55 protein-coding genes (2 of these 55 cut by a window edge) are annotated in these 55,190 nt (G+C 68.5%); 34 read left to right on the top strand and 21 right to left on the bottom strand.

The features are described 5' to 3' along the window. Positions 1–1,069, bottom strand: the 5' portion of a protein-coding gene (locus E5K04_RS02755; protein ID WP_136551386.1) for a CHASE4 domain-containing protein. It extends 458 nt beyond the left edge of the window; the window shows 1,069 of its 1,527 coding nt (coding positions 1–1,069); the start codon lies at positions 1,067–1,069; the stop codon falls past the left edge of the window. Between the two features lie 261 nt (positions 1,070–1,330). Here E5K04_RS02755 and bioH point away from each other — a divergent pair, with 261 nt between their 5' ends. The 4 genes from bioH (at position 1,331) to E5K04_RS02775 (ending at position 4,777) form a co-directional block, all read left to right on the top strand. Next, positions 1,331–2,095, top strand: a complete 765-nt coding sequence (gene bioH / locus E5K04_RS02760; RefSeq protein WP_136551387.1) for a pimeloyl-ACP methyl ester esterase BioH — start codon at positions 1,331–1,333, stop codon at positions 2,093–2,095. Beyond that, the gene (gene bioC / locus E5K04_RS02765) at positions 2,092–2,994 is read left to right on the top strand and encodes a malonyl-ACP O-methyltransferase BioC (protein ID WP_136551388.1); all 903 of its coding nucleotides are present in this window, start codon (positions 2,092–2,094) and stop codon (positions 2,992–2,994) included. Before bioH ends, bioC begins: the two co-directional genes overlap by 4 nt. A gap of 51 nt (positions 2,995–3,045) precedes the next feature. Beyond that, positions 3,046–4,008: a patatin-like phospholipase family protein gene (locus E5K04_RS02770; protein ID WP_136551389.1), complete on the top strand. Its 963-nt coding sequence runs from the start codon at positions 3,046–3,048 to the stop codon at positions 4,006–4,008. Between the two features lie 112 nt (positions 4,009–4,120). Further along, positions 4,121–4,777, top strand: coding sequence for a glutathione S-transferase family protein (locus E5K04_RS02775; protein WP_136551390.1), 657 nt, complete (start codon positions 4,121–4,123; stop codon positions 4,775–4,777). 13 nt (positions 4,778–4,790) lie between these two features. On the opposite strand, the gene dinB is transcribed toward E5K04_RS02775, so the two are convergent. After that, the gene (gene dinB, locus E5K04_RS02780; protein WP_136551391.1) at positions 4,791–5,852 is read right to left on the bottom strand and encodes a DNA polymerase IV; all 1,062 of its coding nucleotides are present in this window, start codon (positions 5,850–5,852) and stop codon (positions 4,791–4,793) included. A 6-nt stretch (positions 5,853–5,858) separates the two neighbouring features. Continuing rightward, positions 5,859–6,152, bottom strand: a complete 294-nt coding sequence (locus tag E5K04_RS02785; protein WP_136551392.1) for a SelT/SelW/SelH family protein — start codon at positions 6,150–6,152, stop codon at positions 5,859–5,861. A gap of 365 nt (positions 6,153–6,517) precedes the next feature. Between E5K04_RS02785 and E5K04_RS02790 the strand changes: the two genes are divergently transcribed. Further along, entirely contained in the window at positions 6,518–7,678 is a 1,161-nt protein-coding gene (locus E5K04_RS02790) for a glycerophosphodiester phosphodiesterase (protein WP_205700282.1), read from the top strand. Between the two features lie 13 nt (positions 7,679–7,691). Here E5K04_RS02790 and E5K04_RS02795 read toward each other — a convergent pair whose 3' ends face one another. After that, positions 7,692–8,171: a copper chaperone PCu(A)C gene (locus tag E5K04_RS02795; RefSeq protein WP_136551394.1), complete on the bottom strand. Its 480-nt coding sequence runs from the start codon at positions 8,169–8,171 to the stop codon at positions 7,692–7,694. A 182-nt stretch (positions 8,172–8,353) separates the two neighbouring features. Here E5K04_RS02795 and E5K04_RS02800 point away from each other — a divergent pair, with 182 nt between their 5' ends. From E5K04_RS02800 to E5K04_RS02810, 3 genes are read left to right on the top strand one after another with little or no spacing between them, the layout of a single operon-like run. After that, on the top strand, positions 8,354–8,998 hold the full coding sequence (locus tag E5K04_RS02800; RefSeq protein ID WP_136551395.1) for a MarC family NAAT transporter: 645 nt from the start codon (positions 8,354–8,356) through the stop codon (positions 8,996–8,998). Positions 8,999–9,054: 56 nt separating this feature from the next. Next, positions 9,055–9,750 (top strand): AzlC family ABC transporter permease, encoded by a 696-nt coding sequence (locus E5K04_RS02805; RefSeq protein WP_136551396.1) that lies wholly within the window; start codon positions 9,055–9,057, stop codon positions 9,748–9,750. Continuing rightward, positions 9,747–10,061, top strand: coding sequence for an AzlD domain-containing protein (locus E5K04_RS02810; protein ID WP_136551397.1), 315 nt, complete (start codon positions 9,747–9,749; stop codon positions 10,059–10,061). Before E5K04_RS02805 ends, E5K04_RS02810 begins: the two co-directional genes overlap by 4 nt. On the opposite strand, the gene E5K04_RS02815 is transcribed toward E5K04_RS02810, so the two are convergent. From E5K04_RS02815 to E5K04_RS02830, 4 genes are all read right to left on the bottom strand, one after another. After that, the gene (locus E5K04_RS02815) at positions 10,049–10,459 is read right to left on the bottom strand and encodes a VOC family protein (RefSeq protein WP_136551398.1); all 411 of its coding nucleotides are present in this window, start codon (positions 10,457–10,459) and stop codon (positions 10,049–10,051) included. The genes E5K04_RS02810 and E5K04_RS02815 overlap by 13 nt on opposite strands. Before the next feature lie 22 nt (positions 10,460–10,481). Next, on the bottom strand, positions 10,482–11,795 hold the full coding sequence (locus E5K04_RS02820; RefSeq protein ID WP_136551399.1) for a sodium-dependent transporter: 1,314 nt from the start codon (positions 11,793–11,795) through the stop codon (positions 10,482–10,484). A gap of 223 nt (positions 11,796–12,018) precedes the next feature. Then, on the bottom strand, positions 12,019–13,338 hold the full coding sequence (locus tag E5K04_RS02825) for a sodium-dependent transporter (RefSeq protein ID WP_136551400.1): 1,320 nt from the start codon (positions 13,336–13,338) through the stop codon (positions 12,019–12,021). Between the two features lie 215 nt (positions 13,339–13,553). Next, entirely contained in the window at positions 13,554–14,873 is a 1,320-nt protein-coding gene (locus E5K04_RS02830) for a sodium-dependent transporter (protein ID WP_136551401.1), read from the bottom strand. 349 nt (positions 14,874–15,222) lie between these two features. Here E5K04_RS02830 and E5K04_RS02835 point away from each other — a divergent pair, with 349 nt between their 5' ends. Beyond that, positions 15,223–16,326 carry a PTS transporter subunit EIIC gene (locus tag E5K04_RS02835; protein ID WP_136551402.1) on the top strand — a complete coding sequence of 368 codons (1,104 nt, stop codon included), beginning with the start codon at positions 15,223–15,225 and terminating at the stop codon, positions 16,324–16,326. Positions 16,327–16,368: 42 nt separating this feature from the next. Then, a complete protein-coding gene (locus E5K04_RS02840) occupies positions 16,369–17,262 on the top strand; it encodes an EAL domain-containing protein (RefSeq protein WP_136551403.1) in 894 nt (297 codons plus the stop codon). On the opposite strand, the gene E5K04_RS02845 is transcribed toward E5K04_RS02840, so the two are convergent. The 7 genes from E5K04_RS02845 to E5K04_RS02875 form a co-directional block, all read right to left on the bottom strand. After that, on the bottom strand, positions 17,259–18,140 hold the full coding sequence (locus E5K04_RS02845) for a sterol desaturase family protein (protein WP_136551404.1): 882 nt from the start codon (positions 18,138–18,140) through the stop codon (positions 17,259–17,261). The two genes, E5K04_RS02840 and E5K04_RS02845, sit on opposite strands and share 4 nt — an antisense overlap. A gap of 95 nt (positions 18,141–18,235) precedes the next feature. After that, positions 18,236–18,505 (bottom strand): DUF2164 domain-containing protein, encoded by a 270-nt coding sequence (locus tag E5K04_RS02850; protein ID WP_136551405.1) that lies wholly within the window; start codon positions 18,503–18,505, stop codon positions 18,236–18,238. 10 nt (positions 18,506–18,515) lie between these two features. Further along, positions 18,516–19,613 (bottom strand): rod shape-determining protein RodA, encoded by a 1,098-nt coding sequence (rodA, locus tag E5K04_RS02855; protein WP_136551406.1) that lies wholly within the window; start codon positions 19,611–19,613, stop codon positions 18,516–18,518. After that, complete coding sequence (gene mrdA / locus E5K04_RS02860) at positions 19,594–21,588, bottom strand: penicillin-binding protein 2 (protein ID WP_136551407.1); 1,995 nt, start codon at positions 21,586–21,588, stop codon at positions 19,594–19,596. The genes rodA and mrdA overlap by 20 nt, the downstream gene beginning before the upstream one ends. A 4-nt stretch (positions 21,589–21,592) precedes the next feature. Next, positions 21,593–22,090, bottom strand: coding sequence for a rod shape-determining protein MreD (gene mreD / locus E5K04_RS02865; RefSeq protein ID WP_136551408.1), 498 nt, complete (start codon positions 22,088–22,090; stop codon positions 21,593–21,595). Positions 22,091–22,095: 5 nt separating this feature from the next. Next, complete coding sequence (gene mreC / locus E5K04_RS02870) at positions 22,096–22,980, bottom strand: rod shape-determining protein MreC (protein WP_136551409.1); 885 nt, start codon at positions 22,978–22,980, stop codon at positions 22,096–22,098. A 45-nt stretch (positions 22,981–23,025) separates the two neighbouring features. After that, a complete protein-coding gene (locus E5K04_RS02875) occupies positions 23,026–24,069 on the bottom strand; it encodes a rod shape-determining protein (RefSeq protein ID WP_136551410.1) in 1,044 nt (347 codons plus the stop codon). A 184-nt stretch (positions 24,070–24,253) separates the two neighbouring features. Here E5K04_RS02875 and gatC point away from each other — a divergent pair, with 184 nt between their 5' ends. The 20 genes from gatC (at position 24,254) to E5K04_RS02975 (ending at position 45,623) form a co-directional block, all read left to right on the top strand. After that, positions 24,254–24,541 carry an Asp-tRNA(Asn)/Glu-tRNA(Gln) amidotransferase subunit GatC gene (gene gatC, locus E5K04_RS02880; protein ID WP_136551411.1) on the top strand — a complete coding sequence of 96 codons (288 nt, stop codon included), beginning with the start codon at positions 24,254–24,256 and terminating at the stop codon, positions 24,539–24,541. Positions 24,542–24,598: 57 nt separating this feature from the next. Continuing rightward, entirely contained in the window at positions 24,599–26,050 is a 1,452-nt protein-coding gene (gatA, locus tag E5K04_RS02885; RefSeq protein WP_136551412.1) for an Asp-tRNA(Asn)/Glu-tRNA(Gln) amidotransferase subunit GatA, read from the top strand. Between the two features lie 53 nt (positions 26,051–26,103). After that, positions 26,104–27,531: an Asp-tRNA(Asn)/Glu-tRNA(Gln) amidotransferase subunit GatB gene (gene gatB / locus E5K04_RS02890; protein WP_136551413.1), complete on the top strand. Its 1,428-nt coding sequence runs from the start codon at positions 26,104–26,106 to the stop codon at positions 27,529–27,531. Between the two features lie 291 nt (positions 27,532–27,822). Next, a complete protein-coding gene (gene mraZ / locus E5K04_RS02895; protein WP_136551414.1) occupies positions 27,823–28,266 on the top strand; it encodes a division/cell wall cluster transcriptional repressor MraZ in 444 nt (147 codons plus the stop codon). Further along, positions 28,263–29,222, top strand: a complete 960-nt coding sequence (gene rsmH / locus E5K04_RS02900; protein ID WP_136551415.1) for a 16S rRNA (cytosine(1402)-N(4))-methyltransferase RsmH — start codon at positions 28,263–28,265, stop codon at positions 29,220–29,222. Before mraZ ends, rsmH begins: the two co-directional genes overlap by 4 nt. Positions 29,223–29,224: 2 nt before the next feature. Then, complete coding sequence (gene ftsL / locus E5K04_RS02905; RefSeq protein ID WP_235844232.1) at positions 29,225–29,494, top strand: cell division protein FtsL; 270 nt, start codon at positions 29,225–29,227, stop codon at positions 29,492–29,494. Between the two features lie 47 nt (positions 29,495–29,541). Continuing rightward, on the top strand, positions 29,542–31,242 hold the full coding sequence (locus E5K04_RS02910) for a peptidoglycan D,D-transpeptidase FtsI family protein (RefSeq protein ID WP_136551598.1): 1,701 nt from the start codon (positions 29,542–29,544) through the stop codon (positions 31,240–31,242). After that, positions 31,239–32,726: a UDP-N-acetylmuramoyl-L-alanyl-D-glutamate--2,6-diaminopimelate ligase gene (locus E5K04_RS02915; RefSeq protein WP_136551417.1), complete on the top strand. Its 1,488-nt coding sequence runs from the start codon at positions 31,239–31,241 to the stop codon at positions 32,724–32,726. Before E5K04_RS02910 ends, E5K04_RS02915 begins: the two co-directional genes overlap by 4 nt. Continuing rightward, positions 32,713–34,053 carry a UDP-N-acetylmuramoyl-tripeptide--D-alanyl-D-alanine ligase gene (locus E5K04_RS02920; protein ID WP_136551418.1) on the top strand — a complete coding sequence of 447 codons (1,341 nt, stop codon included), beginning with the start codon at positions 32,713–32,715 and terminating at the stop codon, positions 34,051–34,053. The genes E5K04_RS02915 and E5K04_RS02920 overlap by 14 nt, the downstream gene beginning before the upstream one ends. A gap of 40 nt (positions 34,054–34,093) precedes the next feature. Further along, entirely contained in the window at positions 34,094–35,179 is a 1,086-nt protein-coding gene (mraY, locus tag E5K04_RS02925) for a phospho-N-acetylmuramoyl-pentapeptide-transferase (protein ID WP_136551419.1), read from the top strand. A gap of 4 nt (positions 35,180–35,183) precedes the next feature. Continuing rightward, the gene (murD, locus tag E5K04_RS02930) at positions 35,184–36,542 is read left to right on the top strand and encodes a UDP-N-acetylmuramoyl-L-alanine--D-glutamate ligase (protein WP_136551420.1); all 1,359 of its coding nucleotides are present in this window, start codon (positions 35,184–35,186) and stop codon (positions 36,540–36,542) included. Continuing rightward, entirely contained in the window at positions 36,539–37,696 is a 1,158-nt protein-coding gene (gene ftsW, locus E5K04_RS02935) for a putative lipid II flippase FtsW (RefSeq protein WP_136551421.1), read from the top strand. Before murD ends, ftsW begins: the two co-directional genes overlap by 4 nt. A 42-nt stretch (positions 37,697–37,738) precedes the next feature. Then, a complete protein-coding gene (gene murG, locus E5K04_RS02940; protein WP_235844234.1) occupies positions 37,739–38,809 on the top strand; it encodes an undecaprenyldiphospho-muramoylpentapeptide beta-N-acetylglucosaminyltransferase in 1,071 nt (356 codons plus the stop codon). Between the two features lie 19 nt (positions 38,810–38,828). Next, on the top strand, positions 38,829–40,223 hold the full coding sequence (murC, locus tag E5K04_RS02945; protein WP_136551422.1) for a UDP-N-acetylmuramate--L-alanine ligase: 1,395 nt from the start codon (positions 38,829–38,831) through the stop codon (positions 40,221–40,223). A 95-nt stretch (positions 40,224–40,318) separates the two neighbouring features. After that, positions 40,319–41,230 carry a D-alanine--D-alanine ligase gene (locus tag E5K04_RS02950; protein WP_136551423.1) on the top strand — a complete coding sequence of 304 codons (912 nt, stop codon included), beginning with the start codon at positions 40,319–40,321 and terminating at the stop codon, positions 41,228–41,230. After that, positions 41,220–41,936 carry a cell division protein FtsQ/DivIB gene (locus tag E5K04_RS02955; RefSeq protein WP_136551424.1) on the top strand — a complete coding sequence of 239 codons (717 nt, stop codon included), beginning with the start codon at positions 41,220–41,222 and terminating at the stop codon, positions 41,934–41,936. The genes E5K04_RS02950 and E5K04_RS02955 overlap by 11 nt, the downstream gene beginning before the upstream one ends. Positions 41,937–41,993: 57 nt before the next feature. Further along, positions 41,994–43,208, top strand: coding sequence for a cell division protein FtsA (gene ftsA, locus E5K04_RS02960; protein ID WP_203525577.1), 1,215 nt, complete (start codon positions 41,994–41,996; stop codon positions 43,206–43,208). 47 nt (positions 43,209–43,255) lie between these two features. Then, the gene (ftsZ, locus tag E5K04_RS02965; protein ID WP_136551426.1) at positions 43,256–44,428 is read left to right on the top strand and encodes a cell division protein FtsZ; all 1,173 of its coding nucleotides are present in this window, start codon (positions 43,256–43,258) and stop codon (positions 44,426–44,428) included. Positions 44,429–44,529: 101 nt separating this feature from the next. Beyond that, on the top strand, positions 44,530–45,441 hold the full coding sequence (gene lpxC, locus E5K04_RS02970) for a UDP-3-O-acyl-N-acetylglucosamine deacetylase (RefSeq protein WP_168929148.1): 912 nt from the start codon (positions 44,530–44,532) through the stop codon (positions 45,439–45,441). Beyond that, the gene (locus E5K04_RS02975) at positions 45,441–45,623 is read left to right on the top strand and encodes a hypothetical protein (RefSeq protein ID WP_136551428.1); all 183 of its coding nucleotides are present in this window, start codon (positions 45,441–45,443) and stop codon (positions 45,621–45,623) included. The genes lpxC and E5K04_RS02975 overlap by 1 nt, the downstream gene beginning before the upstream one ends. A gap of 19 nt (positions 45,624–45,642) precedes the next feature. On the opposite strand, the gene E5K04_RS02980 is transcribed toward E5K04_RS02975, so the two are convergent. The 3 genes from E5K04_RS02980 to E5K04_RS02990 all read right to left on the bottom strand — a co-directional run bounded on the left by E5K04_RS02980 (position 45,643) and on the right by E5K04_RS02990 (position 47,883). Beyond that, positions 45,643–46,536 (bottom strand): DMT family transporter, encoded by an 894-nt coding sequence (locus E5K04_RS02980; RefSeq protein ID WP_136551429.1) that lies wholly within the window; start codon positions 46,534–46,536, stop codon positions 45,643–45,645. 62 nt (positions 46,537–46,598) lie between these two features. Beyond that, a complete protein-coding gene (locus tag E5K04_RS02985) occupies positions 46,599–47,111 on the bottom strand; it encodes a CNP1-like family protein (protein WP_168929138.1) in 513 nt (170 codons plus the stop codon). Continuing rightward, positions 47,104–47,883, bottom strand: coding sequence for an NRDE family protein (locus E5K04_RS02990; protein WP_136551431.1), 780 nt, complete (start codon positions 47,881–47,883; stop codon positions 47,104–47,106). The genes E5K04_RS02985 and E5K04_RS02990 overlap by 8 nt, the downstream gene beginning before the upstream one ends. A gap of 59 nt (positions 47,884–47,942) precedes the next feature. On the opposite strand from E5K04_RS02990, the gene E5K04_RS02995 reads away from it, so the two are divergent. Further along, positions 47,943–48,173, top strand: a complete 231-nt coding sequence (locus tag E5K04_RS02995; protein ID WP_136551432.1) for a sulfurtransferase TusA family protein — start codon at positions 47,943–47,945, stop codon at positions 48,171–48,173. 41 nt (positions 48,174–48,214) lie between these two features. After that, entirely contained in the window at positions 48,215–49,246 is a 1,032-nt protein-coding gene (gene pyrC, locus E5K04_RS03000; protein ID WP_136551433.1) for a dihydroorotase, read from the top strand. 41 nt (positions 49,247–49,287) lie between these two features. Here pyrC and E5K04_RS03005 read toward each other — a convergent pair whose 3' ends face one another. Then, the gene (locus E5K04_RS03005) at positions 49,288–51,192 is read right to left on the bottom strand and encodes a propionate--CoA ligase (RefSeq protein ID WP_136551434.1); all 1,905 of its coding nucleotides are present in this window, start codon (positions 51,190–51,192) and stop codon (positions 49,288–49,290) included. 235 nt (positions 51,193–51,427) lie between these two features. Here E5K04_RS03005 and E5K04_RS03010 point away from each other — a divergent pair, with 235 nt between their 5' ends. Next, positions 51,428–52,690, top strand: a complete 1,263-nt coding sequence (locus E5K04_RS03010; RefSeq protein ID WP_136551435.1) for a glutamate-5-semialdehyde dehydrogenase — start codon at positions 51,428–51,430, stop codon at positions 52,688–52,690. 1 nt (position 52,691) lies between these two features. Here E5K04_RS03010 and E5K04_RS03015 read toward each other — a convergent pair whose 3' ends face one another. Together E5K04_RS03015 and E5K04_RS03020 are read right to left on the bottom strand one after the other, a co-directional pair. Next, positions 52,692–54,515 carry a putative bifunctional diguanylate cyclase/phosphodiesterase gene (locus tag E5K04_RS03015; protein ID WP_168929139.1) on the bottom strand — a complete coding sequence of 608 codons (1,824 nt, stop codon included), beginning with the start codon at positions 54,513–54,515 and terminating at the stop codon, positions 52,692–52,694. Between the two features lie 45 nt (positions 54,516–54,560). Beyond that, positions 54,561–54,896 carry a rhodanese-like domain-containing protein gene (locus E5K04_RS03020; RefSeq protein ID WP_235844235.1) on the bottom strand — a complete coding sequence of 112 codons (336 nt, stop codon included), beginning with the start codon at positions 54,894–54,896 and terminating at the stop codon, positions 54,561–54,563. Between the two features lie 92 nt (positions 54,897–54,988). On the opposite strand from E5K04_RS03020, the gene E5K04_RS03025 reads away from it, so the two are divergent. Then, positions 54,989–55,190, top strand: the 5' portion of a protein-coding gene (locus E5K04_RS03025; RefSeq protein ID WP_136551437.1) for a hypothetical protein. 140 nt of this gene lie beyond the right edge of the window; 202 of the gene's 342 nt are visible here — the first part of the coding sequence; the start codon lies at positions 54,989–54,991; the stop codon falls past the right edge of the window.

The raw sequence follows: 55,190 nt of genomic DNA on the forward strand, positions 1-55,190 counted from the left end.
TGCCGTGTGCGAGCTGGTTGACCGCGCGGGTCAGGAAGGCGACCTCGTCGTTGCCGCGGGTTTCCAGCAGCGCGGTCTGGCCCGGGCGGGTCAGGCCGTGCACCGACTGCAGTAGCGCGCCCAGACGGCGGCTGATCAGCGCGTGGACGACGCCCCAGGCGACGAGGCCGAGCAGCAGGGTGCCGCCGACGGCGATCAGCGCGATCTGCGCGAGTTTTTCCGAAGCGAGGCGCGACATGTCGCGCGGCTGGCTGCTGCCCAACAGCAGCGCGGGCTTGCCGTCCAGGCTGGGGATCGCGTTCCAGGTCTGGGTGGTGGCGTCGTCGCGGAAGATCAGCAGCTCGTCGCTGGCCGGTTCGCGCTTGCCGACCCAGTGCAGGACCTGGTCGGGCAGGTCGCGGGCGGTGATCGGCACCACGCGCGCGAGCGTCGCGCTGTACGCGCCCTTGGTCTGCAGCAGCAGCTTGTCGGCCGCCACCCCGGTCACCAGGTAGCCTGCCGGGCCGCCCTGGCGGCTGGCCGGGCGGATCTGCGCGATCGACACGTAGTACGGGCCGCGCGCGAGGCGGACGACGCCGCCGCTGACCTTCTTGCCCTGGCGGACCGCCTGCGTGAAGATGCGGCCGAACGAAGTGGCCGGGTCGAGTTCGCGGGTGAGCATCAGCTCGTCGCGGAACACGCCCTTGCCGCCCCACTCGGCGGTGGTCATCAGGTCGCCGCGCGGGTCGAAGACGGCGAGGAAGTCGAGCCCGAGCGCGTTGTGCGTGCGCGAGTCGAGGAAGGCGTTCAGCCGCTGCGGGTCGGCGCCGGTCGCGTACAGGTAGGCGTCGTCCCAGTTGGCCAGGCTGTCGGCCTGGCGCTCAAGCGCCGCGGCGGCCTCGACAAACAGGTCGCGGGTGTGTTCGGCCTGCGCGCGGGCGGCCTGCTGTTCGCTCTGCGCGATGGCCGGGCGCAGCGCGTACTGGCCGTACAGCCAGATCGCCGCGGCGAGCGCAAGCGACAGCAGCCCCAGCGTCAGCGCGATGCGGTGTGCCAGCTTGGCCGGCATCAGGGTGGATAGCCAAGACAAGGTAATCTCCTCCTCGTGCCCCGGCCTTTCTTTAGGTGGCCGGTGTGCGGATTTTGTGTATGCGCGGCAATGCCGCAGGGATGCCCCAGCCTGAGTTTATAATGACGATGGTGTTTCCTGTCTAGGGTGGCCGTGCAGGATCTGCGCAATGCGGCCACCGACTGTCGCGCGCCGCCAACGGCTGGCCCTGCCTTTCCTTTCCGGCGGACTCTTGCGAGAATGCCCGCTTTGCGATTGCCAGCAGCGATGCCAGTGCCAGTGATGGAGTGTTATGCCGAAACGCGGGGCCGCGGCCCCGACCTCGTGCTCTTGCACGGCTGGGGCTTGCACGGCGGCGTGTTCGACGCGCTGGCCGACCGCCTCGCCGATCACTACTGCGTGCACGCGGTCGACCTGCCCGGCCACGGCGCCTCCGGCGCGGTCGGGGTGTTCGACGCGGCGGCGGTCGCCGACGCGCTCGCCGCGCAGTTCCCGCTGCCGGTGCATGTGCTGGGCTGGTCGCTCGGCGGCCTGGTCGCCCAGCACTGGGCGGCGCGCCACCCGTCCCGGGTGCTGAGCCTCGCGCTGGTGTCGACCAGCCCGCGCTTTGTCAGCGGCCCGGACTGGCCGCACGCGCAGGACGCCGCCGCCATGCGCGCGGTCGCCGACGCGCTTGGCGGGCAGTTCGAGCGCACGCTGGAGAATTTCCTCTCCCTGCAGACGCTGGGCGCGCCGCACGCGCGCGAGCTTGCGCGCGCGCTGTCGGCCTCGCTGTTCGCGCACGGCCGCCCGCAGGGGCTGCTGCCGGCGCTCGAATGCCTGCTCTCCGACGACGCCCGCCCGCTTGCCCGCGACATCCTTGCGCCGACGCTGGTGTTGGGCGGCGAGCGCGACCGCATCACGCCGCCCGGCGCCAGCCGCTGGCTGGCGGAACACCTGCCGCACGGGACGCTGCACATGTTCGGGCAGGCGTCCCACCTTCCCTTTGTTTCCCACGCCGCGGCCTTCGAGGCCTGCCTGCGGCAACACCTGGACCATCACGCATGAGCGAAGCGTTTTACACCGACAAGGCGCGGGTACGCGCGTCCTTCGAGAAGGCCGCGGCGAGCTACGACGGCGCCGCCGTGCTGCAGCGCGAGGTCTCCGACCGCATGGACGAGCGGCTCGGCGTGATCCGCCACACGCCCCTGACCGTGCTCGACGCGGGCTCCGGCACCGGTTACGGCGCAGCCGCGCTGCGCGCGCGCTACCCGGACGCGCGGGTGGTCGAGCTCGACATCGCGCACGCGATGCTCGCCGCGTCGCGCGGCAAGCAGTCGGCCGCGCGCTCCCTGGTCGGGCGGCTGTTCTCGCGCGCGCGGCCGTGGCAGGTGTGTGCCGACGTCGAGGCCCTGCCGCTGGCCGACGCCAGCGTCGACATGGTGTGGTCGAACCTGGCGATCCAGTGGCTGAACGAGCCGGACAAGGTGTTCGCCGAGTTCCGCCGCGTCTTGAAGCCGGACGGCCTCCTGATGTTCTCGACGCTGGGGCCGGACACGCTGTCCGAACTACGCGCGGCGTTCGCCGGGCAGGACGCGGCCACCCACGTCAACCGCTTCCTCGACATGCACGACTTGGGCGACGCGCTGTCGCGCGCCGGTTTCGCGCAGCCGGTGATGGACATGGAAAAGATCGTGCTCACCTACGCGCAGATGCGGGACGTGCTGCGCGACCTCAAGGCGATCGGCGCGCACAACTCGACCGCCGGGCGCAGTGCCGGGCTGACCGGCAAGCATTTCTGGCGGCGCGTCGAGGCCGCGTACGACGCGCAGCGCAAGGAAGGCGTGCTGCCGGCGACCTATGAGGTCGTCTACGGCCACGCCTGGCGCGCCGCGCCGCTCCCTGGCCGCCTCGCCGACGGCCGCCAGGTCATCGAATTTGTCAGGCCCGCCCGAACGGCGTCCTGAGCTTGGCGCGCCCGCTTGCTGGGCGCGCCGGATCTTGCAGGTAGAGGAACCATGAAGTTGCATACCCTGGCCGGCGCCTTGCTGGCCGCCACGCTCGCCGGTTGCGCGAGTACCCGCCCCGAACCGATTCCGTCCCCCCCGACCCCGCCGGCGACCACGACCGCGCCGCAGGCGCAGGTGCCGGACAAGCCGTCCGCCCCGGTGCACGCCGCCCCCGCGCACAAGGTGCGCAAGCCCAGGGTCGCCCTCGCGCTGGGCGGCGGCGCCGCCAAGGGCTTCGCGCATATCGGCGTGATCAAGGTGCTCGAGGCGAACGGCATCAAGCCCGATATCGTCACCGGCACCAGTGCGGGCGCGGTGGTCGGCGCGCTGTACGCGTCCGGGCTGACCCCGTACCAGTTGCAACTGCGCGCGATGAAGCTCGACGAGAGCGCGCTGACCGACTACACGCTGTCGACCTCCGGCGTGATCAAGGGCGAGAAGCTCGCCGAATACGTGAACCGGCAGGTGAAGGGGCGGCCGCTGGAGAAGCTCGCCAAGCCGTTCGGCGCGGTCGCCACCGAACTCGACACCGGCCGCCGCGTGGTGTTCCGCACCGGCAACACCGGCAGCGCGGTGCGCGCGTCGGCCAGCATCCCCAACGTGTTCCTGCCGGTACAGATGCACGGCAAGCGCTATGTCGACGGCGGGCTGGTCAGCCCGGTGCCGGTCAGCGCGGCGCGCGAGATGGGCGCCGACATCGTGATCGCGGTCGACATCTCGGCGCGGCCGTCCGGCGGCAGCACGGGCTTTTTGTCCCTGCTCGACCAGAGCCTGAACATCATGAGCCAGAGCGCGCTCAGGGCCGAGCTGAAGGACGCCGACGTCACCCTGCGCCCGCAGGTCGGCGCCATCGGCGCAACCGGCTTCGACGGCCGCCACCGCGCGATCCTCGAGGGCGAGAAGGTCGCACGGATGGGGTTGCCGGCGATACGCCATGCCATAAAACTAAAAGAGCAGGCGCTACAGAAGTAATGGCATAATCCGGGGTGGTCGCGCTGCGCCGCGACGGATAGGCAGATTGCTTGCCGACACGGCCGACGCAGTGGCTATGCTGTTGCTAGTTCCTGCTCAGGAGTTGCCACCGATGATCGTCCTCTACGGCGTTGCGCTGTCCCCCTACTACAACAAGGTCAAGATCGCCCTGATCGAGAAGGGCGTGAACTTCGAGGAAGTGTTCACCCCGCCGTCGCGCGAGGAGACCTTCCTCGCCAAGAGCCCGATGGGCAAGATTCCCTACGTCGAGATCAACGGCTACGCGCTGGCCGAGTCGACCGCGATCCTCGAGTGGCTGGAAGACGCGTACCCGACCGCGGCGCTGCTGCCGCCGGCGCCGAACGCGCGCGCGCGTTCCCGCGAGCTGATGCAGCTGATCGAGCTTTACCTCGTCGAGCCTGCGCGGCCGCTGACCGCGCACCTGGTGTTCGGCGCGCCGCTGGAGGACGCGCAGCGCGCGCAGGCGGACGAGGCGATCCGGCGGGGCGTCGCCGCGGTCAGCCGGATTGTGCGCGTGAACCCCTGGCTTGCCGGCGAGGACTTCAGCTACGCCGACATCGTCGCGGCGAGCTTCTTCCCGCAGCTCTCGCAGGTGACCGGACAGGTGCTGGGCGAAAACCTGCTCGCCGCGCTGCCGGCGCTGGACGACTACCTCGCGCGGCTGGGGCAGCGGCCGAGCGTCGCGCGCACCTGGGCCGACCGCGACGCCGCGCTCGCCGCCTTCATGGCGAGGAGAGGCGCGTCCTGACGCGGTTTTTCCTTCATTCCTCTTCCCATTCGAACTCGAGCTGGCGGCCGGCATCGTCGCCGGCGAGCCGGCAACCCAAGCCGAGCAGGCGCACCGCACGGCCGCCGCCGCGCGCGTGCGCGGTGTCGAGCAGCCGCCCGAAGCCGGGCAGCGACAGCTGGCTCGCCGTGTGTTCGACCGTGGTCTGGCTGAAGTCGGCGAACTTGACCTTGACCACCAGCGCGCGGATAGCCGGGTCGCCGGCACGGCTGAGCCTCGCCTTCAGGCGGGCGAGCAGCTCGGGCGTCTCGGCGCGGCAGGCGGCGAGTGTCGGCAGGTCGCGCGCGTAGGTCTCCTCGACGCTGACCGACTTGCGCACCCGCTCGGTTTCGACCTCGCGGGGGTCGACCCCGTGCGCGAGCTCGATCAGGCGCGCACCGAAGCGGCCGAACTCGCGCTCGAGGAGCGTCGGGTCGGCGCCGATCAGGTCGGCGCCGTTAAAGAGCCCCATCGCCTCCAGACGGCCGGCGGTGACGCGGCCGACCCCCCAGAAGCGTGCGAGCGGCAGCGCCGCGGCAAACGCCGCCGCGTCGGCGGGGCGCACCACGTACTGGCCGTCCGGCTTGTTCCAGTCGGAGGCGACCTTGGCGAGAAACTTGTTGGGGGCGACGCCGGCCGACGCGGTGATGCCGACTTCTTCACGGATGCGACGGCGGATTTCTTCGGCCATCAGCGTCGCGCTGCCGCGGCACAGCGTCACCCCGCTGACGTCGAGGTAGGCCTCGTCGAGCGACAAGGGTTCGATGCGCCCGGTGAACGCCTGGTAGATCGCGTGCACCTGGCGGCTTGCCTCGCGGTAGCGCGCCATGTCGCCCGGCACGATCAGCAGTTGTGGGCAGCGCCTGAGCGCGGTCGCCGACGCCATCGCCGAGTGGATGCCGTAGCGGCGCGCGACGTAGTTGCAGGTGGCGATCACGCCGCGGGTGTGCGGGCTGCCGCCGACGGCGAGCGGGATGTCGCGCCATTCGGGGTGGTCGCGCATCTCGACCGATGCGTAGAACGCGTCGCAGTCGACGTGGATGATCTTGCGCTGCACCGGGCGTCAGGCGGGACGGGTATCGCTATGGCCGAGCGGCTTGTCCGGCGCGACGAGGTCGCGCACGCGCTGCTTGATCTCGCGCAGCTCCGGGAAGCCGCCGTCGCGCTTGCGGTCCCACAGCAGGGTGTCGCCGCAGTGGACGGTGAACACGCCGCCCGAGCCCGGCGACAGCGTGACGCCGCCCAGTTCCTGCTCGAAGGTGGTCAGCAATTCCTGCGCGAGCCAGGCGGCGCGCAGCAGCCAGCGGCAGCCGGTGCAGTAGCGGATTTCCAGGCGGGGAAGGGCGGGGTGGTCCATCGTGGCGGTCCGTTCGGTTCGAGGCAGGCCCGATGGTAGCCTATCCGACGCCGTCCGCGCTCCCCGGTACTGCATGTCTGCCCGTGAGGGCAGCCCTCCTCCATCTCATTATTCTTCAGGTGTTGCCTGGCGAGGGGATGCGGCCGGACGGCGTCACACTGGAGGCGGCCAACGCTCCAGTTCAGTCATTGTGCATATCTAAGCGGTTCGTGTAAAGCAAATCTGGATGTTGTCAGACAAAAATGACCGGTTGTCGCGGATCTGCGACGCGAAAAATCGCTGTCATCTTGCTGTCACCAAAACTTCTCGTGGCTGAAATATGCGCAAGGAATAATCTGTGGGTCATCCACCCGCGGAGTATCCCCGTGAAGCGAACCCTGATTTGTGCTGCCGCGCTGGCGGCGTTTGCCCTGCCGAATGCCTACGCAGCGAAGGCTGCCGGCTGGCCGACCCTGGACGGCAAGGCGCCGCTGGTGATCGCGCACCGCGGCGCGTCCGGCTACCTGCCCGAGCACACGCTGGAAGCGTACGCGCGCGCCGTCGAACTGGGCGCCGACTATATCGAGCCGGACCTGGTGTCGACCAAGGACGGTGTGCTGATCGCGCGCCACGAGCCGAACCTGAAGGACACCACCGACGTCGCCAGCCGTCCCGAGTTCGCCGACCGCAAGAAGAAGGTGAAGGTCGACGGCAAGGAAGAGGAAGGCTGGTTCGCGTCCGACTTCACGCTGGCCGAGATCAAGACCCTGCGCGCGGTGCAGCAGCGTGCCGACCGCCCGCAGCAGTACAACGGCCAGTTTTCCATCCCGACCTTCGACGAGATCCTCGTGCTGCGTGCGCGTTTGGCCAAGGAGAGTGGCCGCAAGATCGGCGTCTATCCGGAAACCAAGCACCCGACCTGGCACCAGGCGCAGCAACTGCCGCTGGAGCGCGCGCTGGTCGCGAGCCTCAAGAAGGCGGGGCTGAACCGCAAGGACGCGCCGGTGTTCGTGCAGTCGTTCGAGACCGCTAACCTGAAGGCGCTACGCAAGCTGACGCCGGTGAAGCTGGTGTTCCTGATGGACGCCGACGACGTGGCCGTCGACGGCAAGCTGGTGACCGGCCAGCCGTACGACTTCGTCGTTGCGGGTGACCCGCGCAGCTACGCCGACCTGACCACGCCTGCCGCGCTGCGCGAGATCCGCCGTTTCGCCGACGGCATCGGCCCGTGGAAGCCGTATCTGATCGCGAGCGAGGGGATGGTCGACAAGAAGACCGGCGCCGCCGCCGACGTCAACGGCGACAAGACGGTCGACATGCAGGACCGCACGCTGATCGAACCGTCGACGCTGGTACGCGACGCGCACAAGGCCGGCCTGCTCGTCCATGCCTACACCTTCCGCAACGAGCCCAAGCATCTGGCGGCCAACTTCATGGGCGACCCGGCCGAAGAGTACAAGACCTACTTCGGGCTCGGCGTCGACGGCGTGTTCAGCGACTTCACCGATACCGCCGTCGCGGCACGCCAGTCCATGGCCAAGCGCTGAGCCATCGCCGGCGTCAGTGGTGCGCCGGCATCGCATGCGCGGTGGCGGGGGCGGCCATGCCGTCCTCGACCACCACCTCGACCTTCACCTCGCCGGCCTTCTCGAAGCGCAGCGTCAGCGGGAAGCGCTCGCCCTTGGCGAGCGGCGCGTTCAGCCCCATCAGCATCACGTGCAGGCCGCCCGGCGCGAAGCGCACGGTCTGCCCGGCAGGCACCGCGACGCCGCCTTCGACTTCGCGCATGCGCATCACGCCGTTGTCGTGTACATGGGTGTGCAACTCGGCCTTGTTCGCGCGCGGCGTGGCCGCGCCAAGCAGGCGGTCTGCCTCCGGCCCGCGGTTGGCAAGCTCGAAGTAGGCGGCGCCGTTGGGCGCGGACGGCGGCAGCAGCCGGCTCCACGCATGGTGGACGGTCAGTGCGCCGGCCCGGGTTTCGTGGGCGGCGGCGGCCAGCGGCAGGGTGGCGACGAGGGCGGCGAGCAGCAGTTTTTTCATGGCGGGCAAGTCCGGTTCATATCACGGCAGAAAGCTACCATAATCCATCCGGCATCGGGTGCGACCGAATGTCGCAGCCGATTTGCCAAGGCGCGACGGCGGTTTGCCTGTTTCCGACCCGCCCCTGTGCAGCCGCCCCGCTGTCATGAAGAATGGCTGCCTGACCCGACGTCCCCGCTGCCATGCTGGAACACTTCTACCTGCAATACCTGTTCGGCGCGCTGGTGAGCCTGATCGTGATCACCAACCCGCTCTCCAAGATCCCGCTGTTCATCAGCCTGACCCACGGCATGGACGATGCCAAGCGTGCCGAACAGGCGCGCATGTCCTGCGTGTACGCGGCGGCGATCATGCTGGTGTCGCTGCTCGCCGGCAACCTGGTGCTCGAGTTCTTCGGCATCTCGTACGGCGCCTTGCGTATCGCCGGCGGCTTCGTCGTCGCCGTCATCGGCTACCGCATGCTGTTCCTGTCGCAGGACACCCACTCGACTACCCACCGCCCGAGTTGCGAGGACTGCTCGTTCTTCCCGCTGGCGATGCCCGGCATCAGCGGCCCCGGCACCATCGCGGTGGTGATCGGTCTCTCCACCGAGATCGCCGAGCTCGACACGCTGCCGGCCAAGGCCGCCGCGTTCTTCATGACCTTTGTCGCCATCGCGCTGGTCAGCGTCGGCGTCTGGCTGACGCTCAAGTCGAGCGACGTGATCGCCGAGCGGCTGGGCCGCGCCGGCCGCGAGGTGCTCGGCCGGCTGATGGGCTTCCTGCTGATCTGCGTCGGCGTGCAGTTCGTCGGCTCGGGCATCCGCACCTTCATGGCGGGTTCCTGATTGACCGTGCGATACCCTGATGGCATTGTTGGGTGTTGCTGTTTTTAGGGTTTGCCATGTCGTCTATCTCCCCGGGGTTGGCCGGGGCGCGTGATACTGTGCCAATGCTGGTCGGTGCCGCGCCGTTCGGGCTGATCTTCGGTGCGTTGGCCACCTCTTCCCATTTGACCCCTGTCCAAACGCTGGCGATGTCGCTGCTGGTGTTTGCCGGGTCGTCGCAATTCATCGCGGTCGGACTGATTGCTGCCGGTAGTGCGCTGCCGGTGTTATGGCTGACCACGCTGGTGGTCAACCTGCGCCATGCGCTCTACAGCGCCACCTTGCTGCCATACGCGCGCGATTGGCCATTGCGTTGGCGACTGCCGCTGGCGTTCTGGCTGACCGATGAGACGTTTGCCGTAGTGGAACACCGTCTGCGTTCGGGCATGCTAGCCGGCGGCGCCGCGTACTGGCTTGGCTCGTCCTTGGCGATGTACGGCAATTGGCTGCTGTGGACGCTGCTGGGTATTTTGGTCGGGCAGGGGATACCCGGCATCGCCGGCTGGGGGCTGGACTTCGCGATGCTGGCGACCTTCACCGCCATCGTCGCGCCGCAGCTCAAAACCCGTCCTGCGCTGGCCGCTGCATTGGTCGCCGGCGCGGTGGCACTGTGGTTGCGCGAATTGCCGTATCAGGGCGGCCTGATGCTGGCCGCGTGCGCGGGCATAGCCACGGGTATGTTGTTGGACGACAAGTGCAAGGAGGCCGCATGAACGTGTGGCTGGCCATCACCGGCATGGCGCTGCTGACGCTGGCCATTCGGGCCAGCTTCCTGGTACTGGGCCGGCGTTGGGTGTTTCCGCCGTGGCTGGCGCGTGCCTTGCACTATGTGCCGGTCGCGGTGCTGTCGGCGCTGGTGGTGCCGATGGCGCTGGCGCCCGGCGGCAGCATCGCGCTGTCGTGGCAGAACCCCTATCTGATCGGCACCCTATGCGCGGGTGTGCTGGCCTGGTATGGCGGGCGTACCCTGCCAGCGCTCGTGGCGAGTTTCGTACTCTTTGCTGCGCTGCGTTATTTCTCCTGAGCCTGACGCGGGCAGCCCGGCTCGAGCAGGTCCCAGCGGTTGCCGTACGGGTCGCGGAACACCGCGACCGTGCCGTAGGCTTCCTCACGCGGCGCCTCCTCGAATTCGACGCCAAGCGCCAGGTAGCGCGCGTAGTCGCGCCAGAAGTCGTCGGTATAAAGGAACAGCCAGACCCGGCCGCTGCCTTGCCGGCCGACCGCGGCGCGCTGCGTCTCGTCGGCCGCGCGCGCGAGCAAGAGCGCGGTCTCGCCGCCGGGGGGCGCGATCCGCACCCAGCGCTTGCCGCCACCCAGGTCGGTGTCTTCCAGCAGCGCAAAGCCCAGCTTGTCGCGGTAGAAGCTGAGCGCGAGATCGTACTCGTCGACGAGCAGCGAGAAGTGGGCGATGCGTTGTTTCATTTCTTCAAGTCTCCAGCAGGTTTCACAGGTTCCAGAACAGGATCAGCGCGGTCAGCGCCGGCGCCACGTAGCGGCACATCAGGCGCATGGCGCGGGCAGCGTGCGTACGCAGCGCGAGCTCGGCGCTGACGGCGGGCCACGCCTTGTAGCCGGCGAACAGCGCGGTGCCGATGCCGCCGATGGGCAGCAGGATGTTGCTTGCGGTGTAGTCCATCAGCTCGAACACGTTGCGGCCGAACAGCTTGTAGTCGGCCAGCAGGCCGAACGACAGCGACGCGGGGACGCCGGCGGCGAATACCAGGGCCGCGGCGATCAGCGTCGCCTTGCGGCGGCTGACGCCCCATTCGTCGATCGGCAGCACGACGATCAGCTCCAGCAGCGACACCGACGAAGTCAGCGCGGCGAACAGCAACAGCGCGAAGAAGGCCAAGGCGAACAGCTGCCCGAACGGCAGGTGGTTGAACACCACCGGCATCGTCATGTAGGTGAGGCCGGGGCCGGCGGCCGGGTCGAGCCCGAAGGCGGCCACCGCCGGGAAGATCATCAGGCCGGCCAGGATCGACGTCAGCGTGGTGAGCGACGCGACCCACAGCGCCGAGCCGGCCAGCTTCACCTCGCTGCCCAGGTAGGAGCCGTAGGCGAGCATGCAGCCGGCGCCGACCGACAGCGAGAAGAAGGCGAGCCCCAGCGCGTCGACCAGCATCGCCGGCGTCACCTTGGAAAAATCGGGCGCGAGGAATTCGGCGACGCCGGCGGCCGCGCCGGGCAGCGTCAGCGAGCGCACGATCAGCACGAGCATCAGCACGAACAGCGCGGGCATCAGCACCTTGCCGGCGCGCTCGATGCCGTTCTTCACGCCGGCGATCACCACCGCGAGCGTCAGCGCCATGAATACCGCGTGGGTGAGCAGCGGCTCGATGGGGCTGCCGACATACTGGCCGAACAGCGCGGCCAGCGCGGCCGCATCGTTGCTCATCACCCGGCCGTCGGCGGCGCGCACGAGGTAGCCCAGCGTCCAGCCGCCGACCACGCTGTAGAACGACAGCACCAAAAAGCCCGCCAGCACGCCGGCGTAGCCGGTCAGCGGCCACGCGCCGCTGCCCAGCCGCTTGAACGCGCTGACCGCGCCGGCGCGCGCCGCGCGGCCGATCGCGAACTCGGCGAGCAGCAGGGTGAGGCCGAGCGTGAAGGTGAGCAGGACGAAGATGGCGAGGAAGGCGCCGCCGCCGTTCATCGCGGTGACGTAGGGGAATTTCCAGATCGAGCCCAGACCCACCGTGGCGCCGGCGGAGGCGAGGATGAAACCGAGGCGGGAGCCCCATTGTGATCGCTGCATGACTACTCCTTGTACTTGCGGGGGTGGTCGCCGGACAGGGAGCTTGGGGTCGGGATGACAAAGGCCGCCTGTCGGCGGCCTGGTCAAGATGGTCGTGAACCGGCGCGCCGTGTTAAGGGCGCCACCACCAGCGGCGGGTAGTCGGGTTCACGCGTGTGCTTTTCATGTTTGTAGCATGCCTTGGCGGGCTAGCCGCCGTCAAGGCCTGGATACAATCTTCACGCTACAGGTTCTTCAGCAGGATGATCAGCACGAGCAGCGGCAGCAGGTAGCGGCAAGCGATACGCCAATGGGAGCGCCACTGGCAGGGAATGCCGGCTTCGTCTGCAAGGCGTACAAGGGCCGGGCCGCCGGCCAGCAACGCCAGCGCAATCCCCCCTGCCGGCATGGCGAGGTTGGAGACGAAGTAGTCCATGGTGTCGAAGATGCTCTTGCCGGCGACCGTAAGGTCGGCCAGCGGGCCGAACGACAGCGACGCCGGCACCCCGCACACGATGACGGCCAGCGTGACGACCGCCAATGCCCTGCGGCGCGGCCAGCCCAACTCGTCGATGAAGAAAATCGCCACCAGTTCCAGCATCGCCACCGACGAAGAGAGCGCGGCCATGACCAGCAGCGCGAAGAAGGTCACGGCAAAGATGCCGCCTGCCGGCATGTGCTGGAAAACTACCGGCATGGTGATGAAGGTGAGGCCGGGTCCGGCGGCCGGGTCTAGCCCGAAGGCGGCCAGCGCCGGGAAAATCATCAGCCCGGCAAGCAGGCTGACCAGTACCGCCAGCGCCACCACCCAGGCGGCGGCCGGCGCGATGGCGACGTCGCCCTTCATGTAGGAGCCGTAGGCGACCATGGCGCCCACGCCCAGCGACAGCGAGAAGAAGGCCAGCCCCAGCGCGTCGACGACGCTGGCCGCGGACAGTGCCGCAAAGTCCGGCCGCAGGAACGTGACCGCACCGGCCAGGGCGCCGGGCAGCGTCAGCGCCCGGACGACCAGGACCAGCATGATCAGGAACAGCACGGGCATCAGCAGCTTGCCCGCCCGCTCGATCCCCTTTTCAATCCCGCCCAGCACGATGCAGCAGGTGGCCAGCGCGAACATGGCGTGGGTAAGCAGCGGCGTTAGCGGGTCGGCGACAAAGTGCCCGAACAGGCCGGGCAGCGCCGACGCGGGCGTGGCCATGATGCTGCCGTCCAGCGCAAAGCCCAGATAGGCCAGCGTCCAGCCGCCGACCACGCTGTAAAACGAGAACAGCACGAAGCCGGCGAACACACCGAGCAGCCCGGCCAGCCGCCAGAGGCGGCCGCCCGCGCAGGCGTACGCGCCGCACGCGCCGTGCCGGGTGCTGCGGCCCAGTGCGATCTCGGCCACCATCAGGGCCAGCCCGATCGTGAAGCTGAACGCGAGGTAGAGCAGGATGAACGCGCCGCCGCCATTTTTCGCGGCGACGTACGGGAACTTCCAGATGGCTCCGAGGCCGACGGCCGAGCCGGCAGCGGCAAGAACGAAGCCGAGGCGCGAGCCCCAGGTGTGGCGGTGTTGCTGCATGGTCTCCAGTTCCGGGTATGTTCCGGCGGGCTGGCGGCCAAATGCAATCGGGCCGCCTGTGTAGGGCGGCCCGACCGGAGTGCGTGGTTTTTAGTTGTGCGCAACCGTCCTGGCCGCCCTTGTCGGGCGGACCATAAAGTAAAACGAAAAAAAGACGGCGTTGCGGTTCATGGTTTTCAGTAAATCATGTGTCCAGACGGCAAGTCAAATGCCCTTCACAGGTTCTTCAGCAGGATGGCCGCGATCGCCAGCGGCGCGACGAGCCGGCAGTTCCACTTGAGCGCGAAGAGCGGCAAGCCGGTCAGGCCCGAGTGCTGGCGCACCAGCGGCCATACCCGCCAGCCGGCGAACAGCGCGACCAGGATGCCGGAGAGCGGCATCATCACGTTGCTCACGCTGTAGTCCATCGCGTCGAAGATGTTCTTGCCGAACACGCTGATGTCCGACCACGGCCCCAGCGACAGCGAGGCCGGCACGCCGCAGAGGAACACGGCGAGGCTCAGGGTGATCACCACCGGCCGGCGTGGCAGGGAGAATTCGTCGAGGAACAGCGTCGCGATCAATTCGAGCATCGACACCGAAGAGGTCAGCGCCGCCACCGACAGCAGCGCGAAGAAGGCGATCGCGAACACCTGGCCGAAGGGCAGGCTGGCGAACACCACCGGCATCGTCATGAAGGTGAGGCCGGGTCCGGCGGCCGGGTCCAGGCCGAAGGCGACCAGCGCCGGGAAGATCATCAGCCCGGACAAGAGCGCGACGAGACAAGATAGGCCGACCACCCACGCCGCCGAACGCACGACCGGCGTCTCCTGCTTGACGTAGGAGCCGTACGCGATCATGCCGCCGGTGCCCAGCGACAGCGAGAAGAAGGCGAGCCCCAGCGCGTCGCCGGCCATCGCCGGGGTGACGGCCGAAAAGTCCGGCGTGAAGAAGGCGAGCGCGCCGGCGGCCGCGCCGGGCAGGGTCAGCGAGCGCACGATCAGCGCGAGCATCAGCAGGAACAGGGCGGGCATCAAGAGCTTGCTCGCGCGTTCGATCCCCTTTTCCACGCCGCCCAGCACGATGGCCAGCGTGGCGAGCGCGAACGCCGCGTGGCTGGCGATCGGCCACAGCGGGTCTTCCACGTAGCGGGTGAAGGTCGAGGTGAGCACGGCCGTGTCGGTGGTCAGTACCGAGCCCTCGAAGGCCAGCGCGAGGTAGCCGAGCGTCCAGCCGCCGACCACGCTGTAGAAGCTGTACAGCACGAAGGCGGCGAAGATGCCGAGCAGGCCCGCCAGCGGCCACAGCCCGCCGGCGAGCCGGCGGAACATGCCGACCGGGCCGCGCTGCGCGGCACGCCCCAGCGTGAATTCGACCAGCAACTGCGCGAAGCCGAGCGAGAAGCTGAACAGCAGGAACAGCAGGATGAAGGCGCCGCCGCCGTTCATCGCGGTGACGAAGGGAAACTTCCAGATCGCGCCCAGGCCGACGGCCGAGCCGGCGGCGGCGAGGATGAAACCGAGGCGCGAGCCCCAGCTGCTTCTTGTGGTGGTCATGATGGCCCCTTGTGGTGGAGGCCACCGCCCGCGCTGCCGACAAACAAAAAGGCCGCCTGGGCGGCGGCCGATTCAGTCTGTTTCGGGTATTCAGGACAACACGAGACGACCGGCCACCAGGGAGGAGGCCGGGTAATACACGTAGCCGGTGACGGCGATGCGGTGCGTTTTGTCCATGCGGGCATTCTGCGGGGACTGTCCAAATACGTCAATTTATTTGTATAAGATAACGGCGTTATATTGTTGAAAATCTAATTATTTGAATGGTATACGAGCGCCGGCGGCCGGCAAGGCTGGCTTGCGGAACGCTCAAGCCGTCGCCTCCGCGGCGCTGCTAAGCTCTTCACACATGTCGGACTCCATTTCCTGCTCCAGGCCCTGGCCTGCCAGGCTGGGCGGCGTCCTCGCGCAGCTGCCCATACTGCTGGCCCGCAACAGTGCCCTCACCGCCGCGATCAGCGTGACCATCGCCATCGTGCCGCTGGTGGTGCTGCGCGCCTGCCTGCTGCTGGCGATGTACGGCGCGGAGTACGCCGGATGGCAGGCGCTGGCCGGCCATCTTGGCACCTTGCACGCGCTGGTGTTTGCGCTGCTGCCGCTGCTGGTCAATGTCTACCTGTCGCTGTATCTGGCGAGCCGCGACCGGCGTTTGCCGGTGCAGGGCATCGCCGCCGGCGTCTGCGCGCTGCTGGGCTGGCAACTCGTGCTGCACCCCGGGTTTTTCGGCCTGCCGGACAACCTGCCGGTGGCGATGGTGTCCGCCTTCCTCGCCGCCTGCCTGCTCAGGCGGACCGAGCGCTGGCAGGTGCTGGACGCCGGTTCCAACCACGGCCTGGTCGAGCAGTGCGTGAACCAGATGGTGACCCTGGTGATGGTCGCCGTGGCGGGCGGGGTACTGGCCTGGCTGGCCGGGCCGCTGCTGTTCGGCGTGGCGGACGCGCTCTCGCGCTGGTCGGCGTCGCTGGCGCCGACCGGCTTCGTCGACGGCCTGCTCTACGAGTTGGTGCGCGGCGTATGCTGGCTGTTCGGCGTCAACGGCCACCATGTGCTGCGCGAGACCAGCGAAGCGCTGATCGCGGCCAGCGCGCAGAACATGGCCGCGTGGCGGGCCGGCAGCGCGCCGCTCAATATCGTCAGCAACACCTTCTTCGACGTATGGTGCGCCGCCGGCGGTGCCGGCGGCACACTCAGCCTGGCGCTTTTGATGCTGTGGCGCGCGCGCGACCGCGGTTACCGGCGGCTCGCCCGCGCGTCGCTGCCCCTGTCGCTGCTCAACGTCAACGAGCCGCTGGTGTTCGGCGTGCCGATCTTCTTCAACCCGGTACTGGCGCTTCCCTTCCTGCTCGCGCCGCTGGCGGGTTTCGTGCTGGCCTACGCGGCGACGCTGTACGGCTGGGTGCCGCCGCTGCAGCAGCAGGTCGGCTGGATGGTGCCGCCGCTCTTGAATGCCTAGCTCGCCAGCGGCGGCGCGTGGCAGGCCGTCCTGCTGCAGGGGGTGATCATCGTGCTGGGCGTGTGCATCTACGCGCCGTTCTTCACGGCGTTCGAGCTGCGCGGGCTGGGCACCTCGCGCGTGCTGGCCGCGCTGCCGGGCTTTGAAAGGGCCGATGACGGCGCCGGCCCGACCGACCGCCGGAACGAATACGTCGCGCAGATGCACGAGCGCTTCCGTGCCGAACAGAATGTCGCCCGTCTGCAGCGGGACGGGCACTTCGAGCTGGCTTTCCAGCCGCAGCTCTCCCTGGCCGACGGCAGGCTACGCGGCGCCGACGGGTCGCTGCGCGGCCCCGCCTTCATCGCCGACTACCGGACGCTCGGCCTGATGCCCGAACTCGACTTCATGGTGCTGGGCGAAGCGGTAGACGCCGCCCGGCAACTGGGCGGGCACGGCGCGTTCACCCTGTCGGTCAACCTGTCGCCGCAGACCGTGGTCGACGCACGGCTGGACGGCGTGCTCGAGCGTTTGCTCGCGCGGCCGTTGCCGGACGGGGTGACGCTGGAATTCGAGGTGACCGAGCACCAGTCGGTGGCCGACTTTGCCGTGTTTGCGGCGGCGCTGGAGCGCTTGCGCCGGCGCGGCCACGCCGTCGCGCTGGACGATTTCGGTTCCGGCTACTCGACGCTCGCCTACCTGACCCGTTTCCCGTTCGACAAGATCAAGCTCGACCGCACGCTGGTGCTGGCGCTTAGCCGGCCGGACGGCGCGGCGTTCATGGCCGCGACCGTGCGCATGTGCCGGGTCAGCGGTGCGACGGTGCTGGTCGAGGGGGTCGAGACGGAGGCCGAGCTTAGCGTGGTGAAGGGCTGCGGCGCCGACGCGGTGCAGGGTTACCTGACCGGCCGGCCGCAGCCGCTCCCGGCGCTGCTTGAGCGCCTGCAGGGCAGCTAGCGGCTGTTCCCGCTGGCCGCTACGCGTTCGGCCGCTTCCGGCGGGCCGAACAGCAGCACGCGCGCCTCTTGCCAGGAGCGCGCGCGCGCCACTTCGCGCGCCATGTCGATCCACTCGGTCAGCGTGACCCATAGCGGGTTGAAGCTCGCGACCGGCTTGACCGTGCCGTAGTCGCACGGCTCGGCCGCATCTTCCTCGACGTAACTGCCGAACAGCCTGTCCCACACCACCAGCACGCCGGCGTAGTTGCGGTCGAGGTAGCGCGGATTCTTCGCGTGGTGCACGCGGTGGATCGACGGCGTGTTGAACACTTTTTCCAGTACGCCCAGCCTGGGGATGGCCTGGGTGTGCACGAAGAACTGGAAGGCGAGGTTGACGAGCACCACGCCGACCACCGCCTCGGGCGGGAAGCCCAGCCACGCCAGCGGCAGCCAGAACAGCCACATGCCTGCGACCGGGTACATCAGGCTCTGCCGGAAGGCAGTGGTGAAGTTCATCCGCGTGGACGAGTGATGCACGCTGTGCGCGGCCCACAGCCAGCGCACGCGATGGCTCGCGCGGTGGAAACCGTAGTAGAGGAAGTCCTGCGCGACAAACAGCGCGACAAAGGCCGGCCAGCCAATCTGGAAGTCGAACAGGCGGTGCTGCCACACCCACGCGTAGACGGGCAGTACCAGCAACCAGGCGAGCTTGTCGGCGCCCTGGTGCATCAGCCCCAGCGCCGCGCTGCACAGGCTGTCGCGCCAGTCGTAGATGCCGGCCCGCCCGTCGTAGATGCCGGCCCGCCCGTGGCGGCGCCAGTAGAGGATTTCCAGCGCGACACACAGCAAGAAGAGCGGCGTCAGCGCCAGCAGCAACAACTCGATATCGAACCCCATCCCGTCCTCCTCGTGTCCGCCGGCGGCCATGCGTGGGCCACCGGTCTGCCGGCAGGCTATGTCATGTAAATCTTTTGGGCAAGGCCGGGCTGGCGTCAGCCGCGTCTGGTGGGGCTTTTCCAGTACTGGAAGGGTTCGGCGTAGACCTCGGCGTCCAGTTCGGCGGCGCGGGTGAGCAGGCGCGCCTGGGCGTCGGCGACGGCCTGGTTGTAGACGACGGGCGCGATCTCCTGCAGGAAGAAGTCGAGCAGGGTGGAGGCGCCGAGTAGGCCGACGGGAGGGTCGTCGTCCAGCTGTTCGGCGCAATAGCGTTCGATCGAGGCGATGGCCTGCCGGCGGGCTGCCGGGTCCAGTTTGATCTTCATGGTTTGCGCCTCAGCGCCGCTCGGTGTTGCCGATGCTCATCAGCATGCCCATGCCGACCGCCAGCGACACCGTCGCGGTGCCGCCGTAGGAAACGAAGGGCAGCGGCACGCCGACCACCGGCAGGATGCCGGAGACCATGCCCATGTTGACGAAGGCGTACATGAAGAAGGTCAGCGTGATCGAGCCGGCCATCACCCGACCGAATAGCGTCTGCGCGCGCGCGGTGATCATCAGCCCGCGGCTGAGCACCGCCAGGTACAGCACCAGAAGCACGATATTGCCGATCAGGCCGAACTCCTCCGACCACACCGCGAAGATGAAGTCGGTGGTGCGCTCGGGGATGAATTCGAGGTGGGTCTGCGTGCCGGACAGCCAGCCCTTGCCCCACGGCCCGCCCGAGCCGATGGCGATGGTCGACTGGATGATGTGGTAGCCGTCGCCCAGCGGGTCCTGCGTCGGGTCGAGCAGGGTGAGCACGCGGCGCCTCTGATAGTCGTGCATGAAGTGCCAGACGAGCGGCAGGCTGGCCAGGAAGGCGGCGCCGCCGCCGAGGATGACCTTCCACGACAGCCCGGCGAAATACAGCACGAAGAAGCCTGAGGCCATGATCAGCGTCGCGGTGCCGAGGTCGGGCTGCTTGAGGATCAGCGTGCCCGGGATCAGGATGATCACCGCGCCGACCACGTAGTGCCACCAGCGGATCTGCCCCTCGTGGTGCTGGAAGTACCAGCCGAGCATCATCGGCAGCGCGATCTTCATGATCTCGGACGGCTGGATGCGCACGAAGCCGAAGTCCAGCCAGCGCTGCGAGCCGTTGACGATGATGCCGAACAGCTCGACGCCGACCAGCAGCAGCACGCCGACCACGTAGATCGGCGGCGCGAACATCATGATGCTCTGCGGTCGGCTCCACGCGAGGAACCACAGGATGCCGAACGACAGCGCGGTGTAGACCAGCTTGTTGTCGATCTTGCCGAAGGTCTCGTTCGACGCCGAATAGAGCACGGCGAGGCTCAGCACGTTGATCACGGCGAGCAGCAGCACCAGCGGGCCGTCCAGCGGCGCGGTGACCGCCTGCCACAGTCGCTTAAGCGGATGGGGATGCATCGGTCTTCTTCTGCGGGAGGGGGGCGCTCGCGGCGGCGGGCGCGCTGGCGTCGGCCGCGGGCGGCACGGGCTTGAAGGTCTTGAGCTGGCCGGCGACCTCGGGCGGCACCTTGCCGGTCAGGTAGTAGTCGATCACGCCGCGCGCCAGCGGCGCGGCGGCAGCGGCGCCGAAGCCGGCGTTCTCGACGATGACCGCCAGCGCGATGGTCGGCTTCTCGGCCGGCGCGAACGCGATGAACCACGAGTGGTCACGGTGCTGCTCGGCCAGCGCGGCCGCGTTGTACTTGGCGCCCTGCTTGATCTGCACCACCTGCGCGGTGCCGGTCTTGCCGGCCAGCCGGTAGCTGAGGCCCTGGCCCAGCCGCCACGCGGTGCCGCCTGGCTTGACCACCGCTTCCATCGAGCCCTTGATGTAGTCGAAGTACTCGGGCTTGAACGCGAGCTGCTTTTGCGGCGCGGGCTCGACCGGGGTCTGCTTGCCGGTCTTCGGGTCGACCACTTCCTGCACCAGGTGCGGCTTGAACACCTTGCCGTCGGAGGCGAGGATGGCGGTCGCGTTGGCCATCTGCAGCGGGGTGTACGCGTTGAAGCCCTGGCCGATGCCGATGCTGACCACGTCGGCCGGGTACCAGCGCTGGTACTCGGGCTTCATCTTCGAGAAGCGTTTGGCCTTCCACTCCTTGGACGGCAGGATGCCCGCTGATTCGCCGTCCAGGTCGATGCCGGTCCGGCTGCCCAGGCCGAATTCGGCGAGGCGCGGGTGGATGCGGTCGATGCCCATGTCCCACGCCAGCTTGTAGAACACGGTGTCGCTGGAGACCGCGATCGCGCGGCTGAGGTTGGCCATGCCGTTGCCGGACGGTTTGCTGTCGCGGAAGCGGTGGCTGGAGCCGGGCAGCGTGAAGTAGCCGGGTGCCGGGCGCACCTCGTTGGGGCCGATGGCGCCGGCGTCGAGCGCGGCCATCCCCATGAAGGGCTTGAAGGTCGAGCCGGGCGGGTACAGCCCGCGCAGCGCGCGGTTGACCAGTGGCTTCTCCCAGTCTTCGTTGAGGCTCTTCCAGGTCACGGTGTCGATGCCGTCGACGAACAGCGAGGGGTCGAAACCGGGTTTGGAGACGAAGGCGAGCACGCCGCCGGTCTGCGGGTCGATCGCGACCAGCGCGCCGCGGCGCTTGCCGAACAGCTTGTCGGCGACGTCCTGCAGCTTGATGTCGAGCGCCAGGTGCAGGTCGCTGCCGTTGGTGGGCGCGCTCTGCCTCAAGCTCCTGACCGCGCGGCCGCCGGCGTCGGTTTCCATCTCCTCGAAGCCCGGCCTGCCGCGCAGCATGTTCTCGTACGTCTTCTCGAGGCCAAGCTTGCCGATATGGGTGGCGCCGCGGTAGTTGGCGGTCAGTCCGTCTTCCTGGATCTGCTCCTTCTCGCGCGGGCCGATGCGGCCGATGTAGCCGAGCACATGGCTGGTCAGTTCGCCGAACGGGTAGTCTCGGAACAGCCGCGCCTTGACCTCGACGCCGGGCAGGCGCCAGCCGTTGGCGGCGACGCGTGCCGCTTCCTCGTCGGTCAGCTTCATCTTCAGCGCCGAAGGCTCGAAGCGGCGGTTCTCGCTGAGGAATTTCTTGAAGCGCTTCATGTCGCGCGGGGTCAACTCGACCAGCTGGCCGAGTTCGGCGACCGTCGCGTCGAGGTCCGCGGTCTCGGACGGCGTCACTTCCAGCGTGTACGCCGCGTAGTTGCGCGCGAGCACGACGCCGTTGCGGTCGACGATGCGGCCGCGGCTCGGCTCGACCGGCACCAGCGAGATCGAGTTGTTCTGCGCGAGCGTCGAGTAATGGTCGTACTGGAAGAACTGCAGCCACGCGAAGCGGCCGGCCAGCACCAGGAACATCAGCACCATGAAGGCGTAGGCGACGATCAGGCGCAGCTGCAGCTGGCTGTCGTCGCCGCGGGCCGGGGGCAGGTGGCGCTTGCGGGGCATGGTGTCAGCCCTTGCGGTAAGGCAGCAGCATCAGCTTGGTCAGCAGCGGCCACAACAGCGCGCCGATGATGGGCGGCAGGAAGTAGGAAAAACCGACGAAGGCGGCGCCGGTCGCCATGCGCGCGAGCACCATGATCGCCTGGTTGCACAGCATCAGACCGAGCACCACCAGCGACTGCTGGCCGAGGCCGAGCATCACCAGCTGGCGCTGGCGGTACTGCGCAAGGTAGCAGGTGACCGAGTAGGCGAGCGCGTGCTGGCCGAACAGGCCGGCGGTGGCGATGTCGGCGGCGAGGCCGGCGGCGAACGCGGTGCCGACGCCGACCATGCGCGGCTGGTTGATCGCCCAATAGAGCACCAGCAGGCCGACAAAGTCGGGCATGAAGCGGGTCGAGCCGACCGGCAGCGGCACCAGTTCGAGCAGCAGGGCGATGGCCAGGGTCAGCCAGACAAAGCGCAGGCTGACCGGCTTGAGCAGCTCCTGGGGGTGGTCGAGCGACATCGGGGCTACTTTCCTGCCTTGGTTTCGGGCGCCGGAGCGGCGGGTGGGGGAGGCGGCGGTACGTTGCGCACCGGCAGCACCAGTACGAAGCGGCCGTGGTCGAGGCCGCCCAAGGGGCGGGTGATCGCGCGCACGAAGGCGTTCGACGAGGTGCGGTCGACGCGCTCGACGCGGGCGACCGGCAGGCCGGACGGGTACACGCCGTCGATGCCCGAGGTCAGCAGGCGGTCGCCCGGGCGGATGTCGGCGCCCATCGGCAGGTAGCGCAGCTCGACGCCGCCGCCGTAGCCGTACAGGATCGCACGCACGCCGGTGCGCTCGAGCATCACCGGCACCATCTGGTGCTTGTCGGTGACCAGGGTGACCTCGGCCGACAGCGGCTGCACGCGGGTGATCTGGCCGACCAGGCCGCCCTCGTCGGTGACCGGCTGGCCGCGGGCAAGCCCGGCGTCTTCGCCCTTGTCGACGATGATCTTGTGCGAGAACGGGTCGCGGCCGGTGTACAGCACCTCGGCGATCTGGCCGCCGCCGCCGAGCGACGTGGACAGCGCGTGCGTCTTGCGCAGCTCGGCGAGGTCGGCCTGCGCGGCGCGCAGACGGTCGATCTCGGCCTTCTGCTCGAGCGCATGGTTCTTCAGCGCGTCGTTCTCTTCCTTCAGCGTCGCCTGCGCGACGAACAGCTCGCCCAGGTGGCGGACGGCGGAGACGGGCAGGTTGGCCGCGCGCTGCAAGGGGTAGAGCACTACCGACACCGCTTCGCGGGCGCGCTCCATCAGGCCGAAGCGGCTGTCGGCGACCAAGAGCGACAGCGACAGCAGCACGCAGACGGTCAGCCGCGCAGCCGGCGACGGCCCGTGACGGAAGAAACTGGGCGTATTGGCGAATTCCATCGGCACAGCCTCACGCCGCGCCAGGGCGCGGCGTGTCGAGGGGGATCAGGGGACGTTGGTGAAGATGGTGCCGTGCTTGTCCATCTTGTCGAGCGCCTTGCCCGAGCCGCGCACCACGCAGGTCAGCGGCTCTTCGGCGACGAACACCGGCAGGCCGGTCTCTTCGGCCAGCAGGCGGTCGATGTCTTTCAGGAGCGCGCCGCCGCCGGTGAGCACCATGCCCTTCTCGGCGATGTCGGCGCCCAGTTCCGGCGGGGTCTGCTCGAGGGCGATCTTTACCGCGGAGACGATCTGGTTCAGGGGTTCGGTCAGCGCCTCGAGGATCTCGTTGGACGACACGGTGAACGCGCGCGGGATGCCCTCGGCCAGGTTGCGGCCCTTGACTTCCATCTCGCGCACTTCCGCGCCCGGGAAGGCCGAACCGATGGTCTTCTTGATCTCTTCGGCGGTGGTCTCGCCGATCAGCATGCCGTAGTTGCGGCGGATGTAGTTGATGATCGCCTCGTCGAACTTGTCGCCGCCGACGCGCACCGAGTTGGAGTACACCACGCCGCCCAGCGAGATCACGCCGACTTCGGTGGTACCGCCGCCGATGTCGACCACCATCGAGCCGGTCGGCTCTTCCACCGGCAGGCCGGCGCCGATCGCGGCGGCCATCGGCTCTTCGATCAGCTCGACGCGGCGCGCGCCGGCGGCCAGCGCCGAGTCCTTGATCGCGCGGCGTTCGACCTGGGTCGAGCCGCACGGCACGCAGATCACGATGCGCGGGCTGGCGGCGAAGAAGCGGCCCGGCGCGACCTTCTTGATGAACTGCTTGAGCATCTGTTCGGTGACGGTGAAGTCGGCGATCACGCCGTCCTTCATCGGGCGGATCGCCTGGATCGAGCCCGGGGTGCGGCCGAGCATGCGCTTGGCTTCGAGGCCCACCGCGAGGATGGACTTCTTGTTGGTCGGCGCGTCGCTCAGGATGGCGACGACGGACGGCTCGTCGAGTACGATGCCCTTGCCGCGCATGTAGATCAGCGTGTTGGCGGTGCCAAGGTCGATGGCGAGGTCGTTGGAAAAGTAGCCGGTCAGCGTGCGGAACATGGGAAATCCTAATCGTGGCGAACCCGCGCCTGGCGGATCCGCGAAATTCTCTTGGCGTTGGCCCTTCGCCGCCATTAATGACGGCTGTTTGCGGTGATGAAGGGCGCTGTCGATCTTGGGTGAAACTAACCGCCTATGATACCCTACAACGCTTGGAAAATTAAAGAATTCACCCGAGGTCCACATGTCGCTGACACACCAGGATGTCGCGCGTATCGCCCAGCTTGCCCGCATCGAAGTCACCGACGCGCAGGTCGAGGCGACCCTGGCGCAACTGAACAATATTTTCGGGCTGATCGAACAGATGCAGGCGGTCGACACCACGGGCATCGAGCCGATGGCGCACCCGCAGGACGTGTCCTTGCGCCTGCGCGACGACGTGGTGACCGAGACCGACCACCGCGAGGCCTACCAGGCGGTCGCGCCGCAGGTCGAGAAGGGCCTGTTCCTCGTCCCCAAAGTCATCGAGTAAGCGCCAGCGCGCGCGTGCCGCCTATGGCGGCGCATCCGAACCGACCGAGTACCCATCATGATTGAAGCCACGCTCAAAGAGCAGTCTGTCCAGCTTGCCAACAAGGACGTGTCGGCCGTCGAACTGGCCACCGCCTACCTCGCGCGCATCGACGCGCTCAACCCGGCGCTCAACGCGCTGGTCACCCTCGACCGCGAGCGCACGCTCGCCGCCGCCGCCGCCGCCGACGCGCGCCGTGCCGCCGGCGACGCGCACGCGCTGACCGGCGTGCCGCTGGTGCACAAGGACATCTTCTGCCAGCAAGGCTGGAAGACCGGCTGCGGCTCGAAGATGCTCGACAACTTCGTCTCCCCGTACAGCGCGCACGTGGTCGAGCGTTGCGACGCGGCCGGCATGGTGACGCTGGGCCGCACCAATATGGACGAGTTCGCGATGGGCTCGTCCAACGAGAACTCCTTCCACGGTGCGGTGAAGAACCCGTGGGACACCGCCGCGATCCCGGGCGGCAGTTCGGGCGGCTCGGCTGCCGCGGTCGCCGCGCGCCTCGCGCCGGTCGCCACCGGCACCGACACCGGCGGATCGATCCGCCAGCCGGCCAGCCACTGCGGCATCACCGGCATCAAGCCGACCTACGGCGTGGTCAGCCGCTTCGGCATGGTCGCTTACGCCAGCTCGCTCGACCAGGGCGGCCCGCTCGCACAAACGGCGGAAGACTGCGCGCTGATGCTGAACGTGATGGCGGGCTTTGACGCGCGCGACTCGACCAGCGTCGAGCGCGCGGCCGAGGACTACACGCGCGACCTCGAAAAGCCGCTGACGGGGCTGCGGGTCGGCCTGCCGCGCGAGTACTTCGCCGAGGGCCTCGCGCCCGACGTGGCGCGGGTGGTCGACGGTGCGGTGGCCGAATTGAAGGCGCAGGGCGCCGAGGTGGTCGAGGTATCGCTGCCGAACACCCAGCTGTCTATCCCGTCCTACTACGTGATCGCGCCGGCCGAGGCGTCGGCCAACCTCAGCCGTTTCGACGGCGTGCGTTACGGTTACCGGGCGCCCGAGTACAAGGACCTGGTCGAGATGTACGAGAAGACCCGTGCGCAGGGCTTCGGCGAAGAGGTCAAGCGCCGCATCATGGTCGGCACCTACGTACTCAGCCACGGCTACTACGACGCCTACTACCTGAAGGCGCAGAAGATCCGCCGCCTGATCGCCAACGACTTCCAGTCCGCCTTCGAGCATTGTGACGTGATCCTGGGGCCGGTCGCGCCAACCGCCGCCTTCAATCTCGGCGAGAAGTCCGGCGACCCGGTGCAGATGTACCTGTCGGACATCTACACGCTGTCGGTCAACCTCGCAGGCCTGCCGGGCATGAGCGTGCCGGCCGGCTTCGCCGACAACGGCCGCCCGATCGGCCTGCAGATCATCGGCAACTACTTCTCGGAAGCGAAGATGCTGAACGTCGCGCACCGCTTCCAGTGCGCGACCGACTGGCACCGCCGCGCGCCTGCGCTGTAAGGATGGATTGCCGGCTGCCCAAGGGCGGCCGGCCCGGATTTAAGGACTCAGATATGAAATGGGAAGTCGTCATCGGTCTTGAGGTGCACGTGCAGCTCAACACCGCGTCCAAGATTTTCTCCGGCTCGAGCACGGCCTTCGGTGCCGAGCCGAACACGCAGGCGTCGGTCGTCGAGCTGGCGTTCCCCGGCGTGCTGCCGGTGCTCAACCGCGCGGTGGTCGACAAGGCGGTCCGCCTCGGCCTCGCGCTTGACGCGACCATCAACAAGAAGAACGTGTTCGCGCGCAAGAACTACTTCTACCCGGACCTCCCCAAGGGCTACCAGATCAGCCAGATGGACCTGCCCATCGTCGGGCCGGGCACGCTGACCATCCTGGTCGGCGAAGAAGAGAAGGTGGTCCGCGTCACCCGCGCGCACATGGAAGAAGACGCCGGCAAGAGCCTGCACGAAGACTTCCAGGGCATGACCGGCATCGACCTCAACCGCGCCGGCACGCCGCTCTTGGAAGTGGTGTCCGAGCCCGACATGCGCTCGGCCGAGGAGGCCGTCGCCTACGCGCGCACGCTGCACTCCCTGGTGACCTGGCTTGGCATCTGCGACGGCAACATGCAGGAAGGCAGCTTCCGCGTCGACGCCAACGTCTCGGTGCGCCCGTTCGGCCAGGCCGAGTTCGGCACCCGCCGCGAGATCAAGAACCTCAACTCCTTCCGCTTCCTCGAGCAGGCGATCAAGTACGAGATCCAGTGGCAGATCGACACGCTGGAAGACGGTGGCCACATCGAGCAGGCGACCGTGCTGTTCGACCCGGACAGCGGCGAGACCCGCATGATGCGCAGCAAGGAAGACGCGCACGACTACCGCTACTTCCCGGACCCGGACCTTCTGCCGGTGGTGCTGTCCGACGAGGACATCGCGCGCGTCGCGTCGACCATGCCCGAGCTGCCCGGCCAGATGAAGGCGCGCTTCGTCGCCGAGTACGGCGTGTCCGCCTACGACGCCGCGCTGCTGACCACCAGCCTTGCGCACGCCGGGTATTTCGAGGCGGTCGCCCGCGCGACCGGCCAGGGCAAGCTCGCCGCCAACTGGATCAACGGCGAGCTGGCCGCGCGCCTGAACCGCGAGGGCCTGGAGCTTGCCGCGTGCCCGATCGACGCCGCGCGCCTGGCCGGCCTCATCATGCGCGTCGCCGACGGCACGCTGTCGAACAAGCTGGCCAAGCAGGTGTTCGACACGCTGTGGACGGACACGCTGGGCGCGGACGAGGTGATCGAGCGCGACGGCCTCAAGCAGGTGTCCGACGCGGGGGCAATCGAGAAGATGGTGGAAGAGGCGATCGCCGCCAACCCCAAGGCGGTCGAGGAATTCCGCGCCGGCAAGGAAAAGGCGCTCAACGCGCTGGCCGGCCAGGTGATGAAGGCGTCCAAGGGCAAGGCCAACCCGGCGCAGGTGCAGGATATCCTGCGCCAGAAGCTCGCCTGACCCGTTTGTATTGCTGTTGTGGCCGGGATGGCGCCAGTCGTCCCGGCCCTGTTGTTTTTACGGTGTTTTTCCCGCGCAGTTCACCCTCTTCATCCGCTTCCGTTTTTAACTCCCTGATTTGAATCACGATTTGGCTACGCCGCTCTTGCCTAAGTCATTGTCTCAAAAGGTGATTTAGCGCTTGGCGATATTGACCGGGTTGACAGTGTTTATTTATAGTGGCGGCAAGTGGGATAAAGTGGGTGTAAGTGGGGCATTTGCCCGAATTCGCACGGGGGAGTAGGCCGGCTCATGATCGGTGTTAGCGTCCTGTCGATCGACAACAAGGGTCGTCTGGCCATTCCGGCCAGGCACCGTGAGACGCTGCTGTCCGATTTTGGCAACAAGCTGGTGGTGACCCTCGAGTCGACCAAGACCTTGCTGATCTACCCCGAGCCCAACTGGCGTCCTGTCGAAGAGAAACTGCTCAGGATGCGTGCCGGCAGCGCGGTGTTGCAGAGCTACCAGCGTCTGGTGCTCGGCCACGCCGAGCAGCTTGAGATGGACAGCGCCGGCCGCGTGCTGTTGCCCGCGCGGCTCAGGGCTTTGGTGATGCTGGACAAGGAGGTCGCGCTGGTCGGGATGGGCAACCGTTTCGAGCTGTGGGACGCCGTGAAGTGGGAAGAACAGACGCGCGAAGCGCTGGCGCTCGACCCGGCCGCGCTCGCCGCGGAACTTGGAGATTTTACGTTGTGACTGATGTCCAATTCGAGCACCGCACGGTGCTGCTCGCCGAAGCCGTCGACGCTTTGGCCGTCCGCGCGGACGGCGTGTACGTTGACTGCACCTTCGGCCGTGGTGGACACAGCCGGTTGATCCTGTCGAAGCTGGGGTCCGCCGGGCGCCTGGTCGCCTTCGACAAGGACCCCGAAGCGATCGCCGAAGGCGAACGGCTCGCCGCCGCCGACGCGCGCTTCACCATCGTCCACCAGGGCTTCGAGACGCTCGAGCGGGAGCTGTCCGCGCTCGGGCTCGAGCGGGTCGACGGCGTGCTGATGGATCTGGGCGTGTCGTCGCCGCAGATCGACGACGGCCGCCGCGGCTTCAGCTTCCGTTTCGACGCGCCGCTGGACATGCGCATGGATACCAGCCGCGGCATGACCGCGGCCGAATGGCTGGCGTCGGCCGACGAGGCCGAAATCAGGGAGGTCATCAAGACTTATGGTGAAGAGCGGTTTGCTCGCAAGATCGCAGCAGCCATTGTTGCGCACCGGGGTGCCGAGCCCCTCGTTACGACGCGTCAGCTCGCCGTCCTCGTTGGGGAAAACGTCCGTACTCGCGAACCAGGCCAGGACCCCGCGACGCGTACCTTCCAGGCCATCCGCATCCATATCAACGGCGAACTCGACGAACTGAAGTCGGTGCTGCCGCAGGCGGTGTCGCTGCTCGCAGAGGGCGGGCGTCTGGCGGTGATCAGCTTCCATTCGCTGGAAGACCGCATCGTCAAGCAGTTCATCCGCGACGCGGCGACCGCCGACAAGCTGCCGTCCTGGGCCGCGGTACGCGCGGCGGACCTTGCCGAGGCGCCGCTGAAGGCCATCGGCAAGCCGGTGCGCGCGGGCGAGGCGGAACTGGCGGCGAACCCGCGCGCGCGTAGCGCGATCATGCGGATCGCCGAGCGGACCGCCGGCGCGTGGGAGCGCGCCGAGTGAAGATGTTGAACGCCATCTTGCTGGTGGTGCTCGTGTTGTGCGCGATGTCGGTGGTGACCAGCCAGCATATGGCCCGCAAGCTGTACATCGCGCTGGAGAAGGAGCAAAAGCGCGCCCGTGCCTACGAGATCGAGCACGGGCAGCTGTTGCTGGAACAAAGCACCTGGGGGGCGCAGGCGGTGATCGAGAAGGTGGCTGCCGACAGGCTCGGCATGCACGCGCCGGTGCCGCGCGAGATCCAGGTGCACGGTGTGGCCGGGGCGCGTCCGTGACCGGCCGCGCGTACTCGCTGCACGGCCGCAGCGTGCCCAAGCCGGCGATGCGCATCGCGTCGGGCCGGGTCACGTTGGTGTTGGGCGGCATCGGCCTCCTGTTTGTCGCGCTGGTGATCCGTGCGCTGTACCTGCAGGTCGCGCAGCAGGACTTCCTACAGAACCAGGGTGACGCGCGCTTTAGGCGCGTGCTGACGCTGGAGGCGACCCGCGGCGTGATCGCCGACCGCAACGGCGAGCCGCTGGCGATCAGCACGCCGGTGCAGACGATCTGGGCGAGTCCGGCTGGCATGGGGCCGGTGAGCAACGAGCAGGTCGGCGCGCTCGCCCGCCTGCTCGAGCTCTCGCCCGAGGAAGTGCGCGCCAAGTTTGCCGACAAGAAGCGCGAGTTCGTTTACCTGAAGCGGCAGATCAGCCCCGAACTCGCCGAGCAGGTGATGGCGCTGGGCATCCCGGGGGTGGCCAAGCAGCAGGAGTTTCGCCGCTATTACCCGGCCGGCGAGATGCTGTCGCAGGTGATCGGTTTTACCGGTGTCGACGGCAAGGGGCAGGAAGGGCTGGAGCTCGCGCGCGAGAAGATGCTCGCCGGGCAGAGCGGCAGCCGCGTCGTGCTCAAGGACCGGCGCGGCTACATCGTCGAGGACCTGGCGGCGATCGAGCGCCCGCGCGACGGGCAGACGCTGACGCTGTCGGTCGACCGCCGATTGCAGTACCTGGCGTACCGCGAGGTGAAGGGCGCGGTCGAGGCGAACAAGGCGAAGGCGGGCGCGGCGGTGGTGCTGGACGGCAGGACCGGCGAGATCCTGGCGCTGGCCAACTATCCGTCGTTCAACCCGAACAACCGGATGCAGCTCGAGCCGGAGATGCGCCGCAACCGCGCGGTGATCGACATGTTCGAGCCGGGCTCGACCATGAAGCCGTTCCCGGTGGCGATGGCGCTGGAAAACGGCAAGGCGCGCCCGACCATGCTGATGGACACCAATACCTACCGGATCGGTCCGGCGACGGTGCGCGACACGCACCCCAAGCCCCTGATGACGGTGACCGAGGTGATCCAGAAGTCGAGCAACGTCGGCTCGTCCAGGCTGGCGCTGCAGTTCACGCCCGAGCAGATGTGGACGTTTTACGACGCGGCCGGTTTCGGCCGCAACCCGCACGCCGGCTTCCCGGGCGAGGTCGGCGGGCGGCTGCGTGACTGGAAGGGCTGGCGGCCGATCGAGCAGGCGACCATGTCGTTTGGCTACGGGGTGTCGGTCAGCCTGCTGCAGCTGGCGCGCGCGTATACGGTGTTCACCGCCGACGGCAACCTGCTGCCGGTGTCGTTCACCCGCATCTCGGCGCCGCCGCCGGGGCGTCCGGTGATCCGCCCGGACACCGCGCGGCAGATGCGCGAGATGATGACGACGGTGACCCAGGTCGGCGGGACCGGCACCCGCGCGCAGGTGCTCGGTTTCAACGTCGGCGGCAAGTCGGGCACCGCACGCAAGCTGGTCGGCGGCCGCTACGTCGCAGACAAGCATATCGGCATGTTCGTCGGCTTCGCGCCGGCGACCAGGCCAAGGTTGATCGTCGCCGTGATGGTCGACGAACCGAAGGGCGGCAGTTACTACGGCGGCACGGTCGCCGGCCCCGCTTTTTCCGCCATCATGGGCGGCAGTTTGCGGGTGTTGGGCGAGGAGCCGGACAACCCGGCCAACAACACCCTGATTCCGGTCGACCGTTTGCCGGAAGTAAGAGAAGAGACATGAAGAGCATGATGACGCCGCTGCCGGACTGGGATCCGGCAGTACTGACAGCGCAGGGGATAGCACTGACCCGGGTCGAGAGCGACAGCCGTCGCGTGGGCCCGGGCGACGTCTTTTTGGCGTGCCGCGGCGAGTACACCGACGGCCGCGACTTTATCGGCGCCGCGCTCGAACGCGGCGCCGCGGCGGTGTTGTGGGACCCGGAAGGCGGCTTCGAATGGCGCGCCGAGTGGGCGGTGCCCAACGCCGCGGTGCCGGCGCTGCGCGAGCGCGCCGGCATGGTCGCCGCGCAGGCTCTGGGCTACCCCAGCCGCGCGCTGCACGTGATCGGCATCACCGGCACCAATGGCAAGACCTCGATCTCGCATTGGCTCGCGCAGGCGTACACCCTGCTGCTGCAGAAGGCCGCGCTGATCGGCACCGTCGGCAACGGTTTTTACGGCGAGCTGACCGAGACCACGCACACCACGCCCGACCCGGTGACCGTCCAGCAGCGCCTGGCCGAGTACCAGCGCCAGGGCGCGTCGGTGGTCACCATGGAAGTGTCCAGCCACGGCCTCGACCAGTACCGCGTCAACGGCGTCGAATTCGACACCGCGGTGTTCACCAACCTGACGCGCGACCACCTCGACTACCACGGCTCGATGGAGGCCTACGGCGCGGCCAAGGCGCGCCTGTTCCACTGGGAAGGCCTCAAGCACGCGGTGATCAACGCCGACGACGCCTTCGGCCGCGAGCTCGCCGCCGGCATCGATACGGCGCGCACCCGCGTCGTCAGCTATGGCCTGGGCGAGGGCGACGTGCGTCCCCTGAGCCTGACCGCCGATCTGGACGGTCTGCGCATGAGCGTGACCACGCCGTGGGGCGAGGGCGAGATCCGCTCTTCGTTGCTCGGCCGCTTCAACGCGTCGAACATGCTCGCCTGCCTCGCCACGCTGTGCGCGGGCGGCGTGCCGCTCGCCGACGCCTGCGCGGTGCTCGGCCGCATCCAGAGCGCGCGCGGGCGCATGCAGCGCGTTGGCGGCAGCCACGAGCCGCTGGTCGTCGTCGACTACGCGCACACGCCGGACGCGCTGGAGAAGGCCGCCAGCACGCTGTCCGAGATCCGTCCGGCCGGCTCGCGCCTCTACGTGGTGTTCGGCTGCGGCGGCGACCGCGACCGCGGCAAGCGCCCGATGATGGGCGAGATCGCCGAGCGTATCGCCGACATCGCCGTCGTCACCAGCGACAACCCGCGCACCGAGGACGCTGAGCGCATCATCGGCGACATCGTCGCGGGCATGCGCGCGCCCGGCCATGTCGAAGCCGACCGCGAGCAGGCGATCCACTGGGCGGTGGCCCAGGCGCGCGCCGGCGACATCGTGCTGGTAGCCGGCAAGGGCCACGAGGAATACCAGGACGTGATGGGCGTCAAGCACCCGTTCTCCGATATCCGCGTCGCCGAAGACGCGCTGACCGCATGGGGGCGCGCGCATGCTGACGCGTAAGGACGCCGCGCTGCTCGCAGGCGGCACCCTCGCTGGCGCCGACGGACAGATCCTGCGGGTGGTCACCGACAGCCGCACCGCCGGCGAGGGCGACTTGTTCGTCGCGCTCAAGGGCGAGCGCTTCGACGCGCACGACTTCGTCGCCGACGTCGTCGCGCGCGGCGCGTGCGCGCTGGTACGCGACGATTTCGTGCTCGACGGCGCGCCGCTGATCCGCGTGGCGGATACCCGCCTCGCGCTGGGCAGGCTCGCCGCCGGCTGGGCGGCGCGCCAGGGCGCACGCCGCGTCGGCATTACCGGCTCCAACGGCAAGACCACGGTCAAGGAAATGGTCGCCGCCGTGCTGCGGCATGTCGCGGGCAGCGACGCGGTGCTCGCCACCGCCGGCAACTTCAATAACGACATCGGCCTGCCGCTGACCCTGCTGTCCATCCGCCCGGCGCACCGCTTTGCCGTGCTCGAGATGGGCATGAACCACGCCGGCGAGCTGACCTACCTTGCCTCGCTGGCCCGCCCGGAGGCTGCGCTCGTCAACAACGCGATGCGCGCGCATATCGGCCACTTCGGCTCGGTCGAGGCGATCGCGCACGCCAAGGCGGAAATCTTCAGCGGGCTCGCCGACACCGGCACCGCGATCGTCAACGCCGACGACGCGCACGCCGCGCTGTTCGCCTCCGCGGCCGGCGACCGCCCGCGCCTGGCCTTCGGCCTGGGCGAGGGTGCCGACGTGACCGCGCGTAGCGTGCTGCTCGCTGCCGACGCCTGCCGCTTCGTGCTGGTCACCCCGCAGGGCGAGGCTGAGGTCAAGCTTTCCGCCGCAGGCGAACACAATGTGCGCAACGCGCTGGCCGCGGCCGCACTGTGCGTGGCGCTGGGCCTCGAGCCCGGCCAGATCGCCGCGGGCCTCGCCACCTTCGGCGGCGTCAAGGGCCGGCTGCAGCTCACGCAGGCCGCGTGCGGCGCCCGCCTGATCGACGACACCTACAACGCGAACACCGACTCGATGAAGGCGGCGGTACGCGTGCTTGCCGCTTACCCGGCGCCGCGCTTCTTCGTGATGGGCGACATCGGCGAGCTGGGCGAGGGCGCGCCGGCGCTGCACGCCGAGGTCGGCGCGGCGGCCCGCGAGGCCGGCATCGAGCACTTCTACACGCTGGGCGAACTCGCCCGCCACGCGGCGGCGGCGTTCGGCGAGGGTGCAGCTTCGTTCGACGACGTCGACGCGCTCACCACCGAACTTGAAAAGGCGCTGACAAAAGACGCCACCGTCCTGGTCAAGGGTTCGCGGTTCATGCGCATGGAGCGCGTGGTCGCGGCGCTGGCCTGAGGCGGATACCCGACTCCATACCGAACAAAAAGGGGATAACGTGCTGTTATGGTTGGCTGACTGGCTGGGCGAATATGTCCGGGCCTTCAATGTATTCAACTACGTGACGCTGCGCGCGGTGATGGCGGCGCTGACTTCGCTCGCCATCGCGCTGTTCCTCGGCCCGTGGGTGATCCGCAAGCTGACCGCGCTGAAGGTCGGCCAGGCGGTGCGCACCGACGGCCCGCAGACCCACCTCATCAAGTCCGGCACGCCGACCATGGGCGGTACGCTGATCCTGCTCGCGATAGGCATCACCACCTTGCTGTGGGCCGACCTGTCCAACAAGTACGTGTGGCTGTTGCTGGCGGTGACCTTCGGCACCGGCGCGCTCGGCTTCTACGATGACTGGCGCAAGGTCGTCTACAAGGACCCGAAGGGCGTGTCGGCTCGCTTCAAGATGGTGTGGCAGTCGACCATCGCGATCGGCGCCGGGGTGTTCCTGATCACCACCGCGCAACTGCCGGCGACCACCACCTTCATCATCCCCTTCTTCAAGCATGTCGCGTACCCGCTGGGCGCGATCGGCTTTTGCGTGCTGACCTACTTCGTGATCGTCGGCACCAGCAACGCGGTCAACCTGACCGACGGCCTGGACGGCCTGGCCGCGATGCCGGTGGTGCTGGTCGCGGGCGCGCTGGCGATCTTCGGCTATGTCGCTGGCCACGCGGTGTTCGCCAAGTACCTGGGCCTGCCCTTCGTGCCGGGGGCGCACGAGGTCGTCGTGTTCTGCGCGGCGCTGTGCGGCGCCTGCCTGGGCTTCTTGTGGTTCAACGCCTACCCGGCGCAGGTGTTCATGGGCGACGTGGGCGCGCTGGCGCTGGGCGCCGCGCTCGGCACCGTTGCCGTGATCGTGCGCCAGGAAGTGGTGCTCTTCATCATGGGCGGCCTGTTTGTGATGGAGGCGCTGTCGGTGATGATCCAGGTCGCGTCGTTCAAGCTGACCGGCAAGCGGGTGTTCCGCATGGCTCCCCTGCACCACCACTACGAACTGAAGGGCTGGAAGGAGACGCAGGTGGTCGTGCGCTTCTGGATCGTCACCATGATGCTGGTGCTCGCCGGCCTCTCCACGCTGAAGCTGAGGTAAGCCCATGTTGCGCGATCGTCACGTCGTCGTCGTCGGACTGGGGGATTCCGGCCTGTCCGCCGCGCGCCATTGCGCGCGCATGGGCGCGCGGGTGACCGTCGCCGACAGCCGCGAGGCGCCGCCGCAGCGTGCCGCGCTTAAGGCCACGCTGCCCGGCGTCGGCCTGCGCCTGGGCGCCTTCTCGGCGGCGACCTTCGCTGACGCCGACATGGTGGTGATGAGCCCCGGCGTCTCCAGCCGCCATCCAGCGATCGCCGCCTACCAGGCGGCCGGCGGCGAGGTGGTGGGCGATGTCGAACTGTGGGCGCGCGCGGTCAAGGATAGCGGCGCGAAGGTGGTCGCGATCACCGGCTCCAACGGCAAGACCACGGTCACCAGCCTGGTCGGCCACCTCTGTGCAGCTGCCGGCCTCGACACCGTCGTCGCCGGCAATATCGGCCTGCCGGTGCTCGACGCGCTGGCCGAGCGGCAGGGCCGTGCGCCGGACGTCTGGGTGCTCGAACTCTCCAGCTTCCAGCTGGAGACGACGCAGAGCCTCGCGGCCGACGCGGCGACCGTGCTCAATATTTCCGAGGACCACCTCGACCGTTACCACGACCTGCTCGACTACGCGCACAGCAAGACCGCGGTGTTCGCAGGGCAAGGCGTGCAGGTGCTCAACCGCGACGACGTGTTCTGCCGCGCGATGCGCCGCGAGGGGCGTGCCGTCGCCTGGTTCTCGCTTAAGGATGCGCTCGCCGACTACTCGCTTTGCCTGCATGAAGGACGCCACTGGCTGTGCGCGGGCGGCAAGCCGCTGCTCGACTTTGCCGACATGCAGCTCACCGGCCTGCACAACGCAGCCAACGCACTGGCTGCGCTGGCGCTGTGCGAAGCGGCGGGCATCGCGCGCGGCGCGCTGCTCGCCGGCCTCGCCACCTTCCGCGGCCTCGCACACCGCGTCGAGAAGATCGCCGAGGTGGCCGGGGTCACCTACATCGACGACTCCAAAGGCACCAACGTCGGCGCGACCGAGGCCGCGCTGCACGGCATGACGCAGCCGGTGGTGCTGATCGCCGGCGGCGACGGCAAGGGGCAGGACTTCGCGCCGCTCTCGGCCGCCGTTGCGCGCATCTGCCGTGCGGTGGTGCTGATCGGCCGCGACGCGCCGACGATCCGTGCGGCGCTCGCCGGCGCCGGCGTCGAGCTGGTCGACGCGCCGACGCTGGAAGACGCGACACGCGAAGCGGCAGCACGCGCGGTGGCGGGGGACATCGTGCTGTTGTCGCCCGCCTGCGCGAGCCTCGACATGTTCCGCAACTACGCGCACCGTGCCGAAGTGTTCATCGGCGCGGTCAAGGTGCTGCAGGAGACGCGGGGATGATGGCTGCCAGCGCGCGCGACTACGCGCCGATCACCGTGCTCGACGAGGCCCTGCTGTGGGCGGTCGCACTGTTGCTGTCGGTCAGCGTGGTGATGGTCTATTCAGCGTCGATCACGTACGCCGAGGCCGACGCCGCGACGCAGAGCAAGACTTTCTACCTGCTGCGCCACCTGGTGTTCATCGTCGTCGCGCTGGCAGCGGGCTTCATCACCTTCCAGATCCCGCTGGCGTTCTGGCAGAAGAACGCCAGCAAGTTCTTCATGCTGGCGCTGATCTTGCTCGTCCTGGTGCTGATCCCGGGCATCGGCCGCGTGGTCAACGGTTCGCGGCGCTGGATCAATCTGGTGGTGATCAACTTCCAGCCGTCCGAACTGATGAAGCTCGCGGCGGTGATCTACGTGTCCGACTACACGGTGCGCAAGGTGCTCAAGCTGCACAGCATCAGCGAGGGCTTCCTGCCGATGCTGGCGGTGATGCTGACGGTGTCCGGCCTGCTGCTGCTCGAACCGGACTTCGGCGCGCTGATGGTGGTGATGTCGATCTCGATGGCGATCCTGTTCCTCGCCGGCATCCCGATGCGCATCTTCGGCGGCATGGCAGCGATGGCGGTGGCGGCGGTGGTGTCGATGATCGTGCTCTCGCCGTACCGCCTGAAAAGGGTGCTCGGCTTTCTCGACCCGTGGGACGACCCGTACGGCAAGGGCTACCAGCTAAGCCACAGCCTGATCGCGTTCGGCCGCGGCGAATGGTTCGGCGTCGGCCTGGGCGCCAGCGTCGAGAAACTGTTCTACCTGCCGGAGGCGCACACCGACTTCATCATGGCGGTGATCGCCGAGGAGTTCGGCTTTGTCGGCATCTGCGTGCTGATCGGCCTGTACGGCTGGATCGTGCGCCGTGCCTTCCATATCGGCATGGAAGCGAAGAAGCTGGAGCGCTACTACGCGTCGCTGGTCGCGCAGGGCATCGGCGTATGGCTGGGCATCCAGACCTTCTTCAATATCGGCGTGAACATGGGTTTGCTGCCGACCAAGGGGCTGACGCTGCCGCTGATGTCGTTCGGCGGCTCGGCGATGGTGATGAATATGGTCGCGCTCGCGGTGCTGTTGCGGGTCGACTACGAGAACCGGCGCGTGATGCGCGGCTACAAGGTGTAGCCGGGCGCCGCATGATGTAACGAGACAGGAACGGGTAACAGGATGGCAGCAAGGACAGTCATGGTGATGGCCGGCGGCACCGGGGGGCATATCTTCCCGGCGCTGGCCGTCGCGCGTGACCTCGAGGCGCGCGGCTGGAAGGTGGTCTGGCTGGGCGCCGAAGGCGGCATGGAGACGCGGCTGGTGCCGCAGCACGGTTTCCAGATTGAGACGATCCCGATGCGCGGCATGCGCGGCAACGGGCTGCGCCGCTGGCTGAGCCTGCCCTTCATGCTGGCCTCCGCCTTCGCCGGCGCCGCCCGCGTAGTGTTCCGCCACCGCCCGGACGTCGCGGTCGGCTTCGGCGGCTACACCGGCTTCCCCGGCGGGGTGATGGCGCGGCTGTGCCTGAAGCCTTTGGTGATCCACGAACAGAACTCGGTCGCCGGGCTGACCAACCGCCTGCTCTCGCGCGTCGCCTCGCGCACGCTGTTCGCCTTCCCCGGCGCGTTCGCGGGGAAAGAGGGCCTGGTCGGCAACCCGGTGCGCGCCGAGATCGCCGCTGTGGCGCCGCCGGCGGCGCGTTTCGCCGGCCGCAGCGGCCCCTTGCGTGTGCTGGTGGTCGGCGGCTCGCTCGGCGCCAAGGTGTTCAACGACACCGTGCCGGCGGCGCTCGCGCGGCTGCCACAAGACGCGCGGCCGCGGGTAGTCCACCAGGCCGGCGTGAAACAGATCGACGCCTTGCGCGACAATTACGCGCGGGAAGGGGTGACGGCCGATTGCCGCGCGTTCATCGACGACATGGCCGCCGAATACGCGGCAGCCGATATCGTGCTGTGCCGTGCGGGCGCGCTGACTGTCGCCGAACTGGCGGCGGCCGGCGCGGCGAGCGTGCTGGTGCCGTACCCGCACGCGGTCGACGACCACCAGACGGGCAACGCGCGCTTCTTGGCGGATGCAGGCGCAGCGCGCCTGCTGCCGCAGGGCGAGCTGGACGCCGAGGCGCTGGCCGCGCTTTTCGCGTCGCTGACGCGCGAGGACTGCCTCCAGATGGCCGAACGTGCGCGCGCCCTGGCGATCGCCGACGCCGCGCACCGGGTGGCCGACGTCTGCGCGGAACTCGCCCGCGACTGAACACATTAGAAAGAGCTTCATGAAGAACAGGGTCAAACACATCCATTTCGTCGGCATCGGTGGTGTCGGCATGTGCGGCATCGCCGAGGTGCTGCTCAACCTCGGCTACCAAGTGTCGGGTTCCGACATGGCCGACAACGCGGCGACTAAGCGGCTGACCGCGCAGGGCGCGCGCATCTTCTTCGGCCACGACGCAACCTATATGGAAGGCGCCGACGTGGTGGTGACCTCGACCGCGGTCAAGGCGGACAACCCGGAAGTCGCCGCCGCGCGTGCGCGCCACATCCCGGTGATCCCGCGTGCGCTGATGCTCGCCGAGCTGATGCGCTTCAAGCAGGGCATCGCGATCGCCGGCACCCACGGCAAGACCACCACCACCAGCCTGACCGCGTCCATCCTCGGCGCGGCCGGCCTCGACCCGACCTTCGTGATCGGCGGCAAGCTGACCGCGGCCGGCACCAACGCGCGCCTGGGGAGCGGCGAGTACCTGGTCGCCGAGGCCGACGAGTCGGACGCGTCCTTCCTGTACCTGACGCCGGTGATGGCGGTGGTGACCAATATCGACGCCGACCACATGGACACCTACGACCACAGCTTCGACAAGCTCAAGCAGGCTTTCGTCGACTTCCTGGCGCGCCTGCCGTTCTACGGCCGCGCGGTGCTGTGCGTCGACGACGCGCATGTGCGCGAGATCCTGCCGCGGGTGACGCGGCCGGTGACCACCTATGGCATCGACCGCGAGGACGCCGACGTGCGCGCGCTGAACGTGCGCGCCGACGGCACCCGCATGTGCTTCGACGTGTCGGTGAAGGGCGGCGCGGCTTTCCCCGTGGTTCTGAATACGCCGGGGCGGCACAACGTGCTGAACGCGCTCTCCGCGATCACCATCGGCCTCGAGTGCGGCGCTTCGGTCGAGGCGATCCAGCAGGGCCTGTCCGAATTTGCCGGCGTCGGCCGCCGCTTCCAGCGCTACGGCGAGCTGCCGGCCGCGGGCGGCGGGCAGTACACGGTGATCGACGACTACGGCCACCACCCGGTCGAGATGGCGGCGACGCTGTCAGCGATCCGCGCGGCCTTCCCCGGCCGGCGCCTGGTGCTGGCGTTCCAGCCGCACCGCTACTCGCGCACCCGCGACCTGTTCGAGGACTTCGCGCATGTGCTCACCGGTGTCGACGCCTTGCTGCTCGCCGAAGTCTACGCGGCGGGCGAGGCACCGATCGTCGCCGCCGACGGCCGCGCGCTGGCACGCGCGGTGCGGGTGTCCGGCAAGGTCGAGCCGCTGTTCGTCGCCGACATCGCCGACATGCCGCAGACCATCGCCGACTTCGCGCGCGACGGCGACGTGGTCGTCACCATGGGTGCGGGGTCGATCGGCCAGGTGCCGGGCAAGCTGGTGGCCCGCGCCGCACAGTAATGAGGCTTACGCAGGCGAGCCTGGCCCCTGAGGGGGCCGCCTGCACAGGACATCCCGCCCACCCGGGCGGGAGATGGATGATTCGGGACAGAGACATGCAGCAGTTTGGCAAGGTAGCAGTAATGATGGGGGGCTCGTCCTCCGAACGAGAGGTTTCGCTGATGAGTGGCGCGGGCGTGCTCGCCGCGCTGCAAAGCAGCGGCGTCGACGCGCACGCGTTCGACCCGGCCGAGCGGCAGTTGTCGGCGCTGAAGGACGAGGGCTTCGCGAGGGTGTTCAACATCCTGCACGGCCCGTTCGGCGAGGACGGCACCCTGCAGGGCGCGCTCGAGGCGATGGGCATCCCGTACACCGGGTGCGGCGTGATGGCCTCCGCCATCTGCATGGACAAGTGGCGCACCAAGCTGTTGTGGAAGGGCGCGGACCTGCCGATCCCGGCGTTCGAGCTGTTGAGCGCGGACAGCGACTTCGACGCGATCGAGGCGAAGCTGGGCCTGCCGATCTTCGTGAAGCCGGCGACCGAGGGTTCGAGCATCGGCATCACCAAGGTGAAGGAAGCGGGCGGGCTGAAGGCCGCGTTCGAGGAAGCCAGCCGTTTCGACGACATCGTGCTGGCCGAGCAGTTTGTCGGCGGCGGCGAGTACACCTGCGCGGTGATCGGCGGCGAGGCGTACCCGACCATCAAGATCGAGCCGGCGACCGAGTACTACGACTACGACGCCAAGTACTTCCGCGACGACACGGTCTATCGTTGTCCGTCCGGGCTGGACGAAGAAACCGAGGCGCGCGCGCGCGCGCTGGCGGTGCAGGCGTTCCGCGTGCTTGGCTGCCGCGGCTGGGCGCGCATCGACTTTTTGATGGACGAGGCGGGCGGCATTTACCTCTTGGAGGCGAACACCAACCCGGGGATGACCAGCCACAGCCTGGTGCCGATGGCCGCCCGCGTGCAGGGGCTGTCGTACGAGGATCTGTGCGTGAAGATCCTCGAGTCGGTCCATGTGGGATAACCACAAGCTGCTGGGCGGCGTCGCCAGCGTGCTGCTCTGGGTGTCGGCGCTGCTCTTGGTCTGGGCCGGCGTGTTCTGGCTGATCCATTCGCCGCTGTTTCCGGTGAAGAAGATCAGCATCGAGGGGCGGATGGAACGGGTGACGCCGGTGCAGTTGCGCTACATCGCCGAGCACGAGTTGCGAGGCACGTTCTTTACGCTGGACATCGACGCGACCCGGCAGGCCTTCGGCAAGTTGCCGTGGGTGAAGGAAGCGCAGGTGAGGCGGCGCTGGCCCGACCAGCTCGACATCACGGTCAGCGAGCACAAGGCGCTGGCACGCTGGGGCGAGAACGGGCTGGTGTCGACCGAAGGGCAGTGGTTCGACGCCGCCAGCGACCAGAGCCTGCCGGTGCTGTCGGGGCCGGCCGGCAGCGAGGCGGAGATGGCGCGGGCGCTGGAGCGTTTCAAGGCCATCCTCGCGCCTGCGGGCCTAGCGCCGGTGCGGGTGGGGATGAACGAGCGGCGTGCGTGGCGGATCGGGTTGTCCAACGGCGTCGAGCTCGAACTGGGGCGTAGCGACGTGGACGCGCGGCTTGCGCGTTTTGCGCAGAGCTGGACGACGACGCTTGCCGCGTTGCCGTACCGGATCGAGACGGTCGATCTGCGTTACCCGAACGGATACGCCGTGCGGATGCCTGACTACAAGGCGCCGCCGGCACAATAGGACAGATAGCAGTCTTTTCGGAGCTTACAGGTGAGCAAACCCAAGGAAAGCAAGACCATGCTGGTCGGCCTCGATATCGGCACCTCGAAGATCGTCGCGATCGTCGCCGAGGTGCTCGACGAGGGCCGGCTCAACATCATCGGCATGGGGCAGACGGCGTCCAAAGGGCTGAAAAAGGGCATGGTGGTCAATATCGAATCCACCGTGCAGGCCATCCAGCGTGCGCTGGAAGAGGCCCAGCTGATGGCCGACTGCAAGATCCACGAGGTGTATACCGGCATCGCCGGCAGCCACATCAAGAGCGTGAACTCGCACGGCATGGTCGCGATCAAGGACCGCGAGGTCACGCAGATGGACATCGACCGCGTGATCGAGACCGCGCGCGCGGTGACCATCCCGCCGGACCACCAGGTGCTGCACATCCTGACCCAGGAATACAGCATCGACGGCCAGGACGGCGTGCGCGAGCCGCTGGGGATGAGCGGCGTGCGGCTGGAAGCGCGCGTGCACATCGTCACCGGCGCGGTGTCTGCCGCGCAGAACGTCGCCAAGTGCGTGCGCCGCTGCGGGCTCGAGGTGTCCGACCTCGTGCTGCAGCCGATGGCGTCGGCGATCGCCGTGCTGTCCGAGGACGAGAAGGACCTCGGCGTGTGCCTGATCGATATCGGCGGCGGCACCACCGACATCGCCGTCTACAGCAACGGCGCGATCCGCCATACCGCGGTGATCCCGATCGCCGGCGACCAGATCACCAACGACATCGCGATGGCGCTCAGGACGCCGACCAAGGAGGCCGAGGACATCAAGATCCACCACGGCGTCTGCCTGGTCGGCATGGCCGACCCCTCGCAGATGATCGAGGTGCCGGGTGTCGGCGAACGCGGCCCGCGCCAGATGGCGCGCTCGACGCTGGCCGAGGTGATCGAGCCGCGCGTCGAGGAGCTGTTCCAGCTGGTGCAGCAGGAACTGCGCCGCTCCGGCTTCGAGGACATGCTCTCGTCGGGCATCGTGCTCACCGGCGGCGCCAGCCTGATGCCGGGCATGGTCGAACTGGCCGAGGAAGTGTTCCACATGCCGGTGCGCGTCGGCGTGCCCAAGTATGTGGGCGGCCTGTCCGAGGTGGTGAAGAACCCGCGCTTCTCGACCGGTGTCGGCCTGCTGTTGTACGGCAAGGAGCAGGCGATGCTCACACGCGGCCCGATCAAGCTGGAGAACGCCGGCGTCGGCCAGTTGTTTGGCCGGATGAGAGCCTGGTTCGCCAATAGTTTCTGAGGCAGTCTCCCAGATTTTGTACGCTCATTTTTTACGAGGAGAGGAATATGAGCAATATGGTTTTTGAAGTGATGCAGGAGTCGGCGACCGACGCTGTCATCAAGGTGATCGGCGTCGGCGGCGGTGGCTGCAACGCGATCGACAACATGATCGACGGCAAGGTCAACGGCGTCGAGTTCATCTGCGCGAATACCGACGCGCAGACGCTCAAGCGCAACCGCGCGCCGCAGAAGCTGCAGCTGGGCCTGAGCCTGACCAAGGGCCTGGGCGCCGGCGCCAACCCGGAAGTCGGCCGCAGTGCCGCGCTGGAAGACCGCGAGCGCATCGCCGAGATGCTCAAGGGCGCCAATATGGTGTTCGTCACCGCCGGCATGGGCGGCGGCACCGGCACCGGCGCCGCACCGGTAGTTGCCGAGGTCGCACGCGAACTGGGCATCCTGACCGTGGGCGTGGTCACCCGTCCGTTCGAGCACGAAGGCCGCCGCATCAAGGTCGCGCAGCAGGGCATCGAAGACCTGAAGAAGCATGTCGACTCGCTGATCGTGATCCCGAACGACAAGCTGATGGAAGTGCTGGGTGAGGACGTGACCATGCGCGAGGCGTTCCGCGCGGCGGACGACGTGCTCAAGGGCGCGGTCGCCGGCATCGCCGAAGTGATCACCTGCCCGGGCTTCATCAACGTCGACTTCGCCGACGTGCGTACCGTGATGGGCGAGATGGGGCTGGCGATGATGGGCTCCTCGTTCGCGTCCGGCCTCGACCGCGCGCGCATCGCCGCCGAACAGGCGGTGGCGAGCCCGCTACTCGACAACATCACGCTGGACGGCGCACGCGGCGTGCTGATCAACATCTCGACCGCGCCGGGTTGCCTGAAGATGAGCGAGTACAAGGAGATCATGGCCATCGTCCGCCAGTACGCCGACGAGGACGCGCAGGTCAAGTTCGGTACCGCCGAAGTCGAGGATATGCCGGATGACATGATCCGCGTCACGCTGATCGCGACCGGCCTGGGCCAGAAGAAGGCGCAGCGCGAGGAGCGCCCGGAGTACATCAAGATCGTGAAGACCGGTACCGACGACTACGCGTACCAGCAGGAGGAAGACCCGCTCGCCAGCGTCGGCAAGCGCCGTACGCGCACGCCGACGTCGTCCGACTTCTCCAACCCGGAGGTCAGCGAGAGCTACGATATCCCGGCTTTCCTGCGTCGTCAGGCCGATTGATAGCGGCAGGCTATCGGAACGGGTGGAAGGTTCAATTTAGCCGGCGTCGGTCGCCGTGCTAGAATCCGCCCGTCCCAACCTGCCAGCAGAGGCCAACGATGATCCTGCAAAGAACGCTCGGCCAGCCGATCAGCGCCACCGGCGTCGGTCTGCACTCCGGCGAACGGGTGAGGCTTGCCCTTTACCCGGCGCCGGCCGATAGCGGGATCGTCTTCCGTCGCACCGACTTGCAACCCGCAGTCGACGTGCGTGCGGAGCCCTCGCTCGTCAACGACACGCGCCTCTCCTCGACGCTGGTGACCGACGCCGGCGTGCGTGTCGGGACGATCGAGCACCTGATGTCCGCCTTCGCTGGGCTGGGCATCGACAACCTGCTGGTTGAAGTGACCGCGGCGGAAATCCCGATCATGGACGGTTCCGCCGCGCCCTTCATCTACCTGCTGCAGGAGGCCGGCATTGCCGACCAGGACAAGCCCAAGCGCTTTATCCGGGTCAGGGAGCCGGTCGAAGTGGTCGAAGGCGACAAATGGGTGCGCCTCGACCCGCACGACGGCTTCACCGTCGAGCTGTCGATCGAGTTCAACCACCCCGCGTTCAACCGTGCGCCGCAGAAGGTGAAGATCGACTTCGCCGACCATTCCTACGTCGACGAGATCTCGCGCGCGCGCACCTTCGGCTTCATGCACGAGGTCGAGTACATGAAGAGCCAGGGGCTGGGGCTGGGCGGCAACCTAGGCAACGCGATCGTGATCGACGACGAGTACGTGCTCAACCCGGAAGGCCTGCGCTTCCCGGACGAATTCGTCCGTCACAAGATCCTCGACGCGATCGGCGACCTCTACATCGTCGGCCACCCGCTGATCGCCGCCTTCTCCGGCCACAAGTCCGGCCACGCGATGAACAACGCGCTGCTCAGGAAGCTGCTCGCCACGCCGTCGGCGTGGGAGTACGTGAGCTTCAAGGACCCGCTCGACGTCCCCTCCAGCTTCCACCGCCTGCCCGAGGTGCGCTGATGCTGTGGCTGCTGCGCCTGTGGGTCGTCGGCTTGATGCTGGTGTTTTGCTGGGCGCTGATCAGCTACGCCATCCGCCGCGACGCGGCGACCCTCGCGCGCGCCCGTGCGCTGTGGCGCGGCTCGCTCTTGGCCGGCGGCGTGCTGCTCACGCTGTGGCTGGCCATGCGCCTGTTGCGCTGACGTCTCCCCGAAGCCTGCCTTAGCCCGCCGCCTGTGCCTGCGTGGCCGCGCGCGCGCGCGCGTCGCCCGCCGCGCACAGCACGCCGGCGATGATCAGCGCGCCGCCGACAAGCTGCGAGGCGCCCATCGGCTCGCCGAGCAGGGCGGCGGCGAACAGCAGGGTGAACAGCGGCTCGCTGGTCGACAGCAGCGACGCGCGGCTGGCGCCGACCCGCGCCATGCCGGAGAGGAACAGCGCGGTCGCGACGACGGTGGAGACCAGCGCGAGCAGCAACACCCCCGCCCAGCCGGCCGCGCCCTGCGGCAGGGTCAGCGAGCCCGAGGCCATCAGCAGCGCGCCGTTGCTGACGGCGCCGGCACACATCACCACGGTGGTCGCCGCGAGCGGATGCACCCGCCACGCGTAGCGCCCGCCGACCACCACGTACACCGAATAGAACAGCGCCGAGCCGACGCCGAGCGCGAGCCCTGCCGCGTCGCCGCCGTAGCCGGCGCCGACGGTCACCGCGAGGCCGGCGAGCGACAGGATCAGCGCCACAATGCGGCGGCGGGTCAGCGCCTCGCCGAACAGGAGCGCCGAAATCGCCAGCACCAGCGCCGGGTAGAGGTAGAGCAGCAGCGAGACGGTGCCGGCGGGGACGGTCCTCAGCGCACCGAAGAAGCACAGCGACATGCCGGTGTAGCCGACGGCGCCCATCGCGGCGAGCGCGACCAGGGTGCGGCCGCGCGGCCACGCCAGGCGGGTCGTGCGCATCCACAGCACCAGCATCAGCGCGGCGAGCGCGAAGCGCAGGAAGACCATGCCGGCGCTGTCGACGCCGGCGTCGCGCGCGAGGCGGGCAAACACCGGGATGGCGCCGTAGCAGGCGCCGGCGAGGATGACGGCGAGGGTACCGGCAAGCGAGGGGGGCATGGTCGGAGCCGCGGGCAAAGCGTGCATGCTAGCCCGATTCATGCCAAAAGTATATCTACGGGTCAGCCCTGCTTGATCAGCTCGGCGACGGTCGTCTCGACGGAACGCCTGGGCGTGCCGCCGTCGCACAGCCGCTCGCGCAGCGCGTGGCGCACGCCGTCTTCGGCGCGGATCGGCCGCCATACCGGCTTGGCCGATTCGATCCAGCGCTGGCCGATGGTGTCGCCGAAGGCGTAGCTGCGCAGCGTGCGGTCGGCGCAGCGCATGCCTTCGCGGCTGATATTGGCGACGCCGCCGGGCGAGAGCACGCGCAGGGTGTAGCGCACCACGCCGTCCGCGCCGATCTCGAGTGCGCTGCTGTCGACCGACAGCCGGTTGCGCTCGGTGTTGCCGGCGGTGAAGTCGACCCAGCTGGGCGACGCCGGGTAGGCCGGCAGGGCGTTGGCCTGTTCGGCCCACGGCGTCTCGTCGTCGAAGGCGTTGGCGGTCGCGCGCTTGAAGTGGGCGTCGGCCCCGCCGGCGAAGGCGCCAGCGGCGGCGAGCGCCAGCAGGCTGGGAAGCAGTCTTCTAAACACTGGAAGTCCTCGGGATCGGTTCGAGATTGAGTCGGAATTCGCGCAGCTGGCCGCGGCCGCCGCCCGGCGTGCGGGCAAGTTCGCTAAGCGCGACACGGCCGCCGGCGCCGACGGTGAGCAGGGTGGACGCGCGGGTGCCGTAGTCGTAGCCGGCGATCAGCACCGGCGCGAGCAGCTTCTCGCGGGCGAGGCCGACGCCGGTATTCGGCAATTCGGCGACCGGCGGCACGCTGCGGTCGGACAGCCACTCGAACGCCACGGTGGCGGCAGGCGGCCGGGCCGCGGCGGACAGCTGGCCGGCGAGCAGCCGGCACTTGGGCCACGGGGTGTCCAGCGTCGCGTTGGAGAGGGTGTGCACGCCGGGGGTGAGCCTGGCGAGCGTGCCGCGCACGCTGTGGAAGTGGTAGAGGTCGCCGATGTCGCCGAACAGCAGGTTGAACGGCGCGTAGTCGGCGCGCTCGGCAGCCAGTTGCCGCGCGAAGGCCTGCGCGTCGTCGCGGCCCTCGACGAAGCGGCGCACCAGTTCGCCGCGCGAACGCGCGCCGGATTGGCGCAGCCCCTCGCGCACGTTGGTGACGGCGGCGAAGCGGCCGTGGCGGCTGATCGCGAGCCAGCTGCCGCCGCCTTCGAGGTCGCGCCCGCCGAGCACGTCGGGCGCGTCGTCCCACCAGGCGAGCGGGGCGCTGGCACGGGCGTGCAGCTCGTCACGGTTGGCGACGAGCACCAGCGGGCCGAGGCGGGGGGTCTTGTAGGCGAGGGCAATCACACACATGGGCGTGCGCATAAGGCGTAAAATGACGGCCCATTGTAACCGATAGACGCGGGTGTCCCATGCAGATCGCCAAAACGCTGGACCTGTCCGGCCTCAACTGTCCCTTGCCCATCCTGCGCGCGAAGAAGGGCCTGGCCGATATGGCGTCGGGCACGCTGCTCGAGGTGATCGCCACCGACCCGGGCGCGCCGCGCGATTTCGAGGCGTTCTGCCGGCAGACCGGCAACGCGCTCGAGGTGTCCGAGACGACCCCCGAGGGCAAGTTCCGGATGGTGCTGCGCCGCAAGTAAGCCACCGCTTTTCCCCTTCCTCACCGACCCAGACCGAGTCCATGCATACCCTGACCCTGATCCGCCCCGACGACTGGCACCTGCACCTGCGTGACGGCGACGCGCTCGCCGCCGTGCTGCCCGACACCTGCCGGCAGATGGGCCGCGCCATCATCATGCCGAACCTGAAGCCGCCGGTGACCACCACCGAGCAGGCCGCCGCGTACCGCGCACGCATCCTCGCCGCCCGCCCGGCGGGTTCCGCGTTCGAGCCCCTGATGACGCTGTACCTGACCGACCGCACCAGCGCCGACGAGATCCGCCGCGCCAAGGCGAGCGGTTTCGTGCACGGGGTCAAGCTGTACCCGGCCGGCGCGACGACCAACTCGGACGCCGGCGTCACCTCGATCGACAAGGCGATGCCGGCGCTGGAAGCGATGGCCGAGGTCGGCCTGCCGCTTCTGGTGCACGGCGAGGTGACCGACCCCGCGATCGACATCTTCGACCGGGAGGCGGTGTTCATCGAGCAGGTGTTTGAGCCCCTGATCGCCCGCCTGCCCGGCCTCAAGGTGGTGTTCGAGCACATCACCACGCGCCAGGCGGCCGAGTATGTCGCAGCAGCCCCGGCCAACGTCGGCGCGACGATCACCGCGCACCATCTGCTGATGAACCGCAACGCGCTGTTCGTCGGCGGCGTGCGCCCGCACCACTTCTGCCTGCCGGTGCTCAAGCGTGAGACGCACCGCGAGGCGCTGGTGAAGGCCGCGACCTCGGGCAGCCCGAAGTTCTTCCTCGGTACCGACAGCGCGCCGCACGCGCGCCACGCCAAGGAGTCCGCCTGCGGCTGCGCCGGCATGTACACCGCGCACGCGGCGATCGAGCTGTACGCCGAGGCCTTCGAGGCGGCCGGCGCGCTGGACAGGCTGGAGGCGTTCGCCTCGCTGAACGGGCCGGCGTTCTACGGCCTGCCGGCCAACGCGGACACGGTGACGCTGGTGCGTGAAGACTGGACGGTCGAGCCCGTGCTGCCGTTCGGCGACACCGAGCTCGTCCCGCTACGCGCCGGCGAGACCGTGCGCTGGAAGCTCGTGTAAGTAAGCAAAACCGGCAGGCGGCGTTCCGCCTGCCGCCACCCTTAGCCCTGCACGGCCTGGCGGACCTGTTCGATGCCGGCCGGGTCGTCGAGCGTGGTCAGGTCGCCCGGGTCGCGTCCCTCGGCCAGTGCCTGGATCGAGCGGCGCAGCACCTTGCCCGAGCGCGTCTTCGGCAACTGGTTGACGAAGAATACCCGCGCCGGGTTGGCGATCGCGCCGAGCGCCTGCGCGACGCGCGCGATGACTTCCTTCTCAAGCCGCTCACGGCTGTCCGGGTCGGCCAGTTGCGAGGGGTCGCGCACCACGGCGAACGCCTGCGGCACCTGCCCCTTCAAGGTGTCGCTGACGCCGACCACCGCCACCTCGGCGATCGCGCCGTGTCCGGCGACGGCCTCCTCGATCTCGCGGGTGCCCAGCCGGTGGCCGGCGACGTTGATCACGTCGTCGGTGCGCCCGAGGATGGTGTAGTAGCCGTCCTCGTCCTTGATCCCCCAGTCGAACGACGAATAGACCAGCCTGTCCTTGAACAGGCCGAAGTAGGTCGACACGAAGCGTCCGTCCTGCCCCCACACCGTGCTCATGCAGCCTGGCGGCAAGGGCGGCAGCACGCCGATCACGCCCTTCTGGCCGGGGCCGACTTCCTCGCCGGTGGCCTCGTCGAACAGGCGCACGTCGTAGCCGTAGACCGGCAGGCCGGGCGAGCCGACCTTCACCGGCAGGTCCTCGACGCCGCGGCAGACGGTCAGCATCGGCCAGCCGGTCTCGGTCTGCCAGTAGTTGTCGATCACCGGTACGCCCAGTTCGCCGGCGATCCAGCTGGCGGTCGGCTCGTCCAGCGGCTCGCCGGCCATGAAGAGCGCACGCAGGCTCTTGAGGTCGTATTTCTTCAGCCACACCGGGTCCTGCTTTTTCAGCACGCGCAGCGCGGTCGGCGCCGAGAACATCACCGTCACCCGGTATTTCTCGACCAGCGACCACCAGACGCCGGCGTCCGGCCGGGTCGGCAGCCCTTCGTACATCAGTGTCGCCATGCCGTTGATCAGCGGCGCGTACACGATGTAGCTGTGGCCGACCACCCAGCCGATGTCGGACGTCGAGAAGAAGGTCTCGCCCGGGCGGCCGCCGTAGATGTATTCCATGGTCGATGCGAGCGCGACTGCGTAGCCGCCGGTGTCGCGCTGCACGCCCTTGGGTTTGCCGGTGGTGCCCGAGGTGTACAGGATGTAGCTCGGGTGGTTCGACTCGACCCAGGCCACGCAGGCGCGCGCGTCCTGCATGCGCTCGCGCAGTTCGGCGTAGTCGAGGTCGCGGCCGGGCTTCATCATCGGCGGCTCGGCGACGCCGCGGTTGACGACGATCACCCGCGCGGGCGCCGCGTCGCCGGCGAGCGACAGCGCCTCGTCGACCAGCGGCTTGTACGCGATCACCTTGCCGCCGCGCAGCCCCGCGTCGGCGGTGACCATCACCTTCGGGCGCGCGTCCTCGATGCGCGTGGCGAGGCTGTGCGAGGCGAAGCCGCCGAACACCACCGAATGGACCGCGCCCAGCCGCACGGTCGCCAGCATCGCGAACACCGCCTCGGGGATCATCGGCATGTAGATCAGCACGCGGTCGCCGCGGCCGACGCCCTGGGCTTCGAGGATGGCCGCGAAGCGGGCGACCTCTTCGTACAGTTCGCGGTAGCTGTAAGTCCGCTCGCTGCCGGTCTCGGTCGAGACGTGGATCAGCGCGGCCTGCTCGCCGCGCTCGGCCAGATGGCGGTCGACGGCGTTGTAGCAGAGGTTGGTCTCGCCGCCGACGAACCAGTCGCGGAAGGGCGGCTGGTCGTAAGCGAGCGCCTGCGTGAACGGCTTGTGCCAGTGGATGCGTCCGGCCTCGCGCGTCCAGAAGGCGGCGGGGTCGGCAACGGACGCGGCGTGGAAGTCGCGGTAGCTGTGGTGGGGCATGTGTTCTCCTTTGTTGTCGTGCCGCCTGCCGGCAGTCTTGTGTGAACCAAGCATGTGCTTGTCCGACAAAATAAACTTTGCATGCCGTCAGGGTCAATTCGCGGCGCATCGCTAGCGTGGACAAGCGGCCGGCGCGTTGTACAAAAGAGATTCCAGCACAGCCCAAACGGCTGGCACGTGTCCGCCAAGCTGCGTTAATCTGTCGCACATCATGGCAAACAGCACGGTCCCGGATATGGATATCAAAGAGTACATGCAGGCGGTGGGGCAGGCGGCGCGGCGCGCCAGCCGTGCGACGGCGCGCGCCGACTCCCGCCAGAAAAACGCGGCACTGATGGCGATGGCCGACGCGATCGAACGCGACGCGGACAAGCTTGTCGCGGCCAACCGCCGCGACCTCGAGCAGGCGGTCGCCGAAGGCCTGGCGCCGGCGATGCTCGACCGCCTGACGCTGAACCCGCAGACCGTCGCGGGCATGGCCGAGGGCCTGCGCCAGATGGCGGCGCTGCCCGACCCGGTCGGCGAGATGGACGACTTCAGCTATCGCCCGTCCGGCATCCAGCTGGGCAAGATGCGGGTGCCGCTGGGCGTGATCGGCATCATCTACGAGGCGCGGCCGAACGTGACCGCCGACGCGGCCGGGCTGTGCCTGAAGGCCGGCAACGCGGCGATCCTGCGCGGCGGCTCCGAGGCGTTCCACAGCAACCAGGCGATCGCCGCCTGCGTCGCCGAGGGCCTGGCCGCGGCCGGCCTGCCGGCCGACGCGGTGCAGGTGCTCGCGACCACCGACCGTGCGGCGGTCGGCGCACTGATCACCATGCCCGAGTACGTCGACGTGATCGTTCCGCGCGGCGGCAAGGGGCTGATCGCCCGCGTCAGCGCCGAGGCGCGGGTGCCGGTGATCAAGCACCTGGACGGCAACTGCCACACCTTCGTCGACGCGCACGCGGACCTTACGATGGCGCTCAAGGTGTGCGACAACGCGAAGACCCAGCGTTACGGTACCTGCAACACCATGGAGACCCTGCTGGTGCACGAGGCGGTCGCCGCCGGCTTCCTGCCGGCGATGTGCGCGGTGTATCTGGAGAAGGGGGTCGAACTGCGCGGCTGCCCGACGACGCGCGAACTGGTCGGCGACGCGCGGGTGCGCGTGGCGACCGAGGAAGACTGGGACACCGAGTACGCGGCACCGATCCTGGCGATCCGCGTGGTCGACGGCCTGGACGAGGCGATCGACCATATCAACACGCACGGCAGCCACCATACCGACGCGATCATCACCGGCGACTACGCGAATGCGCGACGTTTCCTGCGCGAGGTCGATTCAAGTTCGGTGATGGTCAACGCGAGTAGCCGGTTTGCCGACGGCTTCGAGTACGGGCTGGGCGCCGAGATCGGCATCTCGACCGACAAGATCCACGCGCGCGGGCCGGTCGGCCTGGAAGGGCTGACCAGCCAGAAGTGGGTGGTGCTCGGCGACGGCCAGGTACGCGGCTGATTCAGGTGGTGGCTACCGCCTGCGCGCGCAGCCAGGCGGTGGCCTCGCCGGCCGGTGCCGGCCGGCCGAGCAGATAGCCCTGCGCGGCGTCGCAGCCTTGCGCGGTGAGCCAGGCGAGCTGTTCCGGCGTCTCCAGCCCTTCGGCCAGCGTCTTCAGCCCGAGCGCGCCGGCCATGCGGATCACCGCCTCGACGATCGCGCGGTCCTCGTGGTCTTCGACGATGTCGGCGACGAAGGAGCGGTCGATCTTCAGACGGTCGAGCCGGAAACGCTTCAGGTAGGACAGCGACGAGTAACCGGTGCCGAAGTCGTCGATCGACACCCGGATCCCCAGCGCGTGCAGCGCGGCCAGCTGTTCGAGCGCTTCTTCCGGCCTTTGCATCGCGACGCTTTCGGTCAGTTCGAGTTCGAGCAGCGCGGCGTCGACCGCGTGCGCGTCGAGCGCCCGCGCGATGCGCTCGGCCAGGTCGCTTTGCAGGAACTGCGCGGCGGACAGGTTGACGGCGACCGGCACCGGCGCGAACCCTGCCGCCTGCCAGCGCGAGAGCTGGCGCAGCGCCTCCTGCAGCACCCAGTCGCCGATCATCGCGATCAGCCCGCAGCTTTCGGCCACCGGGATGAACTCCACCGGCGACACCGTCCCCAGATCTTCCGAGTGCCAGCGCAGCAGCGCCTCGAAGCCGAGCAGTTGCTGGCTTCCGAGCGCGAACTGCGGCTGGTAGTGCAGCGACAATTCGTCCCGCGCGAGCGCTCGGTGCAGCGCGCTCTCCAGCAGCATCTGGCGGCTGGCGCGATCCCGCAGCGGCGCGCGAAAGCCCCGCCAGGTATTCTTGCCGTCGCGTTTGGCGTCGTACATCGCCATGTCCGCGCTGCGCAGCAGGGTGTCGAAGTCTTCGCCGTCCTGCGGGTAACAGGCGACGCCGATCGACACCGTCACGCAGATCTCGTGCCCGTCGATGTGGCAGGGCGCGGCCAGCGCGGCGGCCAGCTCGTCAAGCAGCGCGCCGGCCAGCGGCAGCGTGGTGTCCGGCAGCAGCAGGATGAACTCGTCGCCGCCTTGGCGCGCCGCGCAGTCATGCGCACGCAACTGCGCGCCGATGCGCGCGGCAAGCAGGCAGAGCAGGCGGTCACCCGCGCTATGGCCGAGCGTGTCGTTCACATGCTTGAAGTTGTCGAGGTCGATAAAGGCCAGCGCGAGCGGCTGCTGCGCGCTGGCGAGGCTGATCGCATGCTCGGCGCGGTGGGACAGGTACTTGCGGTTGTAGAGGCCGGTCAGCTCGTCGTGTTCGGCGAGGTAGCGGTTATGGGTTTGTGCCGCCTCGCGTTCGCTGACGTCCTGCACCAGCGAGGTCACGCCGAGTGTCTGGCCGTTTTCGTCGACCAGTGAAGTGTTGAACCACTCGCACTGGATCACGCGGCCGTCCCGGTGCAGGTTGGCGTTCAGGCTGTACGAGCCGCCTTGCTGCGCGAGCAGGATGTCGAGCACTTCGCGGCTGACGCTGTTGCGTACGGTGTCGGGCAGGATGAAGTGCGCGTGTTGGCCCAGCGCCTCGTCGCGGGTGTAGCCGAAGATGCGTTCGGCGGCCGGGTTCCATTCGCGGACCCTGAACCCTTCGTCCCATTCGACCATGCCCAGCGCCGACTGCTCCCACAGCAACTGGCTGCGCTGCCGGGCGGCGAGCAATTCCGATTCGTCGGTGTGCCGGAGCCCCGCGGCGTGCGCCGGTTCTGCCGTGCCCGGGTCCCCGGCCTGCGCACGCTGGCTGGGGACAAGCCGCGCCGGCAAGGCGGCCGCGTACTCAGGAGGCAGGACGTCCGGTTCCATCGGGGGCATGCTCAAACCGTACTCTTGTAAATGTAACGACCGATACTAGCACTCTTTCTTACAGGAAATGCTGTTCGTCGCCTGTGCCGCCGCCGTGTAACTCCCCAAGTCGTGCACGTCCCGGTAACCCAGGCCGCGCAGCAGCCCGGCCGCGGCGGCCGAGCGCCGGCCGCTGCGGCAATAGAGCTCGATGCGGCTGCTGCGGTCGGGGGCGTGGCGGACGATCGTCGCCTGCAGCGTGTCCAGCGGCAGGTTGACCGCGCCGGGCAGGTGGCCCTCGGCGTACTCGGCGGGGGTGCGAACGTCGACAAGCAGCGCGGCGAGCGCGGCGGGGGTACCGGCCAGCAGGGCCAGCGCCAGCAGCAGGGTTTTCATGTGCATCCTTCCGGGCGTGTCTTGCACGCACAAGTATTGAATGTGATTGCTATCTGTAAGAAGATACGGCGATCTCAGCCTTTACTTCCGGAGCCGCCATGTCCTGCCCACCCCGCCGCGTCCTGTTCTGCCTGATGGCCACGCTGGCGGCGCCGGTGTCCGCGGGCGGCCTGCCCTCGCTCGAGTTGATCACCCGTTCGGCACCGGCGGCCGTGCTCGCCTGCGTCGAGGCGGGCATCGAGGCGTGGCGGATCCCGGATGACTACTTCGAACGCTCGAACAGCGGCCTGCAGCGGCACA

It is taken from the genome of Crenobacter intestini (genome assembly GCF_004919095.1).
GTDB lineage: Bacteria > Pseudomonadota > Gammaproteobacteria > Burkholderiales > Chromobacteriaceae > Craterilacuibacter > Craterilacuibacter intestini.

What these genes read in the sequence shown, in the direction of transcription:
- E5K04_RS02785 (WP_136551392.1), bottom strand. Translation starts at nt 6,152, where the DNA reads ATGGACCACCCCGCCCTTCCCCGCCTGGAAATCCGCTACTGCACCGGC.
- rodA (WP_136551406.1), bottom strand. Translation starts at nt 19,613, where the DNA reads ATGCATCCCCATCCGCTTAAGCGACTGTGGCAGGCGGTCACCGCGCCG.
- ftsL (WP_235844232.1), top strand. Translation starts at nt 29,225, where the DNA reads ATGTTGAACGCCATCTTGCTGGTGGTGCTCGTGTTGTGCGCGATGTCG.
- E5K04_RS02950 (WP_136551423.1), top strand. Translation starts at nt 40,319, where the DNA reads ATGCAGCAGTTTGGCAAGGTAGCAGTAATGATGGGGGGCTCGTCCTCC.
- murD (WP_136551420.1), top strand. Translation starts at nt 35,184, where the DNA reads ATGTTGCGCGATCGTCACGTCGTCGTCGTCGGACTGGGGGATTCCGGC.
- E5K04_RS02815 (WP_136551398.1), bottom strand. Translation starts at nt 10,459, where the DNA reads ATGAAACAACGCATCGCCCACTTCTCGCTGCTCGTCGACGAGTACGAT.
- E5K04_RS02910 (WP_136551598.1), top strand. Translation starts at nt 29,542, where the DNA reads ATGCGCATCGCGTCGGGCCGGGTCACGTTGGTGTTGGGCGGCATCGGC.
- E5K04_RS02820 (WP_136551399.1), bottom strand. Translation starts at nt 11,795, where the DNA reads ATGCAGCGATCACAATGGGGCTCCCGCCTCGGTTTCATCCTCGCCTCC.
- gatC (WP_136551411.1), top strand. Translation starts at nt 24,254, where the DNA reads ATGTCGCTGACACACCAGGATGTCGCGCGTATCGCCCAGCTTGCCCGC.
- E5K04_RS02990 (WP_136551431.1), bottom strand. Translation starts at nt 47,883, where the DNA reads ATGTGTGTGATTGCCCTCGCCTACAAGACCCCCCGCCTCGGCCCGCTG.
- E5K04_RS02850 (WP_136551405.1), bottom strand. Translation starts at nt 18,505, where the DNA reads ATGAAGATCAAACTGGACCCGGCAGCCCGCCGGCAGGCCATCGCCTCG.
- E5K04_RS03005 (WP_136551434.1), bottom strand. Translation starts at nt 51,192, where the DNA reads ATGCCCCACCACAGCTACCGCGACTTCCACGCCGCGTCCGTTGCCGAC.
- E5K04_RS02845 (WP_136551404.1), bottom strand. Translation starts at nt 18,140, where the DNA reads ATGGGGTTCGATATCGAGTTGTTGCTGCTGGCGCTGACGCCGCTCTTC.
- E5K04_RS02835 (WP_136551402.1), top strand. Translation starts at nt 15,223, where the DNA reads ATGTCGGACTCCATTTCCTGCTCCAGGCCCTGGCCTGCCAGGCTGGGC.
- bioC (WP_136551388.1), top strand. Translation starts at nt 2,092, where the DNA reads ATGAGCGAAGCGTTTTACACCGACAAGGCGCGGGTACGCGCGTCCTTC.
- E5K04_RS02775 (WP_136551390.1), top strand. Translation starts at nt 4,121, where the DNA reads ATGATCGTCCTCTACGGCGTTGCGCTGTCCCCCTACTACAACAAGGTC.
- pyrC (WP_136551433.1), top strand. Translation starts at nt 48,215, where the DNA reads ATGCATACCCTGACCCTGATCCGCCCCGACGACTGGCACCTGCACCTG.
- E5K04_RS02980 (WP_136551429.1), bottom strand. Translation starts at nt 46,536, where the DNA reads ATGCCCCCCTCGCTTGCCGGTACCCTCGCCGTCATCCTCGCCGGCGCC.
- ftsZ (WP_136551426.1), top strand. Translation starts at nt 43,256, where the DNA reads ATGAGCAATATGGTTTTTGAAGTGATGCAGGAGTCGGCGACCGACGCT.
- E5K04_RS02800 (WP_136551395.1), top strand. Translation starts at nt 8,354, where the DNA reads ATGCTGGAACACTTCTACCTGCAATACCTGTTCGGCGCGCTGGTGAGC.
- mreD (WP_136551408.1), bottom strand. Translation starts at nt 22,090, where the DNA reads ATGTCGCTCGACCACCCCCAGGAGCTGCTCAAGCCGGTCAGCCTGCGC.
- ftsA (WP_203525577.1), top strand. Translation starts at nt 41,994, where the DNA reads ATGCTGGTCGGCCTCGATATCGGCACCTCGAAGATCGTCGCGATCGTC.
- E5K04_RS02830 (WP_136551401.1), bottom strand. Translation starts at nt 14,873, where the DNA reads ATGACCACCACAAGAAGCAGCTGGGGCTCGCGCCTCGGTTTCATCCTC.
- mrdA (WP_136551407.1), bottom strand. Translation starts at nt 21,588, where the DNA reads ATGCCCCGCAAGCGCCACCTGCCCCCGGCCCGCGGCGACGACAGCCAG.
- E5K04_RS02825 (WP_136551400.1), bottom strand. Translation starts at nt 13,338, where the DNA reads ATGCAGCAACACCGCCACACCTGGGGCTCGCGCCTCGGCTTCGTTCTT.
- E5K04_RS02795 (WP_136551394.1), bottom strand. Translation starts at nt 8,171, where the DNA reads ATGAAAAAACTGCTGCTCGCCGCCCTCGTCGCCACCCTGCCGCTGGCC.
- E5K04_RS02875 (WP_136551410.1), bottom strand. Translation starts at nt 24,069, where the DNA reads ATGTTCCGCACGCTGACCGGCTACTTTTCCAACGACCTCGCCATCGAC.
- E5K04_RS02920 (WP_136551418.1), top strand. Translation starts at nt 32,713, where the DNA reads ATGCTGACGCGTAAGGACGCCGCGCTGCTCGCAGGCGGCACCCTCGCT.
- ftsW (WP_136551421.1), top strand. Translation starts at nt 36,539, where the DNA reads ATGATGGCTGCCAGCGCGCGCGACTACGCGCCGATCACCGTGCTCGAC.
- E5K04_RS03015 (WP_168929139.1), bottom strand. Translation starts at nt 54,515, where the DNA reads ATGGAACCGGACGTCCTGCCTCCTGAGTACGCGGCCGCCTTGCCGGCG.
- E5K04_RS02995 (WP_136551432.1), top strand. Translation starts at nt 47,943, where the DNA reads ATGCAGATCGCCAAAACGCTGGACCTGTCCGGCCTCAACTGTCCCTTG.
- E5K04_RS02810 (WP_136551397.1), top strand. Translation starts at nt 9,747, where the DNA reads ATGAACGTGTGGCTGGCCATCACCGGCATGGCGCTGCTGACGCTGGCC.
- mraZ (WP_136551414.1), top strand. Translation starts at nt 27,823, where the DNA reads ATGATCGGTGTTAGCGTCCTGTCGATCGACAACAAGGGTCGTCTGGCC.
- gatB (WP_136551413.1), top strand. Translation starts at nt 26,104, where the DNA reads ATGAAATGGGAAGTCGTCATCGGTCTTGAGGTGCACGTGCAGCTCAAC.
- E5K04_RS02805 (WP_136551396.1), top strand. Translation starts at nt 9,055, where the DNA reads ATGTCGTCTATCTCCCCGGGGTTGGCCGGGGCGCGTGATACTGTGCCA.
- bioH (WP_136551387.1), top strand. Translation starts at nt 1,331, where the DNA reads ATGGAGTGTTATGCCGAAACGCGGGGCCGCGGCCCCGACCTCGTGCTC.
- murC (WP_136551422.1), top strand. Translation starts at nt 38,829, where the DNA reads ATGAAGAACAGGGTCAAACACATCCATTTCGTCGGCATCGGTGGTGTC.
- E5K04_RS03010 (WP_136551435.1), top strand. Translation starts at nt 51,428, where the DNA reads ATGGATATCAAAGAGTACATGCAGGCGGTGGGGCAGGCGGCGCGGCGC.
- mreC (WP_136551409.1), bottom strand. Translation starts at nt 22,980, where the DNA reads ATGGAATTCGCCAATACGCCCAGTTTCTTCCGTCACGGGCCGTCGCCG.
- E5K04_RS02975 (WP_136551428.1), top strand. Translation starts at nt 45,441, where the DNA reads ATGCTGTGGCTGCTGCGCCTGTGGGTCGTCGGCTTGATGCTGGTGTTT.
- gatA (WP_136551412.1), top strand. Translation starts at nt 24,599, where the DNA reads ATGATTGAAGCCACGCTCAAAGAGCAGTCTGTCCAGCTTGCCAACAAG.
- E5K04_RS02955 (WP_136551424.1), top strand. Translation starts at nt 41,220, where the DNA reads ATGTGGGATAACCACAAGCTGCTGGGCGGCGTCGCCAGCGTGCTGCTC.
- E5K04_RS02770 (WP_136551389.1), top strand. Translation starts at nt 3,046, where the DNA reads ATGAAGTTGCATACCCTGGCCGGCGCCTTGCTGGCCGCCACGCTCGCC.
- E5K04_RS02915 (WP_136551417.1), top strand. Translation starts at nt 31,239, where the DNA reads ATGAAGAGCATGATGACGCCGCTGCCGGACTGGGATCCGGCAGTACTG.
- E5K04_RS03020 (WP_235844235.1), bottom strand. Translation starts at nt 54,896, where the DNA reads ATGCACATGAAAACCCTGCTGCTGGCGCTGGCCCTGCTGGCCGGTACC.
- murG (WP_235844234.1), top strand. Translation starts at nt 37,739, where the DNA reads ATGGCAGCAAGGACAGTCATGGTGATGGCCGGCGGCACCGGGGGGCAT.